Source organism: Arthrobacter sp. CAN_A214, assembly GCF_015751955.1.
GTDB lineage: Bacteria > Actinomycetota > Actinomycetes > Actinomycetales > Micrococcaceae > Arthrobacter_D.
Window position 1 is genome coordinate 1 of the sequence record NZ_JADOUU010000019.1, and the last position, 48,042, is coordinate 48,042.

Annotated in this window: 48 protein-coding genes and 3 pseudogenes; 15 read left to right on the top strand and 36 right to left on the bottom strand. The window is 65.3% G+C overall.

From position 1 onward, the window contains the following. Both IWX65_RS13665 and IWX65_RS13670 read left to right on the top strand, forming a co-directional pair. Positions 1–393, top strand: a 393-nt coding sequence (locus tag IWX65_RS13665; RefSeq protein ID WP_196883649.1) for a fatty acid desaturase family protein, incomplete at its 5' end; no start/stop codon positions are given. Positions 394–452: 59 nt separating this feature from the next. Continuing rightward, complete coding sequence (locus tag IWX65_RS13670; protein WP_196883650.1) at positions 453–683, top strand: zinc-ribbon domain-containing protein; 231 nt, start codon at positions 453–455, stop codon at positions 681–683. A gap of 39 nt (positions 684–722) precedes the next feature. On the opposite strand, the gene IWX65_RS13675 is transcribed toward IWX65_RS13670, so the two are convergent. After that, positions 723–1,568, bottom strand: coding sequence for an HpcH/HpaI aldolase/citrate lyase family protein (locus IWX65_RS13675; RefSeq protein WP_196883651.1), 846 nt, complete (start codon positions 1,566–1,568; stop codon positions 723–725). 113 nt (positions 1,569–1,681) lie between these two features. Here IWX65_RS13675 and IWX65_RS13680 point away from each other — a divergent pair, with 113 nt between their 5' ends. Beyond that, a complete protein-coding gene (locus IWX65_RS13680) occupies positions 1,682–2,386 on the top strand; it encodes an MgtC/SapB family protein (RefSeq protein WP_334683860.1) in 705 nt (234 codons plus the stop codon). Positions 2,387–2,407: 21 nt separating this feature from the next. Here IWX65_RS13680 and IWX65_RS13685 read toward each other — a convergent pair whose 3' ends face one another. Continuing rightward, a complete protein-coding gene (locus tag IWX65_RS13685; protein WP_196883656.1) occupies positions 2,408–2,671 on the bottom strand; it encodes a hypothetical protein in 264 nt (87 codons plus the stop codon). 127 nt (positions 2,672–2,798) lie between these two features. On the opposite strand from IWX65_RS13685, the gene IWX65_RS13690 reads away from it, so the two are divergent. Beyond that, positions 2,799–3,206 (top strand): helix-turn-helix domain-containing protein, encoded by a 408-nt coding sequence (locus IWX65_RS13690; protein ID WP_196883658.1) that lies wholly within the window; start codon positions 2,799–2,801, stop codon positions 3,204–3,206. Here IWX65_RS13690 and IWX65_RS13695 read toward each other — a convergent pair. Then, positions 3,169–4,383, bottom strand: a complete 1,215-nt coding sequence (locus IWX65_RS13695; protein WP_196883659.1) for a PucR family transcriptional regulator — start codon at positions 4,381–4,383, stop codon at positions 3,169–3,171. The two genes, IWX65_RS13690 and IWX65_RS13695, sit on opposite strands and share 38 nt — an antisense overlap. A 238-nt stretch (positions 4,384–4,621) precedes the next feature. Here IWX65_RS13695 and ald point away from each other — a divergent pair, with 238 nt between their 5' ends. Beyond that, positions 4,622–5,734: an alanine dehydrogenase gene (gene ald, locus IWX65_RS13700; protein WP_196883660.1), complete on the top strand. Its 1,113-nt coding sequence runs from the start codon at positions 4,622–4,624 to the stop codon at positions 5,732–5,734. On the opposite strand, the gene IWX65_RS13705 is transcribed toward ald, so the two are convergent. After that, a complete protein-coding gene (locus IWX65_RS13705; protein ID WP_196883661.1) occupies positions 5,723–6,349 on the bottom strand; it encodes a TetR/AcrR family transcriptional regulator in 627 nt (208 codons plus the stop codon). The two genes, ald and IWX65_RS13705, sit on opposite strands and share 12 nt — an antisense overlap. A 98-nt stretch (positions 6,350–6,447) precedes the next feature. Between IWX65_RS13705 and IWX65_RS13710 the strand changes: the two genes are divergently transcribed. Continuing rightward, positions 6,448–7,017, top strand: a complete 570-nt coding sequence (locus IWX65_RS13710; protein ID WP_196883662.1) for an NAD(P)H-dependent oxidoreductase — start codon at positions 6,448–6,450, stop codon at positions 7,015–7,017. A 25-nt stretch (positions 7,018–7,042) separates the two neighbouring features. Here the strand turns inward: IWX65_RS13710 and IWX65_RS13715 are convergent, their stop codons facing one another. From IWX65_RS13715 to IWX65_RS13725, 3 genes are all read right to left on the bottom strand, one after another. Beyond that, complete coding sequence (locus tag IWX65_RS13715) at positions 7,043–7,213, bottom strand: hypothetical protein (RefSeq protein WP_196883663.1); 171 nt, start codon at positions 7,211–7,213, stop codon at positions 7,043–7,045. A 39-nt stretch (positions 7,214–7,252) separates the two neighbouring features. After that, entirely contained in the window at positions 7,253–8,221 is a 969-nt protein-coding gene (locus IWX65_RS13720) for a lantibiotic dehydratase C-terminal domain-containing protein (RefSeq protein ID WP_196883664.1), read from the bottom strand. A gap of 87 nt (positions 8,222–8,308) precedes the next feature. Further along, positions 8,309–8,449 carry a hypothetical protein gene (locus tag IWX65_RS13725; protein ID WP_196820476.1) on the bottom strand — a complete coding sequence of 47 codons (141 nt, stop codon included), beginning with the start codon at positions 8,447–8,449 and terminating at the stop codon, positions 8,309–8,311. A gap of 352 nt (positions 8,450–8,801) precedes the next feature. Between IWX65_RS13725 and IWX65_RS13730 the strand changes: the two genes are divergently transcribed. Then, complete coding sequence (locus IWX65_RS13730) at positions 8,802–9,758, top strand: helix-turn-helix transcriptional regulator (protein ID WP_334683861.1); 957 nt, start codon at positions 8,802–8,804, stop codon at positions 9,756–9,758. Positions 9,759–9,830: 72 nt separating this feature from the next. Next, complete coding sequence (locus IWX65_RS13735) at positions 9,831–11,123, top strand: aminotransferase-like domain-containing protein (RefSeq protein ID WP_334683862.1); 1,293 nt, start codon at positions 9,831–9,833, stop codon at positions 11,121–11,123. Between the two features lie 57 nt (positions 11,124–11,180). Here IWX65_RS13735 and IWX65_RS13740 read toward each other — a convergent pair whose 3' ends face one another. The 4 genes from IWX65_RS13740 to IWX65_RS13755 form a co-directional block, all read right to left on the bottom strand. Further along, positions 11,181–12,611 carry a dihydrolipoamide acetyltransferase family protein gene (locus tag IWX65_RS13740; RefSeq protein WP_196883669.1) on the bottom strand — a complete coding sequence of 477 codons (1,431 nt, stop codon included), beginning with the start codon at positions 12,609–12,611 and terminating at the stop codon, positions 11,181–11,183. A gap of 8 nt (positions 12,612–12,619) precedes the next feature. Next, complete coding sequence (locus IWX65_RS13745; RefSeq protein ID WP_196883670.1) at positions 12,620–13,594, bottom strand: alpha-ketoacid dehydrogenase subunit beta; 975 nt, start codon at positions 13,592–13,594, stop codon at positions 12,620–12,622. After that, positions 13,594–14,775: a pyruvate dehydrogenase (acetyl-transferring) E1 component subunit alpha gene (gene pdhA / locus IWX65_RS13750; protein ID WP_196883672.1), complete on the bottom strand. Its 1,182-nt coding sequence runs from the start codon at positions 14,773–14,775 to the stop codon at positions 13,594–13,596. Before pdhA ends, IWX65_RS13745 begins: the two co-directional genes overlap by 1 nt. Positions 14,776–14,916: 141 nt before the next feature. Next, a complete protein-coding gene (locus IWX65_RS13755; protein WP_196883674.1) occupies positions 14,917–16,056 on the bottom strand; it encodes a histidinol-phosphate transaminase in 1,140 nt (379 codons plus the stop codon). A gap of 52 nt (positions 16,057–16,108) precedes the next feature. On the opposite strand from IWX65_RS13755, the gene IWX65_RS13760 reads away from it, so the two are divergent. Then, complete coding sequence (locus IWX65_RS13760) at positions 16,109–16,549, top strand: phage holin family protein (RefSeq protein ID WP_196883676.1); 441 nt, start codon at positions 16,109–16,111, stop codon at positions 16,547–16,549. On the opposite strand, the gene IWX65_RS13765 is transcribed toward IWX65_RS13760, so the two are convergent. Together IWX65_RS13765 and IWX65_RS13770 are read right to left on the bottom strand one after the other, a co-directional pair. Then, positions 16,546–17,850 carry a hypothetical protein gene (locus IWX65_RS13765; protein ID WP_196883678.1) on the bottom strand — a complete coding sequence of 435 codons (1,305 nt, stop codon included), beginning with the start codon at positions 17,848–17,850 and terminating at the stop codon, positions 16,546–16,548. The genes IWX65_RS13760 and IWX65_RS13765 overlap by 4 nt on opposite strands. Next, on the bottom strand, positions 17,847–18,167 hold the full coding sequence (locus IWX65_RS13770; RefSeq protein ID WP_196883680.1) for a hypothetical protein: 321 nt from the start codon (positions 18,165–18,167) through the stop codon (positions 17,847–17,849). The genes IWX65_RS13765 and IWX65_RS13770 overlap by 4 nt, the downstream gene beginning before the upstream one ends. A 134-nt stretch (positions 18,168–18,301) precedes the next feature. On the opposite strand from IWX65_RS13770, the gene purB reads away from it, so the two are divergent. Further along, complete coding sequence (gene purB, locus IWX65_RS13775) at positions 18,302–19,732, top strand: adenylosuccinate lyase (RefSeq protein WP_196883681.1); 1,431 nt, start codon at positions 18,302–18,304, stop codon at positions 19,730–19,732. Positions 19,733–19,756: 24 nt separating this feature from the next. On the opposite strand, the gene IWX65_RS13780 is transcribed toward purB, so the two are convergent. The 4 genes from IWX65_RS13780 to IWX65_RS13795 all read right to left on the bottom strand — a co-directional run bounded on the left by IWX65_RS13780 (position 19,757) and on the right by IWX65_RS13795 (position 22,595). Beyond that, complete coding sequence (locus IWX65_RS13780; protein ID WP_196883682.1) at positions 19,757–20,278, bottom strand: 2'-5' RNA ligase family protein; 522 nt, start codon at positions 20,276–20,278, stop codon at positions 19,757–19,759. Positions 20,279–20,298: 20 nt separating this feature from the next. Then, a complete protein-coding gene (locus tag IWX65_RS13785) occupies positions 20,299–21,216 on the bottom strand; it encodes an FHA domain-containing protein (RefSeq protein ID WP_196883683.1) in 918 nt (305 codons plus the stop codon). Positions 21,217–21,229: 13 nt separating this feature from the next. Further along, positions 21,230–21,487, bottom strand: coding sequence for a hypothetical protein (locus IWX65_RS13790; protein ID WP_196883684.1), 258 nt, complete (start codon positions 21,485–21,487; stop codon positions 21,230–21,232). Positions 21,488–21,611: 124 nt separating this feature from the next. Then, complete coding sequence (locus IWX65_RS13795; protein ID WP_196883685.1) at positions 21,612–22,595, bottom strand: aldo/keto reductase; 984 nt, start codon at positions 22,593–22,595, stop codon at positions 21,612–21,614. Between the two features lie 173 nt (positions 22,596–22,768). On the opposite strand from IWX65_RS13795, the gene IWX65_RS13800 reads away from it, so the two are divergent. Next, the gene (locus IWX65_RS13800) at positions 22,769–24,268 is read left to right on the top strand and encodes an FAD-dependent oxidoreductase (protein WP_196883686.1); all 1,500 of its coding nucleotides are present in this window, start codon (positions 22,769–22,771) and stop codon (positions 24,266–24,268) included. Positions 24,269–24,344: 76 nt separating this feature from the next. On the opposite strand, the gene IWX65_RS13805 is transcribed toward IWX65_RS13800, so the two are convergent. From IWX65_RS13805 to IWX65_RS13840, 8 genes and pseudogenes are all read right to left on the bottom strand, one after another. After that, entirely contained in the window at positions 24,345–25,178 is an 834-nt protein-coding gene (locus tag IWX65_RS13805; protein WP_334683863.1) for an NAD(P)-dependent oxidoreductase, read from the bottom strand. Between the two features lie 20 nt (positions 25,179–25,198). Further along, positions 25,199–25,549 carry a hypothetical protein gene (locus tag IWX65_RS13810; protein WP_196883689.1) on the bottom strand — a complete coding sequence of 117 codons (351 nt, stop codon included), beginning with the start codon at positions 25,547–25,549 and terminating at the stop codon, positions 25,199–25,201. A 42-nt stretch (positions 25,550–25,591) separates the two neighbouring features. Further along, on the bottom strand, positions 25,592–27,049 hold the full coding sequence (locus tag IWX65_RS13815) for an Nramp family divalent metal transporter (RefSeq protein ID WP_196883691.1): 1,458 nt from the start codon (positions 27,047–27,049) through the stop codon (positions 25,592–25,594). A gap of 32 nt (positions 27,050–27,081) precedes the next feature. After that, positions 27,082–27,537 carry an RpiB/LacA/LacB family sugar-phosphate isomerase gene (locus IWX65_RS13820; RefSeq protein ID WP_196883693.1) on the bottom strand — a complete coding sequence of 152 codons (456 nt, stop codon included), beginning with the start codon at positions 27,535–27,537 and terminating at the stop codon, positions 27,082–27,084. 11 nt (positions 27,538–27,548) lie between these two features. After that, on the bottom strand, positions 27,549–29,486 hold the full coding sequence (locus IWX65_RS13825; RefSeq protein WP_196883695.1) for a PfkB family carbohydrate kinase: 1,938 nt from the start codon (positions 29,484–29,486) through the stop codon (positions 27,549–27,551). Positions 29,487–29,812: 326 nt separating this feature from the next. Then, positions 29,813–30,229 (bottom strand): annotated as a pseudogene (locus IWX65_RS13830) (class I SAM-dependent methyltransferase); the annotation flags it as partial. A 205-nt stretch (positions 30,230–30,434) separates the two neighbouring features. Then, positions 30,435–30,869, bottom strand: coding sequence for a large conductance mechanosensitive channel protein MscL (gene mscL / locus IWX65_RS13835; RefSeq protein ID WP_196883697.1), 435 nt, complete (start codon positions 30,867–30,869; stop codon positions 30,435–30,437). Beyond that, complete coding sequence (locus tag IWX65_RS13840; RefSeq protein ID WP_196883699.1) at positions 30,862–31,428, bottom strand: TetR family transcriptional regulator; 567 nt, start codon at positions 31,426–31,428, stop codon at positions 30,862–30,864. Before IWX65_RS13840 ends, mscL begins: the two co-directional genes overlap by 8 nt. A 61-nt stretch (positions 31,429–31,489) precedes the next feature. On the opposite strand from IWX65_RS13840, the gene IWX65_RS13845 reads away from it, so the two are divergent. Then, positions 31,490–33,058, top strand: a complete 1,569-nt coding sequence (locus tag IWX65_RS13845) for an MFS transporter (RefSeq protein WP_196883701.1) — start codon at positions 31,490–31,492, stop codon at positions 33,056–33,058. A 27-nt stretch (positions 33,059–33,085) separates the two neighbouring features. Here the strand turns inward: IWX65_RS13845 and IWX65_RS13850 are convergent, their stop codons facing one another. The 9 genes and pseudogenes from IWX65_RS13850 to IWX65_RS13890 all read right to left on the bottom strand — a co-directional run bounded on the left by IWX65_RS13850 (position 33,086) and on the right by IWX65_RS13890 (position 41,497). Next, positions 33,086–33,268 carry a hypothetical protein gene (locus tag IWX65_RS13850; protein ID WP_196883703.1) on the bottom strand — a complete coding sequence of 61 codons (183 nt, stop codon included), beginning with the start codon at positions 33,266–33,268 and terminating at the stop codon, positions 33,086–33,088. A 142-nt stretch (positions 33,269–33,410) separates the two neighbouring features. Further along, the gene (locus IWX65_RS13855) at positions 33,411–33,632 is read right to left on the bottom strand and encodes a hypothetical protein (protein WP_196883726.1); all 222 of its coding nucleotides are present in this window, start codon (positions 33,630–33,632) and stop codon (positions 33,411–33,413) included. 15 nt (positions 33,633–33,647) lie between these two features. Continuing rightward, a complete protein-coding gene (locus IWX65_RS13860; protein ID WP_196883705.1) occupies positions 33,648–35,114 on the bottom strand; it encodes an L-fucose/L-arabinose isomerase family protein in 1,467 nt (488 codons plus the stop codon). A gap of 69 nt (positions 35,115–35,183) precedes the next feature. Beyond that, positions 35,184–36,248 (bottom strand): rhamnose ABC transporter substrate-binding protein, encoded by a 1,065-nt coding sequence (gene rhaS, locus IWX65_RS13865; RefSeq protein ID WP_196883707.1) that lies wholly within the window; start codon positions 36,246–36,248, stop codon positions 35,184–35,186. A gap of 61 nt (positions 36,249–36,309) precedes the next feature. After that, a complete protein-coding gene (locus tag IWX65_RS13870; protein WP_196883709.1) occupies positions 36,310–37,368 on the bottom strand; it encodes an ABC transporter permease in 1,059 nt (352 codons plus the stop codon). After that, the gene (locus IWX65_RS13875) at positions 37,361–38,413 is read right to left on the bottom strand and encodes an ABC transporter permease (RefSeq protein ID WP_196883711.1); all 1,053 of its coding nucleotides are present in this window, start codon (positions 38,411–38,413) and stop codon (positions 37,361–37,363) included. The genes IWX65_RS13870 and IWX65_RS13875 overlap by 8 nt, the downstream gene beginning before the upstream one ends. Further along, positions 38,410–39,891 (bottom strand): annotated as a pseudogene (locus IWX65_RS13880) (sugar ABC transporter ATP-binding protein). The gene IWX65_RS13875 and the pseudogene IWX65_RS13880 overlap by 4 nt, the downstream one beginning before the upstream one ends. 247 nt (positions 39,892–40,138) lie before the next feature. Further along, positions 40,139–40,468 carry an L-rhamnose mutarotase gene (locus IWX65_RS13885; protein ID WP_196883712.1) on the bottom strand — a complete coding sequence of 110 codons (330 nt, stop codon included), beginning with the start codon at positions 40,466–40,468 and terminating at the stop codon, positions 40,139–40,141. Next, positions 40,469–41,497: a LacI family DNA-binding transcriptional regulator gene (locus IWX65_RS13890; RefSeq protein ID WP_196883714.1), complete on the bottom strand. Its 1,029-nt coding sequence runs from the start codon at positions 41,495–41,497 to the stop codon at positions 40,469–40,471. Positions 41,498–41,700: 203 nt separating this feature from the next. Here IWX65_RS13890 and rhaI point away from each other — a divergent pair, with 203 nt between their 5' ends. Genes rhaI through IWX65_RS13905 form a run of 3 tightly spaced genes read left to right on the top strand, consistent with a single transcriptional unit; the run spans position 41,701 to position 46,474 of the window. Continuing rightward, positions 41,701–42,867 carry an L-rhamnose isomerase gene (gene rhaI / locus IWX65_RS13895; protein ID WP_196883716.1) on the top strand — a complete coding sequence of 389 codons (1,167 nt, stop codon included), beginning with the start codon at positions 41,701–41,703 and terminating at the stop codon, positions 42,865–42,867. Then, positions 42,864–44,936: a bifunctional aldolase/short-chain dehydrogenase gene (locus IWX65_RS13900; protein ID WP_196883724.1), complete on the top strand. Its 2,073-nt coding sequence runs from the start codon at positions 42,864–42,866 to the stop codon at positions 44,934–44,936. The genes rhaI and IWX65_RS13900 overlap by 4 nt, the downstream gene beginning before the upstream one ends. After that, entirely contained in the window at positions 44,933–46,474 is a 1,542-nt protein-coding gene (locus IWX65_RS13905) for a rhamnulokinase (protein WP_196883718.1), read from the top strand. Before IWX65_RS13900 ends, IWX65_RS13905 begins: the two co-directional genes overlap by 4 nt. 59 nt (positions 46,475–46,533) lie before the next feature. On the opposite strand, the gene IWX65_RS13910 is transcribed toward IWX65_RS13905, so the two are convergent. Together IWX65_RS13910 and IWX65_RS17850 are read right to left on the bottom strand one after the other, a co-directional pair. Beyond that, the gene (locus IWX65_RS13910; protein ID WP_196883720.1) at positions 46,534–47,847 is read right to left on the bottom strand and encodes an ABC transporter substrate-binding protein; all 1,314 of its coding nucleotides are present in this window, start codon (positions 47,845–47,847) and stop codon (positions 46,534–46,536) included. Positions 47,848–47,958: 111 nt separating this feature from the next. Then, positions 47,959–48,042: pseudogene (locus tag IWX65_RS17850) on the bottom strand (carbohydrate ABC transporter permease); the annotation flags it as partial.

Here is a 48,042-nt window from a genome sequence, read left to right on the forward strand (position 1 = left end):
GGAGTCCAGCTCGCCGTCTTCGGAATCTACATGGGAGCCTCCTTCGCCCCCAACCACAAAGGCATGCCCCTGATCCCCAAGGACAGCACCCTGGACTTCTTCCAGAAACAGGTCCTCACCTCACGCAACATCCGCGGCGGACCCTTCGTGAACAACGCCCTCGGCGGCCTGAACTTCCAGATCGAACACCACCTCTTCCCCGACATGCCCCGCCCACACCTGCCCCGGGCAGCAGTCATCGTACGAGAACACTGCCAACGACTCAAAGTCCCCTACACCGAAGTCGGCATCGCCGCATCCTACGGCGCAGTCGTGAAATACCTCAACCAGGTAGGACTCTCAGCCCGCGACCCCTTCGACTGCCCCCTCATCAACAAATACCGACGACCATAGACTGTTCAGTACTGCCCGTGCTGCTCGCTCCCCCTTCCGCAACCACCAAGGAGTTCCAGATGTTCTTCCTCTTCGGCCTCACATCCCGCGAGCGCATGCTTTTTGCGCGCAACGCCACCTGCCACTTCTGTGGGCAGTATGTTCCGCAGCGGGTTCTTCAGCGGCGGACGAAGCTCACCGTATTCTTCATTCCGCTCGTGACCCTGAACCGCAAGCGGCTGATGGTGTGCAGTAACTGCGGAGGGACGTCGAAAATCAGCGCCGGCCAGCAGAGAGCCATGGCCGGCTGAGCTACCCGAGCGGGGCCTGAACGCCCGAGCCCTCCGGTGTCAGGCGTTCCACAGCCCGTACGAATCGGCAAGCGAGGAGATTTTCTGGGCGCGGGCAAGGCGCGGCAGGTAGGAGCCGTCGCCCACAACCGCCCCTGCTGCATGGGCGCTCAGGAGTTCGAGTGCCCACTGGATTTCGGAATCGCTGGGCGAAAGCCCTTTGTTGATGGTGTCAGCGGCGTCGGGCAGCAGGCAGAGCTTCCCCGTCATTCCCATGGACGCAGTGACCTTGCAGGCCTCGAAAAGCTTCTCCCCGAGCGCCCCCACAGTGGGTCCGTCGATCGGACCGGGCAGTTGACCCACCCGCGAAGCAACCACCAGTTTTGAGCGGGCATAGGCGAGCGCCATCGGATCGTCGGAGGCGCCCGTGTCCCGGCGGAAATCGCCGACGCCGAAGGCGAGGCGGAAGGTGCCCGGTGCGCTGGCTATCGCCGTCGCATTCTCTATGCCAAGGGCCGATTCGACCAGGGCGAGCACCGGGGTGCCGGCCTGGAGCCGCATCGCGGTATGCGTGACCTGCTCGGGCTTCTCGGTCATGGCGAGCATGACCCCCCTCAGGCCCGGCGCCTTCGACAGGGCAGCGAGGTCGTCAGCCCAGAAGTCGGTCTCGATGCCATTGACCCGCACCCACGCCGTCATCCCCGTGGACAGCGCTTCGACCACGCGCTCCCGTGCCGCGACCTTGCCATCGACGGGCACTGCATCCTCCATGTCGAAGATCACGGAGTCCGCCTCCGAGGTGAGCGCGGGAACGAAATTCTCCTCGGATGCCGCTGAGGCGAGGAGCCAGGAGCGGGAGAGCTTGGCGGGGAGCGCCGCAGCGCGGCTGTTTCTAAGGGAGGCCATAGGAAAACAGTACTGACGCGGAGCAGGCATTATCCACCGCGCCACGAGCGGGCTGGTAAACACTACGACCAAAACGGCACCGGCGCGGCGCATCGGCAACATAAGGTTTGAGCGTGGACTTCCTGTCAGACACCTTCCTCACCGAACTCGTCCTCGCCTCCGCAGCATTCCTGTTGTCGTCACTCATCGGGCTGGAGCGGCAGATCCGGCAGAAGAGCGCCGGATTGCGAACCCATGCGCTGGTGGGAACAGGGTCGGCTGTCTTTACGCTCGTATCGGCATACGGCTTCGCAACGGTCACGGGACCCGACACCCCTCTTGACCCGTCCCGGATAGCGGCCCAGATCGTCTCGGGAGTCGGTTTCCTGGGAGCGGGAGTGATCTTCATGAACCGGGACGTGGTGCGTGGCCTCACCACGGCCGCCACCATCTGGATGTCCGCAGCGGTGGGCATGGCGTGTGGAGCGGGAATGGTTCCCCTTGCTGTCACGGCAACCGTGCTGCATTTCGTCGCAGTCGGCCTGCTTGCACCCCTGGCCAGACTCCTGCCGCTGGCGGACCGCAAGCGGACCGTCGAAATCCACTACCTCGACGGCCGAGGCGTGCTGCGGGAGGCGCTGGCCGCAGCAACCGAAATGGGCTTCGACGCCTCCATCCTTTCCACACGCAAAGTGCCCGACGGACCTGCGCCGCAGGTCCTCGTCCGCATGAAGTTCCACGGCAAGGTACCACTGCGGGACCTGCTGGCTCAGCTCAGCGAGGTGCCGGGCGTCCTCGGTGTAGCCACCACCGACGACACCCAGGACGGCGGTGACTGACCCTCGCCGGCGTGGATGTTGTCAGGTGTACCAGAACCAGCGCGGCGGGCTCCACGTATCGGGCACCGAATGGGCGCTGAACGACCCGCAGGCCGAGCAGGAGTAGGCTGCACTGCCGAGGATGCGGGAGCCGTGGCCGCCGTCCACCCGCGCCGGGAGGTATTCTTCGAAAATGAGGTAATCCGCGGAGTCGCATGACTGGCACCAGGGCACTTCGCCCTTGACGTTCAGGGGTACGGTCCCCCGCATGCGATGCACCGCTCGATTATGGTTGATCGTTGTCATATTCCCACCATCTCGACCGTGGCACCGACGCTGGTGCCAGGAGGTAAGGGTACTGATGACTTAAGCCTAGCCCTGCCGCGACCTGTTGCAAAGAGCAACTGTGTCGGTGCACTGGCACAATTGCTGCATGCCTATCAGGACGCCGCACATCACCCCCGCGCTTCCGCCGCGGGAATCCGACGCACTTCGCCGCGCACTGGCCGGCAGTGCCGACGTCACGGTGTTTGTCGACGGCACTGCCTACCGCTTGCCCGCGGCGGCCCGCAACGCCGTCGTCGACCTGCTCGAACGGCTCGGCGACGCCGACACGGTCCAGTGCACCTCGGTGGCAGAGCTGCTCACGACATCCCAGGCGTCCGAGCTCGCGGGTATCTCCCCCACTTACCTGCGCAACCTCACCGATGCGGGGACGATTCCTACGGAGTACCGCGGCTCGCACCGGCGGATACGGCGGAGCGACGTCGAGCAGTGGCTGCAATCGCAGGCGCGAAACGGCGTCAGAGGCGGGGACGCGAATCCCAGCGTCTCGCCTTGAGCGCCAGATGCAGCTCCAGTCGGACCGCGCCGTTCAGGGGATCGGCGCCGATGATCCTCCGGATGCGCGTCAGCCGGTTATAGATGCTGCTCCGGTGGAGGTGCAGCTGTGCCGCCACGTCCTGGACAGCTCCATTCTTGTCATAGAGCAACTCCAGGACCGGCAACAGTTCTCCCACCCGGTCCTGTTCCTCGAGCTCGGTGAAGTAGACGCTCTGCGCGTCGGACAGCTGCCATCCCATGGCGCTGAGAAATTGATAGGCCCCGATCGTCCGGTACTCGGCAACCACTCCGAGCTGCCCGTCGACCGCGGAGGCCTGAGCCGCGGAACACGCCTCCGCGTAACCCGCCTGCAGGTTTCGCAGGTCGGAGAACGGCTCGCTCACGCCCATAGCCAGCGGCCCCACCGGACGTCCGGCCCGTTTCGCCAGCTCCACACCATAATTTTCAAGAACCGCGTGATGCGCTGCATGCCCTACGCCAGGGGTGAGCAGAAGGACGGCGTGGGAAGCCGAGCCCGCGCTGAACAGAATCGGACGCACCCCGACGGTTGCGTGGAGCGCCACCGTCCGGTGCATCGTGGCGGCGGCGAGCGGATCCGAGCCTGGATCGGGGCGGGTACCGGCTTCGACGACGACGGCGAGCTGCCACGGACCTCCGGCAGCCACCTCGCGCCAGCCCCGCAGCTCATCCACCGCTGAGGAAATACCGTTGCATGCAGCAAGGAACTGGGCCTCATGCCGGTTGCGATGCTCCGACTCGCCGGTGTTGCCCTCGAGAAGGAGCCCGGCGAGGTGATCGATATCGGCGCGTACGCGTGGCAGGAGAGAGAAGATGGCAGAGGCGGGATCGTCGTCGGAATCCTGCTGCACCCAGAGATAGCCCACGCGGAAGCCCTTGACCAGGAGCGGAACACAGATGCGCCCCAGCATCCCGAGATCCGGATTCGCCGGGACCACCACCGGCTTGACCGCAACGGCAATTCCGTGGCGGAACTGCCACTCGCTGACATCCGCCGGCACCTTCTTGCTCAGCAGGAAGTTGACCCTTACCCGGTCAGCCGAGACCTGGTCGCTGCTGTAGGCAAGCAGCACTCCGTCCAGGTCCTCGAGGGAAAGCCCGCGCTCGAGCGTGCCCGCGATGCGTTCGACGGCGTCTTCAATTGCTGGTCCCTGCACTGGATCAGCCTACGGGCTCGAAGTTGCCTCAGACGACACTTGCCGCCCCGAGACTCGACACCTGTCGATTGCGCCGCCGTGGATCCTCTGCTAGTGGTCCGCGTCACTTCCATACTGGCGGCTCGGGGAGCCGGACGGACCGGTCCGGCCCGAATTCCTGGCTGCGGACGAGTTCATACTGGAAGTGGCTTCACCCGGCCTGCCCGTTTCCGCCCGTAACCGCATACTGGAGAATCCCATGATCGTCGGCGTCCCTAAAGAAGTGAAGAACAACGAGTTCCGCGTAGCCATCACCGCATCAGGTGTCCACGAGTTCCGATCACACGGGCACGCCGTCCTGGTGGAGCGCGACGCGGGTCTCGGCTCCAATATCTCGGATGCTGAATACCTGTCCGCGGGAGCCGAGATCGTGGAATCAGCGGACGAGCTGTGGCAGCGGGCCGACATGGTGCTGAAGGTCAAGGAACCGGTGGAACAGGAATACCACCGTTTCCGGCCGGGCCTCATTCTCTTCACGTACCTTCATCTTGCAGCCGAGCCGGAACTCACGCGTGCGCTGCTCGATTCGGGCGTGACGGCAATCGCGTACGAGACAGTGCAGGACGGCCGCTCCCTACCGCTGCTCGCCCCCATGTCCGAGGTGGCGGGACGGCTCGCGGTGCAGGTCGGCGCCCAGGTGATGACCGCTCCTGCTGGTGGGCCCGGGCTGCTCCTCGGCGGGGTTCCCGGCGTGCGGCCGGCGAAGATCGTCGTGCTGGGCGCGGGGGTCGCCGGGACGAATGCCACCGCCATGGCGGTGGGAGCGGGCGCCGACGTATCGATCCTGGACATCAACATCGCCCGGCTACGTGAGATCGACGCGTTCTACGCGGGCCGGGTCCGGACCATCGCCTCGAACAGCCTGGAAATCGAGAAGGCGGTACTCGAGGCTGACCTGGTGATCGGATCGGTCCTGATTCCCGGCGCGAAGGCACCGAAACTCGTGACCAATGACCTCGTCGCGCGAATGAAACACGGGAGTGTCCTCGTGGACATCGCCGTGGACCAGGGAGGCTGCTTCGAGGACTCCCGTGTCACGACCCATGCAGATCCCACCTTCAAGGTCCACAACTCATTGTTCTACTGCGTAGGGAACATGCCTGGAGCCGTCCCCAATACGTCCACGTACGCGTTGACCAATGTCACGCTCCGCTACGCGGTCGCGCTTGCCGATCAGGGAGTGCGTGGTGCCTTCGAGTCCGACCCCGCCCTCAGCCGCGGGCTGAACACCGCGGGTGGAAGAGTAGCCCACCACTCCGTCTCAAGCGCTCACGATCTCGAGTTGTCGGAGGACTGGCGCTCACTGGTCTAGCAGCTGCCTGCCCTGTCCGCCTGTCATCCCATCGACAAGCAAGTTCCAGGCCTCGATGATCCTGGAGCGTGCCATCCCCCGGTCCTCGGAAAGGTGAAGCAGCAGGCCTGCATCGAGGAACGCGGCGAGCTGATAGGCGGCGAGCTCAGGATCGCCCTGCACACCCGTTTCCCGCAGCAGCACGATCAGGTGGAGCCGAACAAGCCGCTGAGTGGGGTGGGCGTGGTCCTGGCCTCCCGGTGAACCCGCAGCACGCACCACGCGGCCGTCGACATCCAGTCGATTGATGCTTGCCGCCCCGAAGGCCCGAAGACGCTGTCTTGCCGGCGCTCCGGGACCAAGGGGAGGAGGACCGGACATGAAGGCCTCCTGGAAGTCCCGTCCGGTTCGGTCGGCAAGGGCCTGCATCAGGCCTGCCCGGCTGCCGAAACGGCGGAAGACGGTGCCTTTGCCCACTCCGGCCTGGTGGGCGACGTCGTCCATGGTGAGGTTTTCCACGCCCCTGCAAGCCACGATGCTGGCTGCGGCGTCGAGCAGGAGCTTACGGTTCCGCGCGGCGTCCCGTCGCTCGCCGTCGTTCCTGCCCAGCGGCAACGGTCGGCTCCTTTGCTCCATGCCGAACATCCTAGTGCGGAATAAAGCGGACTACGGTCCGCTTATGAGAGTGTGCCCATTACCAGCCGATGGGTCCTCGAACTATCCGGGAGATTTTCATGTCGAACACCACCATCCTCACCCTCGTTGGCAGCCTTCGGGAAGGGTCCATCAACCGCCAGCTCGCAGAAGTGGCAGTGCTCAATGCGCCGGAGGACGTGGACGTCGTGACGTTCGACAGCCTCGCCGATGTTCCCTTCTACAACGAAGACATCGACAACGATGAGCACCGGCCGGCTGCGGCGGCCGCGCTGCGCGAGGTGGCAGGCCAGGCGGACGCGTTCCTGCTCGTCTCACCCGAGTACAACGGCACGATGCCTGCGGTCCTGAAGAACGCCATCGACTGGCTTTCCCGGCCCTACGGTGCCGGCGCGGTCTCCGCCAAGCCGGCCGCCGTCATCGGGTCCGCCTTCGGCCAGTACGGCGGCGTATGGGCCCATGACGACGCACGGCGTTCACTTACCGTCGCCGGCGCTGCGGTGCTTGATGATACGAAGCTTTCGATCGGCAGCTCGATCACACGGTTCGCGGAGGTCCACCCCAAGGACGACGCCGAGGTGGCGGGCATGGTGACCGGCGTGCTCTCGGCACTCGCTGGTGCTACTGCAGTTGCTGCTCCTGCAGCCTAGGGGCAATTGGCCAATGACGCTGGGCTCAGCGCCATTGGCTCCCCGCCCAGGCGGCATCCCGAAGATAGCTGCGCGCCGTGCCGGTATCCCAGAATTCATCCCGCAGGCCGGGAGGAGCCCCATCCTGCACTTCCTCGAACACGTCAGCTGAGCAATCAAGGGCTGCGGATAGACCGCTGTCGGATGGTGTGTTCACGATGCTCCTGCTTTGATCGGCCGGACGAGGAGCACGGACCTACACGCCACTGCGGGCTCCTGCTTTGGCGGGTTCCTGCTGCCAGGTCCTTGCAAAAAGACCCAGGGCCGCTTCCTCACGAGGTATGAAACCCAGGCGATTGATCGTCATATGGGCGTGATGCACGGTGAGATGCTGTGCGCTTCTGCCCACGTGGACCTTGTTCGCCCGGTACAGGTAGCTATCGAGTGCGCGGAACCACCGGCGTCGCCAGTTCCGGACTTCCGACTCGGCCGCCGTCGCAGCCATTCTTGCGTGGAAGCCGGTGGTTTTCGCCGCCACCTGCAGAGTCATCGCTTCGCCCACGGCGGCGGCGCGCGGGCCCACCTCGGCAGTACAGGTACGAAGGTGGGCATCCCAGTAGAGGTCCCAGGTGAGCCTGCGGCGATCGGGCCGGCTGGCTGAATGTGGACCGCGCATCATGCTGTGCGCCGAGTCGAAGAGGATCAGCGCGCCGAGTGCTGAGCGGCTCTGCATTTTGGGAAAACGCTGGCCGGCCCACAGTGAAAGCTCGGAGCTCAGCTCGAACACTTCCTCAGCGAGGTCAAGGCCCTCGACACCGCCGTACTTGACGAGGTTGGCTTCGGAGTGCGCGTCGGGGTGACCGAGCCTCGGGAGGAATCCATCGCGCACCGAACCTGAATAGTGCTGCTGTACCAGGAGTTGCGGGAAGACCATGGTGGTCCGTTCCTGCAGTGAACGCTGCAGGGTCTTGAGGCGCTCAAGAACCCGTGGGTGGGCCTCGATGTGCAGGTGCACCTGAGCGGTACGCCCGGTGCCCGGATCTTCTGTCCGCGTGAAGTACCAGCGTTTCGCTCCAAGAGCACGGGCCTGCGCCACCAGAGGGGTAACCAGCGCTCCAACGATGCCGTCCGCTACATCGAAGCCACCCGGGAGAAGCGTGAGGTGCCACCATTGAGTGCCTGCAACGGTTCGTGAGGCGGTTCGAACCGCTGTCAGCTGACTCATGGCCCTCTTCTTCAGGGTTAGTGGTTACCCCGCTGGGGCGGGATTGGGGGGAAGAACCATCGGCTTTCCAGCCGGGAGCTCTTCGTTCTACTTGGGCCAGTCCCAGCTGCTCGCCGAAACCGATCCGGAATACCGCTCCGAGCCGTCGGCAAGGAGGGCAGGGGCCCCGGAACCTACCGTGCCAACCAGAATGAGGAGTCCGGCTGCTGCACCGATAAGCTTGTTCATGACGTGTCCTTTCGCGGTCCGGTGTCCCAAGGATGTCCGTAGCCGGGGAGCGGTGTCCAGCCGGAGAGGCGCCATGTTCAGGACATGGCCTGAACCGGACGCCGACTGAAAGCGGCAACGGAAGAGAATCAGGGCGAACGTGCCGAAAGCCGCGGCTTCCCGGGGGCTGACCCCTGTGCGTGGGTTGACGATTGCCATTGCCTCATTTATGTCATTAACTGGACATGTCATGTTTTTCAGCCGGAAACCGGAATCAACCCCAGCTACCCTGCACCGGTACGGCCAGTTCCCGCGGACCGAAGCACGGTCGTCAGCGGCTTGACGGCAACAGGAGAACCCCCGGATGGACGCCATGTCTTTGGAGCTCTACCGCTATGCTGTCGGCAACCCCGGCTGGAGCCGGGTGACGGCGTCGGAAGCCCTCGGGCTGACCATGCGCGACGTCGAACGTGCACTTCAGGAACTGACGGACCGGAAGCTTGTGAGCACCCAGGCTTCCGGAGGTGAGGCTTTCGTGGCAGTCTCCCCCGACGTCGCACTCGCCGATCTGGTGGACGCGGACGAGCGCGCGGTACAGAACCTGAAAACGCGGATCAGCGCCCAGCGGCGCGAACTGTCGAGCCTTGTGCCGACCTTCCTCGAGGCCCGCAAGCATCTGGTATCGAGCACCTCGGTCGAGGTCCTCGAGGATCCGCACCTCATTCACCGTGTCCTGATCGATTATGGGCGGGATGTCGCCGACAAGGTATACATCGCCCAGCCCGGCCAGGGGTCGACCGCTGACGTGCACGAGGAAAGTGTGCGCAAGGACCTCGACCTTCTTGAGCGGGGCGTCCGGCGCAGGACGCTCTACGATGTCAGCACACGGGACCACGTTCCCACCCGGAAAGCCGTTGCCGCGATCCAGCAGGGTGGAGGGGAATTCGGCGCCCTGCCCTTCATTCCCCTGCGCATCCTGATCTTCGACGAAAAACTCGCACTGGTAGGCCGGCAGTCGACGCGTGAGGACAAGGCGGCGCTCGTCATCCGTGACCATAGCCTCATCAACATCTTTACCCAGCTCTTCGAGGTCGCCTGGGAGCTGAGCGAGCCTTTCCTCAGCCCGACGACGAACCGCTCCCCGCTCAGCAGCATGCAGCACAGCATCCTGCAGGGGCTCGCTTCGGGATTGTCCGATGAATCCATCGCACGCCGGCTCGATATCAGCGTGCGTACCTGCCGCCGCCACATAGCCTGGATGCTTGAAACCCTCTCTGCTGAAAGTCGCTTCCAGGCGGGAATCAAGGCACGCGATGCAGGCTGGGTATAGGCCGGCATGGTCTTTTGGCTAGCTTTCAGCAACAACTGTTGCCTATCAGTCAACCTCCGCTAGACTCGGCGTGTGACTTTCGACAACATAACCGAGGACCTCTTGCCCGCCGAGACCGAAGCCGCCCTTGAGCGGGCGCTCGACTACGGAGCCCGCCATGACGCGCTCTTCTCGAAGCGCGCCGCGAACATCAAGCAGTCGGCCGTTCGGGATGTTTTCGATATCTCCATCCGGCCCGGCCTGGTGTCCCTTGCGGGCGGCAGCCCCTACCTCAAGTCGCTTCCGATGGAGGATCTCGGCCGTACCGCGCAGAGAATCATCGCCGAGCACGGTCTGGAAGCCCTCCAGTACGGCGGCGGCCAGGGCATGCACGAACTGCGCAGCCTCATCTGCGACGTGATGGCGGCCGAAGGCATTCTCGGGGCGGATCCGGCGGACATCGTGGTCACCACCGGCTCCCAGTCGGCGCAGGACGTGGCAGCGAAAGTCTTCTGCAATCCGGGTGATGTCATCCTGTGTGAGGATCCCACCTATGTGGGTGCGCTGAACACCTTCGAGGCCTACGAGGTGGAGGTCGTCACCATCCCGATGGACTCCGAGGGCCTCATGCCGGATGAGCTCGAGCGCACCATCCTCGCCCTCAAGGAGCAGGGCCGGTCGGTCAAGCTGCTCTACACGATTCCCAGTTTCAACAACCCGAGCGGCATCACGCTTGCCGCTGACCGCCGCCAGCGCGTCGTCGACCTGTGCCGGGAGCACAACATCCTCGTGCTCGAGGATAATCCGTACGGCATGCTCCGGTTCGACGGCCAGCCCCTCGCCCCGATGAGGGCGGACAACCCCGACGACGTCATCTACCTCGGATCGTTCTCGAAGATCTTCGCGCCCGGTGTTCGGCTGGGATGGGCGCTGGTTCCACGGCACCTGTACCGGCGTTTCTACCTGGCGTGCGAAGCAGTGGTGCTGTGCCCCTCGCCCCTGACCCAGATGCTCGTGACGGCATACTTGCGGGACTACGACTGGCTGGGCCATCTCGAAAATATGCGCAGCCTTTACCAGGAACGCTGCGTTGCGATGCTCGGTGCACTCGCCGAGCAGCTGCCCGACAATGTGCACTGGACAACCCCCGACGGCGGGTTCTTCGTCTGGGTGACGTTGCCCGAAGGCATCGACACCTATCCCCTGCTCTACCAGGCGATCGACGCCGGCGTGGTCTTCATCCCCGGGGCCGCTTTCAGTCCCTCCGATGAACCCTCCAACAAGCTGCGGCTCGCCTTCAGCGCTGTGTCGCCGGAAGACATCGTCAAGGGCGTGACGCGCCTCGCTCCGATCCTGCGCCAGGCAATCGCCGACGTCGAAGTTTGAGCGGCGCCCAGGACGCACTCCTCAGTCGGGCTGCTTCACTCAGCCGGTTCGCTTCCCCTAGTCGAGGAGCAGGGCCGGTTCCTCGAGGATGGACGCGACGTCGGCCATGAAGCGGGCGCTGAGGTCCCCGTCCACCACACGATGATCGAATGAGCCGCCGAGGGTGGTGATCCAGCGTGGGATCACCTCGCCGTCGAGCACCCAGGGTTTCTGCTTGATGGTGCCGAACGCCACGATTGCCACCTCGCCCGGATTGATGATCGGCGTCCCGGTATCGATGCCGAGGGCACCGATGTTGGTTATGGTCAGGGTTCCGCCCTGCATCTGTGCGGGCTGGGTGCGGCCGGCGCGGGCCGTTGTCGCGAGTTCATTCAGCGCCAGGGCGAGTTCCTTGAGCGAGAGGTCCTGGGCATCCTTGATGTTGGGCACCATGAGTCCACGCGGGGTGGCGGCGGCGATGCCCAGGTTCAGGAAGTGTTTTACGAGGATCTCGTCGTCGGTCCACGTGGCATTGACCGACGGGTTCCGGGCCGCAGCCCAGATGACCGCCTTCGCCAGGATGAGGAGCGGGGACACCTTGATCCCCTCGAAATCACGCGATACCTTGAGCCGCTTCACGAACTCCATGGTCCTCGATGCGTCGACATCAACGAAGATGCTGACGTGCGGAGCGGAAAAGGCGCTGTGGACCATGGCCTTCGCGGTGGCCTTCCGGACGCCCTTGACCGGCACGCGTTCAATCCTGTCCGCGCCGAACTTCTTCCTGCCGTCCCAGAAGGTGTCGGCGCCGTCCTGCTCGGCGTCGCGCTGGGACTGGTAACTCATGAGGTCCTGCTTCGTGACCTCGCCCGACATGCCGGTCGCCGGAACATCCGCGAGGTTGATGCCGAGGTCGCGGGCAGCCTTGCGGACCGGGGGCTTGGCCAGCGCCCGGTTGACGAGCTGGTGGGTGGGGTCGGGTCGCGGAACGGCTGGCGGTTCCTGGGGTGAGGCGGGTGGAGCCACGGGTTTGCGCGGGCGGCGCCGTGCGGCGTCGGCCTTCGGTCCGGCGCCCACCAGCGGCCCGGGAACGGCTTGTTCCGAGCCGGTAGGGCCATCCCCACGGCCGGCGCTCCCACCGGTCGCCGACGGCGGCGTGGAGAACTCACCCGGCATCTCCGGCGCGGGTATCAACGTTCCAGCCTCCGAGTCCGGCCCTGAACCCCGCTCCGGCTCCGGCTCCGGCTCCGGCTCCGGCTTTTCGTCCGAGGTGTTCCCCACCGCGAAGATCGGCGTGCCGACCTCGACCGTTTCACCCTCGTCGACCAGCAATGCCGACACCACCCCCGCGAACGGCGATGGCAGTTCGACGAGGGATTTCGCCGTCTCGATCTCGACGATGATGTCGTTCACCGCGACGGTGTCGCCCGGCTGCACCTTCCACTGCACGATCTCGGCCTCCGTGAGGCCTTCTCCGACGTCGGGTAGGCGAAAGGTGTGGGGTGTCATCGGATTCCTTAGTAGGCGAAGGACCGGTCGAGGGCCTCGAGGATGCGGTCGATGTCCGGGAGATACTGGTCCTCCACTTTTGCAATCGGGTAGGGCATGTGGAACCCGCCGACCCGGATCACCGGCGCTTCAAGCGACAGGAATGCGCGTTCGGAGATCCGTGCCGCGATCTCCCCGCCGATTCCGGCGAAGGTCGGTGCTTCATGCGCGATCACCAGGCGTCCCGTACGCTCGACCGACTCCGTCACCGTGTCGAAATCGATCGGCGAGATCGAACGCAGGTCGATGACCTCGACGCTGCGGCCGTCCTGCTCGGCAACCTTCGCCGCCGCAAGCGCCACCGGAACCAGGGGCCCGTAGGCGACGATCGTTGCGTCGCTACCGTGCGTCAGGAGGTGCGCGGTGAACGGGTCACCCGACGGCGCCGTCATATCGACTTCACCCTTCAGCCAGTACCGCCGTTTCGGTTCGAAGACGATCACCGGGTCGGCGCAGTCGATTGCCTGCTGGATCATCCAGTAAGCGTCCTGCGGGTTGGACGGCGTGATGATCCTCAGGCCCGCGGTGTGGGCGAACAGGGCCTCCGGTGATTCCGAATGATGCTCGACGCTTCCGATTCCCCCACCGTAGGGGATGCGGATGACCACCGGCGCGCTGAGCATGCCGTCACTGCGGGTGTGAAGCTTCGCCAGCTGCGTGGTGATCTGGTTGAAGCCGGGAAACACGAAGCCGTCGAACTGGATCTCGCACACCGGCCGGTACCCACGAAGCGCCATTCCGATCGCCGTGCCGATGATGCCCGACTCCGCGAGCGGCGAATCGACCACGCGGCTCTCGCCGAACTCGCGCTTCAGCCCGTCGGTGACGCGGTAGACGCCGCCGAGTTCCCCGATGTCCTCACCGATGAGCAGGGTTTTGGGATTGCCGGCCAGGGCTGCCCTCAGCCCCTCATTGATGGCCTTCGCTATGGTCAGAACGGCCATTACCTGGTCTCCCCGTCCACGGCGAAACCGGCCTCGTAGTCGCGCCAGACCTGCAGTTCCTCCTGCACCAGCGGATGAGGCTCGGCGTACACGGTATTGAACCGCTCCTCCATGCCCGGTGCCTCCATGGCCTGCACGTCCCGGCGTAGCTCGACGGCCATGGACTTCGACTCGGTGATCAATTGCTCGAAGAATGCGTCGTCGGCCTTGCCGCTGCTGCGCAGGTGCTTCTCGAGGCGGGCCAGGGGATCCTTCGGATGCCAGTCGGCGTCGTCGCCCGCCAGGCGGTACTTCGTCGGGTCATCGGCCGTGGTGTGGGCACTCATGCGGTAGGTGAAGGCTTCGATCAGGACGGGTCCCTGGCCCGACCGCGCATGCTCCAGCGCCCACTGCGTCACGGCTTCCACCGCGACGACGTCGTTGCCGTCGACCCGGACTCCAGGGAAGCCGTAGCCCTCGGCCCTCCTGGCAAGGGGCACTCGGGTCTGCACCGTGGAGGGCACCGAGATGGCCCACTGGTTGTTCTGGCAGAAGAACACGACGGGCGCGTTGAAGGACGCCGCGAAAACCATTGCCTCGTGGATGTCCCCCTCCGAGCTGGCGCCGTCACCGAAATAGGCCACCGACACCGCCGGGGGCAGAGCAGGATCGGCCAGCTGGTCCCGCTGGATGCCCATGGCATATCCGACGGCGTGAAGCGCCTGCGCCGCGAGGACGAGCGTGTACAGATGGAAGTTCCGCTCCCTGGGGTCCCACCCTCCGTTGGTGACACCGCGGAAGAGACGAAGGACGTCCGAGAGCGCGACGCCGCGGGTCAGCGCCACTCCATGCTCCCGGTAGGTGGGGAAGGCGTAGTCCTGGGGCTTGAGCGCCCGCCCTGAGCCGATCTGGGCTGCTTCCTGGCCGGTGAGTGGCACCCACAGGGCAAGCTCGCCCTGCCGCTGGAGGGCTGTCGCTTCCTGGTCGAACCGTCGAATCAGGTACATATCCCGGTACAGGGCCTTCAGCTGGTCGGCGCCGGATGCTACCGGAAAGCCGCGGTAATCGGCGTCGTAGGCGAGCATGCCCTCGGCATCGAGGAACTGCACCATGTCGGGTTCAGGTGCGGTAGCAGGCCCGTGCAGTGCACGCACCATCTCTTCCGACTCGAACTCGGCTGCAGGCAGGCGGCTGCCGCTCATGGCACTCCTTCCAGGACTTCATCTAAAGTGATTATGCAGCCGGTGGAATACTTCTCCCGGGTCATGCACCGGAACACATATCTTCGCAGGCCTACAGCTTCAGCCTAGCCAGTGGCGGGAAAGAGACCTATTTAAGACGTGTCAGCAGAGCCCCGGAGAATGCGGGTATCCTCCGCACAATTCCAGGAACCGGGTGTTGGCCTCGGGTTCCCCGATGCTCACCCGGATGCCTTCCGTGCCGAAAGCGCGCACCGACAATCCCTGTTGACCGGCCCGTTCCGCGAAGTCCTGGGAAAGGTCCTTCAGTGCCAGCCACACAAAGTTCCCCTCAGCCTCCGGGACCTGCCACCCCAGTGCACGCAAGCCTTCGACCACGCGGGTTCGCTCATCGACGATGCCCTGCACCCGTTCAGCCACTTCGTCGTAGTGCCGGAGGGACGCGACTGCCGCATGTTCGCCGACCTGTGACACGGCGAACGGAACCGCACTGACGCGGAGGGAATCGGTGAGCAACGGCTGTGCCACCGAATAGCCCACTCGGAGGCCGGCCAATCCGTGGGCCTTCGAAAAGGTGCGCAGCACAATGACGTTCTCGTGTTCCCGGTACATCTCGATGCCGTCCACGGCGTCGGAACGCCGCACGAACTCCTGGTACGCCTCATCGATGACCACCACGACGGAGGAGGGGACTGCTTCCAGGAACCCCTCCACCTCGTTGCGCGACAGCCCCGGACCCGTCGGGTTGTTCGGCGTACACAGCAGGATCACCCTGGTGCGCTCGGTCACGGCGGCGGCCATCGCCTCGAGGTCGTGGGTTCCATCCGGCCGGACCGGAACCTGGATGCCGGTTGCACCGGCCAGCCCCACACAGATGGGATACGCCTCGAAGGAACGCCAGGCGTAAATCACCTCGTCCGGGGCTTCGAAGTCGTTCTGGCCGGCGAACGCAGCAAGGATCTGGTTCAGCGCACCCAGACTGCCTGCCCCGGTGACTATGTCTGCGGCAGGGACACCGAGGAAGCCGGAAAGCTCCGCCCGCAGCAGAGTGGTCATCGGATCCGGATAACGGTTCACCGCGGTCTGGGCCCGGATCGCCTCGAGCACGGAGGGAAGGGGCGGCAGCGCATTCTCATTGGATGACAGCTTGAAGCTCTGCATGCCCTCGACAACCACGGGGGGCTTGCCGGCCGCGTAACGTGGCAGTTTCCCTAGGGCCCTGCGGGGTTGGATACCGGGGGCCGCCGTTCCGGCGAATCCGGCGGAATTCTCGATTGACGTCATGAACCCAGCCTAATGCCGGGGTGCTTCCAGCCTGGCGTGACAGCATGGTCCCATGGTGAAGTGGATCCTGCGCATCGTGTCCAACGCGGTGGCCCTGTGGGCCGCCGTGTCCCTCCTTCCCGGCATGGAAGTCCTTCCCGAGCCCTCCGTGGGGCGGGTTGTCGCCGAGGTTGCAGGCAGCGCCGTTGAACCCGCCGCTGCGGGCGCCATCAGCGTGGTCCTTGCCTTCGGTTTCGTGGGCCTGCTCTTCAGCCTGGTCAATGCATTGGTCAGGCCGATCGTGAAACTCCTGTCCCTGCCGCTCACGATCCTCACCCTCGGGCTTTTCACGATCGTCATCAATGCGGGGATGCTGCTGCTGACGTCCTGGTTCACCTCGTTCACTCCAGTTCGGCTGTCCGTTGATTCGTTCTTCTGGACTGCGATTCTCGGTTCGTTGATCATCAGCGTGGTGTCCCTGGCCCTCTCCGCTGGAACGCGGTCGGGAGACTAACCCGCCCGACGCCGGCCCCTCCGCTTATCCTGCTGCGCCCGGGACGCCTGGCCGGTGGGAATTTCCGGGACCCGCATCGCGGTGTACATGGAGCTCGAAGCCATCCCTGAGACGCCGGCTGCGGCAAGCAATGAGGTCGCGGGAACGAGGGAGGGCAGCGCGCTTGCGTCCACGAGCCGCGCTCCCTCGGCGTAGTTGGCGAGCTTGTGCGCCGGTCCGAGGCCCTTGCCTTCCACCATGCCGTCGGGCCCCTCGGCCAGCACGGGCACGGGGTTGTCGAGGCTCACCGTCACCCGGTGCAGCTCGTCAGGATTGGGCGCGGCGTCGACGCGCGGCACGGCGTCGTCGGCATGTTCAAGATGCAGGTACTCGGTCTCCGCGGAGCGCTCCCAACCCGTTGGTGAACCGACGGTGACAACGAGTTCGACGTCGTACCTCGCCGCCAACCCGGAATCCGCCGCCAGGTTCATCGCATGGAGCCCACCCTGGCTATAGCCCGTGATCATCAGCCGATCGCCGGGCTGCGCACCCGATTCCTGCAGGGCGCGGGCAACGGCGGGCACCACATGGGAGCTGTCCTGCACCACGGCCTCGGCGTTTCCGGCCGTGTCGAATGGGTTGCCCGCGTCCGGTGCCGTGCCCTGGGTTCCCGGCAGGACCACCAGATACACCGGGCCGTTGAGTCCCGCTGTCCGGAGTACCTCGAACGTTCCGGGCCCGCGTTCCTCCACCGCCTTGATCCTGCCGACGAGGGATTCCACGGTCCCCGGAAACGGCACCGGCATGCCTGCCACCTGCAGGGGCGTGATCCGCACCGGACCTGGGGTCAGGACTCCCGAAGCGATGGCGCCTGCTGCCACCACCCGCGCTGCCTCCTCAGTACGCTCTGCCGTCCTGGCGATGACGCTCCGCGTCACGGAGTCAGCCGCAAGGTAGGCCAGGCGGCTGGCAGTGATGCGGCGGGCCGTGTCCGAGAGGTCGTCTTCATTCACCAGCAGGGCACGCGCGGCTTCCCGGACAGCACTGCAGGCAATCCTTCGGGATTCGATCAGTTCTGCGCCCGCTCCACCCTGCCGGGTCAGGGCACCGGGGATGTCCTGACCCAAGTCCAGTTCCACATAGACCAGGGCTGCTGCCACCTGGCGTGATTCCTCGGCGAGACTCTCGAGCCGGGCCGATGCCTGCTCAAGCTCCTCCCACTGGAAGCTGATTCCTCCCACTCCGCCGCGTGCTGCGAGGTACGGCTCGATGGCGGAGCCTGGCCGCAACGGAAAGTCGTGTTCATCACCCCGGAGACTCACTGTCCCATCCCGGCTCCCACGGCTTCGGCTTCCACCCGGCGCAGTGCGTCAGCATGTGCTTCGGCGAGCCGCGCAGCCGTGGACAGGAGAGTGACGGTTACGGTGACGTCCGCTGTGCGGTCCTCGAGGTAAGCGACGAACCGGCGGCCAGCGGGAGACTCCCAGCTCAGCCTGCAGACGGAAAGTGCCTGTTGCCGGATCTCCTCGAGCTGCGCCGCCTGCTCACGCAGCCTGCTTCCGGCGGCAGAGGCGGCAGAACTCGCTGCCGCCCACGGCCCAGAGGCGTCGCCGTCGTAGATTCCCAACGTCATAGCCACACCACCCCTCCTCTGTCGGATGCCGGAATTCGTGGACAGCCGGGGCTTCACGCTACTCGGAGGGAAGCGGGACATCGGGAGGGGACCGGGCTATGTGGACAGCGGCGCGCAGGGCGGCATGAAAGAATTGGCGCATGGCTGATTCCGTACTCCCCCGGGTAGAACTCGCGTCCACGTTCCAGGGGGAAGCACCCTCGCTCTCGCTGGGGCCTCTTGACGGCCGGTACCGGGAGGCCGTGGCGCCCCTCGTCGACTACCTTTCCGAGGCTGCCCTGAACCGGGACCGGGTCCATGTGGAGGTTGAATGGCTGATCCACCTCACGCGCCATGCCGTCCTCCCGGGAGCGGGACCACTCGAGCCGTCGCAGGAGGATTTCCTGCGGGACATCGTGCTCTCCTTCGACACGGCGTCCGTCACCGAACTCGCCGAGATAGAGAAGGTGACAGTGCACGACGTCAAGGCCGTTGAATACTTCATCGGTCGACGGCTCTCCGGCATCGGGATCGAGCACCTCAAGCCCCTCGTGCACTTCGGCTGCACCTCGGAGGACATCAATAACCTCTCCTATGCCCTTGGCGTCAAGGGAGCGGTGGAACGCATTTGGCTGCCCGCGGCGAAGGACCTCGTGGAGCGCATCGGAGAACTTGCGCGGAGTTCGAGCGCCACGGCGATGCTTTCAAGGACGCACGGCCAGCCCGCAACCCCCACGACGCTCGGTAAGGAGATGGCAGTGGTTGCGCACCGCTTGTCCCGCCAGCTGAAGCGGATCGAGCGGACGGACTACCTGGGCAAGATCAATGGAGCCACCGGAACCTACGCCGCACACTATGCCTCGGTACCTGCGGCGGACTGGCAACAGGTTGCACGTTCCTTCGTCGAAGGGCTGGGGCTCACCTGGAACCCGCTCACCACGCAGATCGAATCCCACGACTGGCAGGCGGAGCTGTACGCGGATCTGGCGCGGTTCAACCGAATCCTCCACAACTTCTGCACCGATGTGTGGAGCTACATCTCCATCGGATACTTCGCCCAGGTTCCCGTAGCCGGGGCCACGGGATCCTCCACCATGCCGCACAAGGTGAACCCCATCCGGTTCGAGAACGCCGAGGCGAACCTCGAGATGTCGTCGTCACTGCTGGATGTGTTGGGTTCGACCCTCGTCACCTCACGGTGGCAGCGGGACCTGACGGACTCGTCGAGCCAGCGCAACATCGGCGTGGCATTCGGTCACTCCCTGCTCGCGATTTCCAACGTGGTGAAGGGTCTGGGACGCCTCGATGTTGCCCCGGACGCACTCGCTGCCGATCTCGACGCGAACTGGGAGGTGCTGGGCGAGGCCGTCCAGATGGTCATGCGTGCCGAAGCCATCGCCGGCGTTCCGGGTTTGGCTGATCCGTACGAGCGGCTCAAGGAGCTCACCCGGGGACAGCGCGTCGACGCAGCCCGCATGCGTGACTTCGTCAGCGGGCTGGGCCTCAGCAGGGCTGCCGAGCAGCGCCTCCTGGACCTGACGCCGTCGAGCTACACCGGCATCGCCGAGCAGCTCGTGGATCACCTGGGCTAGGTTCCGGCGACAGCCCGGCGCTCGTCACGGCGCCAGGGGCACGACCACCTTCCCTACGCTGTCCCAGCGGCGCGCGGCCACAGCGTTCAGGGGAGGAAGCTCCCGGCGGGCGACGACGGCGGCGGCCTGGCCCAGTTGTTCGGCGCTCAAACCCCTCGCGAGGGTGATGTGGGGCGTCCATCGCCCCGGGGCGGTGTTGGGTGCGGGGCGGTCGACAGCGGCAAGGACTGACCAGACCCGCTGGTGAAGCCGGATCATTTCCGGGGAGGGCACCACTTGCCGTGCGAGGACATACCTGTGTTTCGTCGGAAAGACGAGCAGCCCGGCAGTGGCCAGCGCATACGGCAAATCGCCCAGGACAGCGGCAAGGCCGGCGTCGTACCCGGCGTCTATCCTCGCCGCTGCCATCAGGGTGAGGTGGGGGCTGTTGCTCGAGGAGGCGTGCCGGGACTGGTTGGGAAGATCCAGATCCTCGAGCGCCCGCCAGTCCTCGAGCACAGCCTCGTGAGCTGCAGGATCGAGCAGCAACTCAATGCTGTCAGTCACGTTCGGCAGGTTTCCTCGTGTCAGCGGGGCGGACGCCGGAAGTCACCGATGCCCGCGGAACCGTCCTGCTCGGTGACCCCGGTGCGTGGATTCCGCTGTGGACGCTGGTAGGCGAGCTCCCCGCCGCTCCTGCCGCCGAACGGCCTGCCGTGATCTGCGTACTCTTCACGGAAGAAGGCGAGGCACCAGGGGCCGAGTTGCACCCTTGCTCCGGTTCGGAGGATGGAGTTGCCGGTCGCGTTCACGCTTCCGCTGACAGGGCCGTGGGGGACGAGCACGTACTCGTCGTCGTCGGTATGGACTACCTCCGCGTGGAGATCCTGCAGCCCTTGCAGCCGGAGCGAGCTCGTCGCCGCGCTACCGATGGTGGCGCGGTCCTCCGGCAACTCGAATTCCCGCGGTATCTGGCCCTCCCACGTCTCTGAATCCTTGACGAAGATCAACCGCGGCCGGCCGCTTCCCCGCGCATAGTGGGTGGTGGTGATGGTGCGTCGGATCCGGCGGTTGATCGTGGGCACCAGGGGAAACGGCGTCGACGGCGGCAGTCCCACCTTCGTGTCGCCCTTGTCCAGCGCGCGGCGGCCGAGGTGGAGCAAAGGTGCAAGCGTCGACGGCGATCCGAGCCGGATGTGCGGCGAGCGGGTCAGAAGACGCTGTGCCAGAGGGCTCTTCACGGCGCCCACACTCACCAGGTGCCCCCGTGGTCCCGAAACGGAGACCGCGAGCCCCTGACCCGCCAGTGCTTTCGCCAGGGCACGGACGGTCGCCAGGCCCGGGAGGCTGCTGCCGCTGAACGCACCCGGGTTATCGACGAAGATGTCGACCGTTGTTCCGGCTGCCGTGACGGTCCCGTTCAGCTGCTCCGCTGCGTCGTCGCCCTCGGGAGGTTCGACCAGTGTGAACGCGAGGTCGATCTCGAGATGGAGGGAAGATTCCATGTCGATTCCGATGTCAGCTGCGGAAGGTGTCGGAACCGCGGGCGTCGTCATCGCTCGTGGTGATGCGCAACGTCCCGTTGAACTTCCAGGTGGCCCGCGGGGCGTCCGGGCCGATGTCGCGCGGCACCTCGACCGTCATGTCCACGAAGTTGTAGTTGATGGCGGCACCCTTACCCGTCAGGTAGGTCCACATCTCCTCGGCGAGATCCGCCCAATCCCGAATGGTGTGGTCCCGGCCCGGGGCACCAGTGCTGGAGGTGTTCTCAGTCATGTTGATTCCTTCATCGGATGATCGAACGATGACAGACGTCCTCTAACGCCGCCTGACGTGGGTAGGCCCAACGATAGCGGAGGGTACGGGCAAAAAACACCCCGGTTCCGTGTACCCGCTCCGCCTACCACTTCGAGTGGACGGCACCCCGGAAGTGGCGGTCGTAGATGCCCACGACGGCCGGATGCAGCTCTGCGCCGAGCTCGAGGGAATTCGCGGCTGCCGCGTTCGCTCGGGCCTGTTCAGTGTTGCGGGCGCCGGGGATGACGGTGCTGACGCCGTCCTGGGCCGCGATCCAGGCCAGGGCCGCCTGGGCGGTGGTCACGCCGTCGGGCACGAGGCCGGAAAACTCCTGCGCCGCGGCCAGACCGGTTTCGAAATCGACGCCGGCGAAGGTCTCCCCGACGTCGAAGGCCGCGCCGTCGCGGTTGAAGTTCCGGTGATCATTGTCGGCGAAGACGGTGTCCTTCGTGTATTTGCCGGAGAGGAGCCCGGACGCGAGCGGCACGCGGGCGATGATACCGACGTCGGCCGCCTTCGCCGCGGGCAGGACCTCGTCGAGCGGCTTGAGGCGGAACGCATTGAGGATGATCTGGACGCTGGCCGTGTTGCCACGCGCGATCGCCGTGAGGGCTTCGTCGGTCCGCTCGACACTCACGCCGTAGTTCTTCAGAACGCCCTCGCTGACCAGCGTATCGAGCGCGTCATACACCTCGTCGGCGCTGTAGACGGCGGTGGGCGGGCAGTGCAGCTGGACGAGGTCGAGCGTGTCGACGCCGAGGTTGGTACGGGAGCGGTCGGCCCACTGCCGGAAGTTGGACAGGCTGTAGTTCTCCGGCACCTGGTTTACGCGCCGACCCATTTTCGTGGCCACCATAATGCCGTGCCCGGGATTGGCCTTGAGGAAAGACCCGATAGTCGCCTCGCTGCGGCCGTCGCCGTAGACGTCGGCCGTGTCGAAGAACGTGACGCCGGCGTCGGCGGCGGCCTCCAGGACCGCGAGCGCGTCCTTCTCCTCCACCTCTCCCCAGTCGGCGCCGAGTTGCCAGGTACCGAGTCCGATGACCGAAACGGGTCGCCCGGTCTTGCCCAAGTGTCGTTGTTCCATCCTCCGACTATAGGCGGGCGCCCCGCCCCCCGCTGATTAAGCACTTATGGCGGCTTTCCCGCGCGAATAGCCGCCATAAGTGCTTAATCAGCGGGAGGGGGTGCGACTTCCGGCGCCGCTTGACTGCAGGCATGCTCAGTGGTGGGCTAGGTCACCTACGGAAGGGAACCCGCGTGAAGTCGCTGTGGCTCGACACTGCTCCGGAAATACCTGCCGATCCGTTCCTCCCGAACGCCTCCTATGATTCCGTGGTGGTGGGCGCAGGGCTGACCGGCCTCACCACCGCCCTCCTGCTCGCACGCGCCGGGCATAAGGTCGCGGTCCTCGAGGCACGCACGGCGGGCGCGGTCACCACGGGTAACACCACCGCGAAGCTCTCCCTCCTGCAGGGGACGAGCATCTCGAAAATCATCCAGCACCACGACGCCGACCTCGCGCGCGCCTACGTCACGGCCAACCTGGAGGGCCAGGCCTGGCTGACCCGGTTCTGCGATGACAACGATGTGGGCTACGACCGCCGTGACGCCGTCAATTATGCGACCACGGACAGCGGCGCGAAGAAGCTCGATTCGGAGCACGAGGCCTGTTTGGAGGCGGGCCTCGATACTGAGCTGGGCAGGGCCGCTTCCCTGCCTTTTCCGGTCCGGCGGACGCTCCGCCTCAGGAATCAGGCCCAGTTCCACCCCCTGGAGGTCCTCGCGGCGCTGGCTTCGGAGTACCGCCGCCACGGCGGCAAGCTGATCGAGGGCGTCCGGGTGACAGGGGTGGCCAGGACGACCGCTGATGGCGTCGAGCTGAAAACCGGCGCAGGGCCGGTGAAGGCCCGCAACGTGATCCTTGCCAGCGGCTTCCCGATGCTGGACCGTGGAGGCTACTTCGCCGTCCTGAAACCCCTGCGGTCCTACTGCATCGCGCTTACGGTTTCGGACGACATTCCTTCGGACATGTACCTCTCCGTCGATGCGCCTGACCGCTCCCTCCGCACCGCACTGGTCGACGGGAAGAAGTACCTGATCGTCGGCGGCAACGGCCACCCGGTGGGTCACCGGTCGAAGACGCAGGCGCTCGTCGATGACCTCACACGCTGGGCGCAGGAGCACTTCCCGACTGCACGGCCGGCTTACGCGTGGTCGGCCCAGGACTACCGGCCCGCCGCGGCCGTTCCCTATGTCGGCAAGGTCCCGGCGAGCGGCGGGTCCATCTACGCCGCCACGGGGTACAACAAATGGGGCATGACGAACGCGGTTGCGGCGTCACTCGCCCTGTCCAGCGAAATCCTCGGCGGCAACATGCCGTGGGCCGACACGCTCTACAAGACGAGGGTGAGTCCGGCGGACGTGCTGGCCACCGCGTCGACCGGCGTGGAGGTGGGCTTGGAGGCACTCACCGGCTGGCTCGGGGGTCTGGCGAAAACCTCCTCCAGCGCTCCGCCCGAGGGCGAGGGGATCGTGGTGCGCGAGGGTGGCCGGCCGGTGGCCGTGTGCACGGTCGGCGGCGTGGAGCACCGGATGTCGGCGGTCTGCCCGCATTTAAGGGGAATCGTGAACTGGAACGACGCCGAGCGCTCCTGGGACTGCCCGCTCCACGGGTCCCGCTTCACCGCGGACGGCAAGGTGCTCGAGGGGCCGTCGACGTCGGATCTCACTCCCGCGGCCGGTTCGGGGAAGGCCTGAGCCGCTGCCCTTTCCCCGGAACCACTTCCTCGGTTCGAGAAGGTTTCCGATCGGGTAGCACTGGAAGAATCCGGCACTACCGACCTTCGGTTCCATGCCGGTCGATCGCCCTGCCGATCAGGGATTCGACAGTCCTGGTGACAGGAATGTCCAGATCCATGCTGCGGCAGACATTCAGGGAGATCTTCAGGTCCTTGTTCCATGGTCGGTTTTCAGGCGGCACGCCTGCCTGGTCGTACTCCCCACTGAGTGAATCGAAGAAACCCCAGTTGCGCACCACCCAACTATCGGCGAGTCCCCGCTGGAATACGTCGAGTGTTCTCTGGTTTTCGACTCCCAGCGCCGAGGTGAGGGACAGTGCTTCGAGGAGGGCTGCCTGGGCGGCGAAAGTGAACATCTGATTGGCTATCTTCACAGCCTGGCCCGCCCCGACCGGGCCCAGGCGATCGGCGGGTCCTCCGAATGCGTTGAACACCTGGATTGCCTGACCGGGAATCGCGCCATCACAACCGACCATGATGGCCAATCTCCCCGCCTCCGCGGCATCCGCTCCTCCACTGACGGGTGCGTCGACGAAGGTGAGTCCGTGTTCGCTGCATCTGTGCGCCAGATCCTGTGCCGCGGCGGGACCGATGGTGCTGTGGAGTAGGACGAGGCCACGTCGGCCGGCTAACCCACGAACTACTCCGTCGGCACCGAAGAGGACCTCTTCGGTCTGGTGGGCATCGCTCACCACGACACATAGGAGATCCACCTCTGCGGCCAGGTCTGCCACGGAGGCCGCAGCCCGGACGCCGTAACTGCCGAGTGCAGCTACGGCGTCCGGGGCGACGTCGTATCCGGAAACATCGTGTCCCGTGGAGATGAGCCTGCGCGCCATGCCGGCTCCAAGGTTCCCCAGTCCGACCATTCCCACGTGCAGTTGCATGGTCAGGCGGCCACCCGGTACCTGCGGAGCTGAAGTGCGGAGTACGTGGTCAACCCCGACATCACCAGTGCGAGCGGCGGGAACCAGAACAGTGACGCCACGCTCAATGCAAGCCCGGCACCGGTGATGATCCGCCAGTTGCGCCGAGTCGCGGATTCCGCAACGGCAAGAGCTCCCCCCTGCCGTTGCGGACTACCCTGATTGCTGCGGGAATTGGCGCCTCGGTAGGAGAACGCCAGGTTCGCCAGCGCCAGGGCCGCGAAAACCGCGGCCCAGAGGTACTCACCATCCGTGAATCTCCAGAGGGAGATGAGTGCGAAGCAGGCCGCGGCGATGGCACTACCCGGCGACATGGGTACGCCCTTCGATTCGGTCCCATCGGTTGTCCATAGTGCTCACGAGAAAATCAGCTCCCAGGTCGAGACGATTCCCAGAACGGTCAGGAGCACCCCGGAGCAAATGACCCACCACTGCCCCGGGGTCGAGAGTCTCAACTGCTTGGGAAGGACTTTGTGCTCCGTCCAGACTAGTGCGAGGCAGAAGATTCCTGAGGTGAGCAGGCCGCCTAGGATGGACGCCGGCGTCACGATGATGACCAGTTGTCCCACTGTCCAGACGAGGACAAGGCTGGCGACCAGGATGTAGGCGTACATCCATGGTCGGACGATACGCTGTCCACCGCGCCGGATCTTCGCGGAGAGTGGGGCAAGGGTCTCGAATGCGGTATAGGAGTAGAGCTCCCAGAAGGCATAGAGCGATCCGAAGAAGGCGAAGAACACCGCAACGTAGTAGAGGTATTCAAATGTAGGGTGTACAGCCGTGAGGAACTGTGCCTGATAGGTCAGCGTGTCATTGCCGCTTGGAACGAGTTGCTCGACGAACAACAACGAGGCGCCGTTGAGCATGAACATGATGGCGAAGATCGCTATCGCCGCGAATGACAGGAGCGTATCCCCCAAGGGTGCCCTGCTCCATGCTTTTGCTCGTTCGACCTGCTCGGTGTCCGTGGCGAGGGGGAGCATTTCGCCACGGCGTAAGCCCGTCAGGCGGTCGGACAAGGCTGCCTGGTCCGGGTGACCGAGCATGCCCCACTTCTTTTCGCGCATCATGCCGGCATAGCCGATGTAGTCATAGGTTCCGCCTCCGACGGCACCCAGGTAGGTAGCGACCTCGAGGAAGACTGACCGTTCTGCGATGTCGGGGTAGGCATCCACCACCCAGCCGCCGTATTCAGGCACGCTCGGAATCACCCCGCCGAGCGCGGCAATCCAATCGGGCTGGAGCACGAAGACACTCACACCGATCGCTATCAGCATGAAACCCACGATCATGGTCTGGGCTTTCTCGAGTTTGCTGTACCCGCCGAGCCAGGACAGTATCCCGGAGATGACGATCAGCGCCGTCGCCCACCAGGCACCCGCCCCGAAGGTCAGATCGGCCATGAGATCTCCAAGACCGATCGCGAGCCCGCCGACCCACGAGGGGATTGCCGCGATGGAGACGACTCCCATGAGCAGGGTGAACCATCCCCGGGGTCCCCGGAAGAGTGTGGTCCAGCGGGACATCGGGTGTTCACCGGTGACGACGACGTAGCGGTTCATCGAATAGGCCAGGGCCGCCTTCGCGACCGCCGACACGATAAAAGCCCAGATCAGGGCGTAGGCGAACAGGGCGCCGCCCCGCGAAGCGAAGACCATTTCGCCGCTGCCGATGTTGGCTGAAGCCACGATCGCACCGGGTCCGAGTACTGACAGTGCTGCGGTGAGGGTGAGCCGCTTTCGTAACTGCGCCGGGGGGTCGGGGTAGGTCAGCAGATTGCTGCTGACAACTTCCGGTTGGGTGGGATGGGACATGTCACTCCTTTGTGATCAGTGGTGCGGCTTGGTCAGTCCGAGTGGAACTTCTGTTCGAGCTGGTGGATCTTGTCGACGCGACGCCGGCAGTCGGCATCCGTGCTGAACTCCGCCGCCAGGTATTCCTCGATCACCTGTTCCGCGATGACCGGGCCGATGAGCCAGGCACCCATGCAGAGGATGTTGACGTCGTCGTGTTCGACGCCCTGTCGTGCGGAATAGGTCTCATGGGCTGTCATCGCACGGATTCCCGGAACCTTGTTGGCTGCGATGCTCGCACCCACACCGGTGCCGCAGACGAGCACTCCGCGATCGGCGTCGCCGCTGAGAACCAGGTTCGCCACATTCTGTGAGATGTCGGGAAAATCCACCGGAGTGGTGTCGGGTGCTCCGACGTCGGTCACGTCATGACCGAGGCGTTCGAGCGTCTTCCTGACGTGATCCTTCAGCGGGAAACCCGCATGGTCATTTCCGAGTGCAATACGCATATTGTGTCGTCCTATCCGTTGTGAAATGACTGGGTATCCACCCGCCGGCGGGTGGGAATTCCATCCCGCGCGCCCCTGCGCGTGACGGCAAGAGCACCTCCGGTGACGGCGAGCCGCACTGCGCTTCGGAGGTCGGCTCCTTCATGCAGGGCCGCCACGAGGTACCCGGTGAAGGTGTCCCCCGCACCGGTGGTATCCACGGGCGTCACCACGGGGGCCGGGATGCTCTCGGCTTTTCCTCCAGCAGAGAAAGCCGCACCGTCGGCTCCGAGGGTGACGACCACTGCGATGTTCCGCTGCAGCGCAATCGCCTCGGCCGTAGCAACGGGGTCACCGGCCTCGAGCACGCCTTGGTAGCGGCCGACGGCGAGGCATTCGTCCTCGTTGACGACGAGGACGTCGATGAATTCGAGTAATCCCTCGAGCGGACGGGCAGGTGCGGCGTTGAGGATTACGCGTGCACCTCGCTTACGGGCTTTTCGTGCCGCGCCGAGAACCGTCGGCAGGGGGATCTCAAGCTGGAGCAGCAGCGTATCCTCCGCGGTGAGGGCCGCGACAGCTTCCTCGACCAGCTCATCATCGAGGTCGTAGTTCGCCCCGGGGATGACTGTGATGACGTTTTCGCCGTCGTCGCTCACCGTGATGATCGCCCGCCCGGTCTGGGCGTTCGGGCTTCTGTGGATGCCGGTGCAGCTGACTCCCTCAGCGAGAAGTACGTCGATCAGGTGGGTGCCGTCGGTGTCCACGCCTACGGCACCGATCATCCGGGTGGGTACCCCCGCACGGGCGAGCGCGACGGCTTGATTGGCGCCCTTGCCCCCGGGATGGGACGAGCTGCGCCGGGCGAGGACCGTTTCTCCGGGCCTGGGCAGCTGCTCCACCTCCGCGACCTCATCGATGTTGATGCTCCCGAGCACCGTGACGTGCGCGCCGCGGACCTCATCGGGCACCGCGGCCCTGCGGAGACGCGCAGTGCTTCCGCGAGCGATCAGCTCGACGTCGAGTTCCTCCCGCGAGCCGGCGAGGTTGTCCGGGTCTGCTTCGATCAGGAGCTCGGCCGCACGTTGCCCGAGGGCATGGATTTGCTGGTGAACGGTGGTGAGGCCGGGCCGCACGTACTGGGCCAGATGAATGTCGTCGAAACCTACAACACTGACATCTCCCGGTACGGTCAGGCCTGCGGCATCGAGGGCCTGCATCGCTCCGATGGCCATCAGGTCATTCGCTGCGAAAACGGCGGTGAACGGCATGCGACGCGCGAGCAATGACGTCATTGCTCGCCGCCCCCCTGCTTCGGTGAAGTCGACGTTGACGATAAGGCGTTCGTCCACCGTCAGTCCCGCATCCTCGATAGCCTCGAGAAAGCCGAGCGCGCGTTGGGCTGCGACATCGATGTCCAGCGGCCCTCCGATGAAGGCGATCCTTTCGTGCCCCAGGGCGATGAGGTGCTCCGTCGCGAGCCGCCCGCCGAGTTTCTGGTTGCTGCCGATGATCGCTGCCCCGGGCACGTCATTGAGGCGGTCGATCACCACGATCTTCAATCCCGAAAGCTGCCCGATGAGTTGTTCATCCAGGAGATGACCGCCGACGATACCGATCCCGTCGACATTGCGCCGTGACATCTGACCGATGAGAAGGGAAGTGGCTTGCTTGTCATCGTTCGTCTGGCCCAGGAGCAGCACGTGGTTGTTCCTGTCCGCGACGGACTGGGCGCCCTTGATGAGTTCCGGGAAGAAGGGATTGGTGATGTCCGGAACCAGCAGGGCAATGGTCGATGACGGCCCTCCACGCAATTGACGTGCAAGCTCATTCGGCTCATAGCCAAGCTCGGCCGCAACCTGCTGCGTGCGCAACCGGGTGCTTTCACTCACCCGACCTTGCCCGGACAATGCCCGCGAGGCGGTCGTCACCGATACCCCGGCGGCCCTGGCCACTTCTTTGATCGTCACCGTGACTCCATCGTCTTCGTTGTGTTGTTCCGTACAGAACCTACTGTTGCGCAATCGATAGCGCAAGATCTCGCTAAGGGTCGAAATGAAAATTTTCGGATATGCAGCGACGCGCCGCGCAATCGTTAGCGCACTCCTCGTGCTCCCTCGAGGACCGGAACTCCCGGGGCAGCGGCATGGAATCCCGCCTTCCCGGGCAAGAGCTGAGGAGAACATGGCTCCCGCCGACAAGGGAATGGCTTGCCGCCGAGCCCTTTCGGTCCTCCGGCGGACGCCCGGACGCCCGGCGTAGTGACTATGGTGCCGTTCAATTCGGCCGGATAGGTCCCGGGCGGAGCGGCCTGCACCGCTTCATCCCAGTGGTCATCGAGGTTCCGCACCCAGGCACGCAGGGTCAGCGCGCAGTGCAGGCGCAGCGCTTCGACGTCGAGCACCTCCAGCCCGGCGGTTTCGAGCGCTCCCACCATCTCCGACAGACTCAGCATCTCCCCGTCCGGAAAGACGTAGCGGGGAATGAAGGAATCGGGATCCGGGGGCGTTCGTCCGGCGTTCCAGGAGGTGGCGTGGTTGAGCAGTCGGCCGCCGGGTCGCAGCAGGTTTCTCAGCCGGATGGCATAGCGGCCGAACTCCGCGCTGCCCACATGCTTCGACATGCCGATGGAACTGACGGCATCGAACGGGCCGTCCTCCACGTCGCGGTAGTCCTGGACCCGAATCTCCACCCGGTCGATGAGCCCTGCCTCAAGGTGACTACCAGCTCCGGCGCCCCGGCCGGGCCGGGCCGGCAACCGAGCCATCCCAGGCTCGCACCCGGAGCGGGAGCTCATCAGTACCCAGCACCACGGTCAAGACCCCCGCAATGCGCGGTGCCGCGCCCCTGATCCTGATCGTGATCCTGGTCATGCCTACTGTTTACCCCCGTTGCTGCACCCAGTAAACGGTCCCTGCCTAGAGATGGCCGCGCGTGCCGCCGTCGTCCTGCCGCGCCAGCTGCTGCAGGAGGTCCCGCATCTCGGTCAGAAGCGCGGTGTCAACGGGCACAGGGGCGTCCTCGGGGTCGTCGGTGGCGAGTCGCGCCTTGGCATGGGCGCTGGCTCGGTTCATCGGGAGCACGAAGACGAAGTACACCACGGCGGCGGTGATCAGGAAGGTCACTGCGGCGGTGATGACAGCACCGACGTCGACGAAGGTGGCCGGATTGCCGGCCCAGATGCGGAATCCGAGGCCTCCGGCATCCACCCCGCCCGCTGCGGCGATGAGCGGTTGGATGATGTTCTGGGTGAACGCGCCGACGAGGGCGGTGAATGCGGCCCCGATGACGACGGCGATCGACAGTTCGATCACGTTTCCACGCAGGATGAAGTTCTTGAAACCCTTAAGCACGAAATCCTCCTTCGGCTGGTGAGCCGTAACTGGCAACGATGAGGTCCACCACCGAGAGGAGCTCTGCCAGGTCGGTGGCGGAGTGGCGCGGTGATCCGTCGCCCGAGAAAAAGGCGGCGTCGTAGTAGATGCCGTCGCCCAGGAGCTTGACGGCCTGCGCGGCGGTGCGGTTTCCAAGGCCCTTCTCGAGCGCATCGAGCCAGAGATCCTGGATTCGCGCCAGGCTCGCCCGTGCCGTGGGGTGGCCCTGCTGCGCCAAACGCGCCATTGACACCAACGCCCGGTCCAGCGGACTGTCCTCGTAGACGGAGGTCCGCACGTAATAGCGGCCCGGGCCCTCGGGGTCCTCGACCATGCGCGACCGGTCGGATTCGGCAAGACCGAGAAGCCTTGCGGCAAGCGCATCCACCAGCGCTTCCTTGGACGGGAAGTGATAGAGCAGCCCACCCTTGGAGACCTCGGCTGCTGCAGCCACAGCTTCCACGGTGGCGGCCCGCTCGCCGTCCCGGATCAGGGTGTCCTCGAAGCTGTCAAGGATGCGCTCTCGGGAACTGGCCATTCCTCCATGGTAATGGTCACTCAAGTTGTACTGTACCGGCTGGACGGTATAGCTTGGATGGATGACATTCTCCCAGCACACCTTCGCGCCGTCCGGAGTTGAGACGGCCAGCCCCGACACTCCCCACCGCGCCGGCGTGCGGGAATGGATAGCGCTCGCCGTCCTGATGCTGCCCGTCCTGTTGGTCGCAGTCGACAACACCGTGCTCAGCTTCGCACTGCCGGCCATCTCGCGGGATCTTGCACCCAGTGGGACGGCTCTGCTATGGATCATCGACAGCTACCCCCTCGTACTCGCGGGACTCCTCGTGGCGATGGGCAGTTTCGGGGACCGCTTCGGGCGGCGGCGGCTGCTCATGATCGGCGCCGGCGGTTTTGCACTCTTCTCCGTCGCTGCGGCCTTCGCTCCGACAGCCGGTTTCCTGGTGGCCGCCCGCGTGGGGCTCGGCGTTTTCGGCGCGATGCTCATGCCCTCGACGCTGTCGTTGATCCGGAACATCTTTCTTGACCGGGATCAGCGCCGGCTCGCCATCGCTGTGTGGGCTGCAGGATTCTCCGCGGGTGCGGCGCTTGGCCCCCTGCTGGGAGGTGCACTGCTCGAGCACTTCTGGTGGGGTTCGGTGTTCCTTCTCGCCGTGCCGGTTCTTGTCCTGATGCTTGGCTTGACCCCCGCCTTCGTGCCGGAATCCCGCGACCCTCGACCGGGTCGGGTGGACTACCTGAGCATTGCCCTGTCCATCATCACCATGCTCCCCGTGGTGTTCGCGATCAAGAACCTCGCGAAGGGCGGGCCCGGACTGGTGACCGTCACCGCCGTCGTGCTGGGCCTTGCCGCCGGTAGCGGCTTCGTGGTGCGCCAGCTCCGGCGTTCCTCCCCGATGCTCGATGTGCGGCTCTTCACTGTGCGCGCCTTCACCGGAGCCGTGCTCGTGAACCTGCTGGCCATTTTCTCCCTCGTGGGATTCCTCTTTTTCGTCTCGCAGCACCTTCAGCTGGTGCTCGGTCTCAGCCCCCTCGACGCCGGGATGGTCCTGCTGCCGGGGCTCGTCCTGACGATCGTCGCGGGATTGGGGGTGGTTCCCGTGGTCAAGCGCGTTCCAGCCCATGTAGTGGTCCCGGTGGCACTGCTCTTTTCGGCGGCTGCCTACAGCTTCCTCACCCTGCAGGGCCTGATGGCCGGGCAGGGAGGCTCTGCCCTCCAGTTGATGGCCGCCTTCGTACTGCTCGGCATCGGCGTCGGCGCGTCGGAGACCGTCTCGAACGACCTGATCCTCTCGAGCGTGCCCGCCACCAAGGCCGGCGCCGCCTCGGCCGTATCCGAAACCGCCTACGAAGTGGGTTCGGTGTTCGGAACGGCGATCCTCGGCAGCATCCTGCTCTCCTCCTATCAGGGCAACCTGTCGCTCCCGGAGGCCCTCACCCGGGAGCAGGCAGCGGCGGCCACCGAAACGCTCGGTGGGGCGGTGGCGACGGCGGCGGATCTGCCGGCAGCAAGTGCTTCGGCCCTGCTGGACTCAGCGTTTCACGCCTTCGACAGCGGGGTGACCCTGACCTCCGGTATCGCTGCGCTGCTCATGATCGCTGCGGCGGTACTCGCCGCGTGGAGCTTGCGGCCGACGACGCGGGTCTAGGCCGGGCGAAGCCGCACCCCGGCAGCCTCAGCTGTTTTCGGGCTTGACCAGGCTGTCCTCGTCCTCTTCGAGCGCCGGAGCGTCCCTGATCTCCTCAAGCGGATCCTCTTCCGCTCCGAAGCTTTTTCGGGAAGGCTTCTCGTCCTGGGACACTGGGGCCGCCTGGTGTGGAGTGGCGTCCTGCGGATTTGTTGCGGATTCGTTCGGCATGATGCCCTACCTCGGATGAATTCATGGAGCCGTGAAACTCCGTCGACCTACCTACTCTATGGCCCACCCGCTACCGGACGACGGGTCGGCCGGAGAATGGATTCAGAGAATTTCGGTGGACGAAACAGGCCTTGTCGCGCTACTACCCGCCGAGGATCGGCCGCAATGCACCCACGAGCTGGTTGATCCCCAGCACGATGAACAGCAGCGCGATGATTGCCAGGCCCACGACGGGGACGAACATGATGCCGACCAGCGCAGCCGTGATCTTCTCGAAGGTGGCATATCGCCGTGGTTCCGTAGACGAATCCTCGTTGATACAGCTCGGCCCCGGCATCATCAAGGCGTCGCGGGCCTTGGGCATCCTCTCATGAAGGCTCTAGAGGGCAACGTGCCGGTGTTCGATGCCGAGCAGGCTCGCGGCCGCTTGAACATCCGCCGCCCGGTGTCCCACGCACAATGCCCAGTGGTGACCGATGCCCGTCTGGGACCATTCGTCCACCCACCGACCCGGATCAGCCCCGAAGTCCACCCGCGACGTCGTATTCCCGATGGCCAGCAGCGGACCGGGCACCACCTCGCCCTCCGAGGTGACGAACACGTAGCTGCCGTCGGGATCCTGCCCCAGCCCGAAGGTGGTGACGGGCCCATGCCGGACGTCGAACTCCACGGAGACTCCCCAGCCGCGCTTGCCGTGATACACGCCAAGCCCGCGCAGCAGTGGATTTCCTGCGCTGACCGCCAGATGCGCCGGCCCGTCGTGGCCCATCTCCACCACGTTGTCGGTGAAGTTCAGTGCCTGGATCTCGGTGAAGGAACCACCGGCCCCCATCGCCTGGGCAGCAAGCATGGCTATGGAGGTGCGCAGCTCGTACTCCCCCGCCATCGGGATGCCACGGGCCGTCAGGATCGAAGCACCGAGGATCATGCCGGCGCCCAGGCGTTCATGCTGTTCCCCCGCCAGGCCGCGGTGGTAATAGGCCAGCGAGTCCAGGCCGAATTCCTCCACAAGCCGGTCAAGGCCCACGGACACCCTGGCGCCCCATGCAAAATCCCCGTCATCGACGGACGCGTCCACGGTGAACAGTTCCCGTGCGAGCTCAACCCGTTCAAGGACCTGCGCTTCGGAAACGCTGTTGACCATTTCGCGGAGGTCGTCGAATTCGAGGATCTCGACATGCGAACCGAAGGTGGTCGATACCGTCGTGAGGTCGGTGGAGACGTCCAGCATTCCGGGATAGAGGTGCCCCATCAGGCCGTGCCGCGCGAACCGCAACCGTCCGCGAACACTCGCGGCGTGGACCCACCGGTCGATGCGCTGCCAGGCCGATTCCTGCTTCAGGTACCCGGAGACGGAACGGAAGGGGATACCTGCGCGCCGGAAGACATTGGCCATCTCCGGCACAGGGCACTGACCGCAGTACGCGAGCCACTTCCCGGTGTCGAAGCCTGCATGGTCCATGGCTTCGGTGGGTTGCAGATCGATCACCAGCACGGGGGTCTGCGCTCGCTGGGCGATCGGCAGGACCATGGACGATGTCAGGTAGGTGGCCAGAAATATCACGATCAGGTCGCAGTCAGCCACCCTCAGTTCCTCGGCGGCGCGGGCCGCCTCCTGCGGATCCGAGACGAAGCCGACGTCGATCACCTCGGCCTCGAGGGCTGTGAACCGCCCGGTCACGTAGCGGCTGGATTCCTGCAGTTGCGGCAAAAGATCGGGGAACTGCGGCCAGTAGGCGCCGAGCCCCCCGGACACCAGTCCGATGCGGGTGGCACGACGCTTGTGTGGTACCAGGCGGTGGACCGCGGACGGGTTTTCCGGAGGGGCAGGGGGGTTGGCGACCATTTCATTGTTCCTTACGGCAGGAGGAGGGTACGGGGAACCCGGAGGGACTCCCCGTACCCGGCTCGTTCCCTAGAAGTCGTACTCGTCGATGTTGTCGGCGTTGAAGATGGTGGGTGGTCCGACGATGACGAGGCCCCCCTCTTCCACGGTGCGTTCTCCCATTTCGCCCGCTTCGAAGGTATCTCCTACTTCTCCGGTGATATCGCCGTCGGCCAGGGCCTTGCCTGCGAAAGCCGCGACGTAGCCGAGCTGGGCAGGATCCCACAGGGCGAACTCGGACACCGTTTCGTCCTCGACGAACGGACGCATCTCGTTGGGCAGGCCAAGACCCGTGAGTGCGACCTCGCCCTTGTACTCGGAGGTCGAGAGGTACCGGGCGGTGGCCGCGATGCCCACCGTGGTGGGAGAGATGATGCCCTTCAGGTCCGGGTAGGCCTGAAGGAGTCCCTGCGCTTCCTGGAACGACTTGGTGTCGTCGTCGTCGCCGTACACCTTGGCCACCAGGTTGATGTCCGCGTAGTCCGGGTTGGATGCCAGCTCCTCCTCCATGAACTTGATCCACTCGTTCTGGTTGGTGGCGTTGGCCGTGGCGGAGAGGATGGCGATATCCCCCGCGCCGCCGATCTGCTCCGAGATCAGTTCAAGCTGGATCAGGCCCACGTCCTTGGCGTTGACCTGGCTGACGAACAGGTCGCGGAAGTCCGGGTTGGTGTCGGAGTCGAATGCCACGATCTTCGCACCGGCATCCCGCGCTTCCTGCAGGGCGGGCCCGACGGCGTCGGGATCGTTGGCGGCGATCACGATCACGTTGGTGCCGGCCTGGGTTTCGGCGTTGATGAAGGAGACCTGGCTGGAGGCGCTGGCGTCCAGCGGACCCACGACTTCCGAAGCAGAGAATCCTGCCTCCGAGGCCCCGGTTTCACCGCCGCCGAGGACGACGTCGGTGTAGGGATTGTTCAACTGCTTGGGGATGAAGGTGATGGTCTGCTCTCCTTCGGCACCGCTGCCACCTTCGGCACCTGCTTCGGACCCACCTCCTCCACCGCAGCCGCCGAGGAACAGCGCGGTACTCGCGGTGAATGCGACAATGGCCGCGCCGCGGCCCCGTCGGGACTTGTTTCGGGTAAACAACATTGTTCTTCCTCTCATTGAGCGCCGGGGAACCAGGCGCCGGTTTCTACCCCGAGGGGACGGCTCAGGGACGTAGTTGCTGCCGCACCCGTCGGTCATGACGGTGCTTTCTCAGTGCGGCGCCGATGCTGGGAGTGACCACGGAAAGGATCAGCAGGGACCCGGTCACGATGATCAGGACCACCTCGGAGACCCGGTCGAGGCGCAGGGCATAGGTAATGGTGCCGATGAGCAGCACCCCGGCAATCACGCCCGGGATGGAGCCCTTGCCGCCGAAGATCGAGACGCCGCCGAGCAGTACCGCGGCGATCACCGCGAGTTCGATTCCACTGGCGTTGTCACTGCGGGCGCTCGAGTAACGGAGGGTCCAGTAGATTCCTGCCATGGCCGACACGATGCCGGTGCCGAGGTACAGCCAGAACTTGGAGCGTGCCACGTTGATCCCCACGAAGCTTGCCGCTTCCTTGCTGTAGCCGAGGGCGAAGAGTCCGCGGCCGAACGGGGTGAGGTGGAGCAGCACGCCGAAGAAGACGATGACGAGCAGGACGCCGATCATCACCGTGGGAATGCCGGTCCCGCCCAGTTTGGAGGTGAAGAAAGCAGTCAGTGCCGGTGGGAAGTTCGCGACGGCGTTGTCGCCGATCACCACGAGGGCGAGCCCGCGGAAGAGGGCGAGCGTGCCGATGGTCACGGCGAGCGACGGCAGGCCCAGGTAGGCGATGAGCAGGCCGTTGAATGCTCCGGCCGCCAGTCCCACCACCAGGCAGAGCACCAGCGCCAGCCAGATGTCCACTCCCGCAGCCCACAGCACACCCAGCACGGCGCTGCTGAGCCCTGCGATGCTGGCAACGGAGAGGTCGATCTCGCCGGAGATGATGACCAGGGTCATCGGCATGGCGATGACCAGGATGGGAATGACGTCGAGGAGGAGGAAGCCCACTGTGACCGGCGAGGCGAATCGCGGGAGGGCGACGCAGGCGAAGAGCACCACCACGAGCAGCGTGTAGATCATCACGGCATCGCGGCCCAGCAGCAGGCGGGGGGCACCGCTGCGGCCCTTGATCTCGGAGGTGAGGACGGCGGCGGTGCCGGCGTCGGGCACCTCGGTGAGTGTTTTAGACATTGCGTGCCTCGCTGATCCGTAGCTTCCTGGCGGTGCGTAGCCCTGCCAGCCGGTCGATGATGATGGCGGCGAGGATCAGGACGCCCACGATCGCCTGTTGCCAGAACTTGTCCACGCGGAGGGCCGCCAGGGCACTGGTGATGGTGGTGAGCAGCAGTGCACCGAGGGCGGCTCCCACCACGGTGCCGCTGCCGCCGAAGATGGCGATGCCACCCACGACGGCGGCGGCCACCACGTCCAGTTCCAGTCCGGTTCCGGTGGTGGCGCCTACCGAGTTGAACCGGCTCGCGTAGAGCACACCGGCCAATCCGGCGAGGATGCCGTTGGCGATGAAGGCAAGGAGGACGCGTCGGGTCACGGGAATGCCGAACAGCTTGGCGGCCTCGGGGTCGGATCCGATCGCATAGAGATCGCGTCCTGGCCGGGTACCCGCCATGAAGACCGCGACGGCGACGACCACCAGGACGGCGATCAGGGTGATGAGGGGGAACCCCAGGACCGTGTCCACGGACAGCGCGCCGAATTCCTGGGGCCGGTCGCCAGCGAAGTACTGGGTGCCGCCCGCCCATGCGTTGTTGATGCCGCGGAAGATGTAGAGGGTGCCGAGGGTGATGACCAGCGCTGGCACCTTGGCCACGGTGACCAGGATGCCGTTCACCGCCCCGAGCACCCCACCGAGGAGCATGCCCAGCAGGAAGACTCCGACAACGGGGAAGTCCGGCATGGCGAAGAAGATGGACCCGGTGGAGAACGCGACGAGCCCCAGCGCCGACCCCACGGAGAGATCGACGTTGCGGGTGATGATCACCAGCGACTGGCCCACCGCAAGGAGCATGAGGATGGTGGCGTTGAGCAGGAGGTCCTTCACACCCTGCTCGCTGAGGAAGAGGGGGTTAACTCCCCAGGTGAAGAGCACGAGCCCCACCAGGGCGATGAGAACGGGCAGTTCGCGCAGGCGGAGAACGGACAGGATCGCGCTCCTGCCTCCGCGCCGGGGCTCGGGGATCCTGCCGGTGGTTGACGGGGGATTCAGGTCGGTGCTCATTTGGCGGTCTCCGGTGTGGCGGTCGCGGCGTGCATGACCGATTCAGGGGTGGCTGACGCCCGGTCCAGTTCGGCGGTGATCCGCCCTTCATGCATCACCAGGACGCGGTCGGCCATTCCGAGGACTTCGGGGAGTTCCGAGGAGATCATGAGGATCGCTATCCCACGGCCCGCGAGTTCGGACACCAGCCGGTGGACTTCGCTCTTGGTGCCGACGTCGATCCCGCGGGTGGGTTCATCGATGATGAGGAGTTTCGGCTCGGTGGCCAGCCATCTGGCGAGCACCACCTTCTGCTGGTTGCCGCCGGAGAGCGTGGACACTGCATGCTCCGGGGACCCCGCCTTGACCTGGAGGCGCTGCGTCCACACGGCGGCGGCTTCGCGCTCGGCCCTGCGGCTGATGAACCCGCCTTTGGCGAGGGTGTTGCGAAGGGTCAGGACTGCATTGCGTTCCACGGACAGGTCCATGACCAGCCCCTGGTTCCGTCGGTCCTCGGGGACGAAACCGATGCCGGCGTCGATCGCCGCGCGCGGGTCCCGCGGTTTCAATCGACGCCCGCCCAGAGTGACCGAACCGGCGTCCTACCCGTCGATGCCAAAGACGGCGCGCGCCACTTCGGTGCGTCCGGCGCCCACCAGGCCCGCCAGCGCCACGATTTCTCCCGCCCGGACCTCGAAGCTGATGTCGGAAAAGACGCCGGCCCGCGAAAGATTCTCCACGGAGAGGACGGTTCCGCCGATTTCGGCGTCCTCCTTGGGGTAGAGGGCGGCGATATCGCGTCCCACCATCTCGCGGACCACGGCTTCCACCGTGACGTCCGCGGGCCGGTGGGTGCTGATGTATTTGCCGTCCCGCATGACGGTGATGCGGTCGCACAGTCCGAAGACCTCGTCGAAACGGTGGGAGATGAAGAGGATGCCGCTACCGGCGTCCCGCAGTTTGCGGGCGACGGCGAAAAGGCGGTCCACCTCCACGCCGCTCAGCGCCGCGGTGGGTTCGTCCATGACCAGGACCCTGGCGTCGAGGGAGATGGCCTTGGCGATCTCGATGATCTGCTGATCGGCGATGGACAACCCCGCGGCGGGCCGGTCCGGGTCGATGGGGACGCCCAGTTCCGAGAAGAGCGCCGCAGCTGCCCGCCGCATCGCGCCTTTGCTGATCAGACCGAGGGCACCTTTGGGCTGGCGCCCGATGAAAATGTTCTCGGCGACGGTGAGGTCGGGAAAGAGCGTTGGTTCCTGATAGATGACGGAGATACCGGCAGCCTTGCTGTCACCGACGTTCCGGAAGGACACTTCCTCCCCGGAAACGGTGAACCGGCCCGCGTCAGGTGAGTGGACGCCGGCGAGGATCTTCACGAGGGTCGACTTCCCGGCGCCGTTCTCGCCCACCAGCCCGTGGATTTCGCCGGGGAGGATCTCTATCGTTCCGTCCGCGAGTGCGACCACCGGCCCGAAGGTCTTTGCCGCTCCGATCAGGGAAAGCGCCGGCGATGACGGTTCCGCTGGGGCATGAGTTCCGGCGGCACGATCTGCGGAGTCCCGGTTTTGCGACACTGCAAGCTCCTTCGACAAATGAATCGTTTCATATGAACGTTTCAACCTCGATCGTAGGCGTGAGATGGATCACGGTCAACCACTGTTCCCAATTCGTGATGACCCGCAGAATCAGCCGACTCCCGCCTGTCCGTCCGACAGGTCCAGCCACACGAAGCCGAGCGGAACCTCAGTCGAGCTGGTCCTCCAGATGGAACACTTCCTGCAGTCGGAGAAATCCTTCATCCGGTCGGCCCTCCAGCTCGACGAAGAACTCCGCCATCTCGGCCTGCCAGCGAAAGTTGACGCCGGTGGCGGACATGGCTTCCTGCGCCGCGGCGAAGTCCTCGGACTCCACGTAGCCGATCAGCAGCCCGTCCGGCCTGAGGAACAGGGAGTAGTTATTCCACCCAGTGGCCTTCAGCGCCCGCGCCATGTCCGGCCAGATGGCAGCATGGCGTTCTTTGTACTCCGCGATCCTGTCCTGCCGGACCTGCAGCTGAAAACACGCGCGTTCCATCTAGGCTCCGTTCCTTACTGTTGCAGTACTTTCCCGCTCGACCAGTTCGGGCTGGAATACCACCCGCCGGCTCTCGCCGTCTCCGCCGTCGATCTCTCCCACCAGCACGTCCACGGCGGTTCTGGCCATGAGCTCAGTGGGCTTGCGGATAGTGGTCAGCGGCACCACTGCGGACTGGGCAAAATCAATATCGTCATATCCGATCAGGGCCAACTCATCCGGGATGTGGAGTCCGCGCACCATCAGGACGGCCTGCATCACCCCGATGGCCAGGAGATCGTTCGCGCAGAACACCCCGTCCGGACGCCGGTCCTCGGCCCGTGCCGCCACCGTCTCTCCCGCAGACCTGCCGGCGAGCACCGTCATCGCGCTCGCCTCGATCACCTCGAGTTCGGCGCCGGCATGCTCGGCCACCGCCTTCAATGCCCCCTCAAGCCGATCAGCCACCTGCTGGATCTCGGTCGAAGCCCCGATGAAGGCGATGCGGCGTCGCCCGGAGTCGAGCAGGTGCTTCACGGCGATGTAGCCTCCAGCGACGTCATCCACGGACACCGAACTGATCTTCCGCCCGGGGTCCACACGGTCCACCAGCACCACCGATACGCCATGGTTCCGCAGCGTCTCCATGCGGTCACTGATGTCCCCTACGGGCGAGATCAGCATGCCCTTGACCCGCTGCTCCTCGAAGACGTCGATGTAGCGGGCCTCCCGCGCGCGGTCGGAGCCGCTGTCACCCAGCACCACGGTGCTGCCGATCTCGGCGGCAGCCTCTTCGGCGGCCCGCGCAAGTGAGGAGAAAAAGGGGTTGCTGACATCCAGCACGATCAACCCGATCGTGCGGCTCAGGCCCGCCCGCAACTGCCGGGCGGCGTCGTTGCGCACGAATCCCAGCTCGGAGATCGCGTTCAGCACGCGCTCGCGGGTGCGGTCGGCAACCCTGTTCGGATTGTTCAGGACATTCGACACCGTGCCCACGGCCACCTGGGCCAGATCGGCCACGTCCTTGATGCTTACTGCTCGAGTACCCACTGGCTCCTCCGATCCCTATCCCGGACCGCGATGTGCGGGAATTCCTTGACACTACCGTCATTTCGAGGATAGCTTTGAAACGTAATTATGAAACGATTCAACCGCCGACGACGTCGCGTGGATCGACAACCCGTCACCCCGGCCGCTTCTCGCGGCCACCCGACAGATTCCGGCACTGGCGGCAACAGGATGTGGAGAAGTACATGAGTGTTCTTGACGGCATAGCGCCTACCCTTGCACAGTTGGGAATTGAGGTGCCCTCCTGGGCATACGGCAATTCCGGAACCCGCTTCAAGGTATTCGCCACTCCAGGGACCCCGCGCACGGTGCAGGAGAAGATTGCCGATGCGGCGAAGGTGAACGAACTGACCGGGCTTGCTCCCGCCGTCGCCCTTCACATCCCCTGGGACAAGGTGGACGACTTCGGTGCACTGGGCCGCTACGCGGAGAACAAGGGCATTCGGCTCGGGACCGTGAACAGCAACACCTTCCAGGACGAGGACTACAAGTTCGGCAGCCTGACCCATAGTGACGCCAGCGTGCGCAACAAGGCCATCGACCACATGTACGAGTGCATCGAGGTTCTGAACGTCACCGGCTCACGCGACCTGAAGATCTGGCTCGCTGACGGCACCAACTACCCGGGCCAGGGCGACATGCGTTCGCGTCAGGACTGGCTGCAGGAATCGCTGCGGAAGGTCTACGACCGCCTCGGGGAGGACCAGCGGATGGTCCTCGAGTACAAGTTCTTCGAGCCTGCGTTCTATCACACCGACGTTCCCGACTGGGGCACCTCCTACGCCCACTGCCTGCAGCTCGGGGAGAAGGCACTGGTCTGCCTGGACACCGGTCACCACGCTCCGGGTACCAATATCGAGTTCATCGTGGCGCAGCTGATCCGGCTGGGCAAGCTCGGCTCCTTCGATTTCAACTCCCGGTTCTACGCCGACGATGACCTGATCGTGGGTGCGGCGGATCCGTTCCAGCTGTTCCGCATTCTGTTCGAGGTAGTGCGCGGCGGTGCCCTGGATCCGACCAGCAACGTGGCCCTCATGCTTGACCAGTGCCACAATCTCGAGGAGAAGATCCCCGGGCAGATCCGGTCCGTACTCAACGTCCAGGAAATGACGGCGCGGGCGCTCCTGGTCGACCGGGAGGCGCTGAAAACGGCTCAGGAATCAGGCGATGTCCTGGGCGCCAACGAAGTCTTCATGGACGCTTTCTACACCGACGTCCGGACGCCGCTGGCCCAGTGGCGTGAATCCAGGGGCCTGCCCGCCGACCCGATGGCTGCGTACCGGGCCAGCGGGTACCAGGAACAGATCAACAGCGAACGACTTGGCGGCCAGCAGGCCGGATGGGGAGCATGAAAGTGACGACGACGACGAATTCCGTGACCTCCGTGCCGAACAGCACCGTCAGCGAGCTCATCGAGCGCTCGAACCGGTTGGGTGCGGACAAGCGCAACACCAACTACGCCGGTGGCAACACCTCGGCCAAGGGTACGGGCATCGACCCGGCAACCGGTGAGGACGTCGAGTTGCTGTGGGTCAAGGGATCCGGCGGGGATCTTGGCACCCTGAAGGAATCCGGGCTCGCTGTGCTGCGTCTGGACCGCATGCGCGCCCTGCGCCGGATCTACCCCGGGGTGGAGCGTGAGGATGAAATGGTGGCGGCTTTCGACTACACGCTGCACGGCAAGGGCGGCGCAGCGCCGTCGATCGATACCGCGATGCACGGCCTGGTCGACGCCGCGCACGTGGACCACCTGCACCCCGATTCCGGCATCGCCCTGGCGACGGCGTCCGACGGCGAATCGCTGACCCGGGAGATCTTCGGCACGAAGGTCCTCTGGGTGCCCTGGCGCCGACCGGGGTTCCAGCTCGGCCTCGACATCGCCGCCATCCGGGACGCCAATCCCGAGGCCATCGGTACGATCCTCGGCGGCCACGGCATCACCGCCTGGGGGGAGACCTCGGAGGAAGCCGAAGCGAACTCGCTGGAGATCATCGAAACCGCAGAGCGTTACATTGCCGAGCACGGCAGGCCCGAGCCCTTCGGTCCGGCCCTCGAGGGCTACGGCCCGCTCCCCGCTGCCGAACGTCGGGCGAAGGCGGCAGCACTCGCCCCCACCATTCGCGGCCTGGCGTCCACGGACAAGGCGCAGGTAGGGCACTTCACCGACGATCCGCGCGTCCTGGATTTCCTCGCCTCGGCCGAGCACCCGCGCCTCGGAGCCCTCGGAACGAGCTGCCCGGACCATTTTCTGCGCACCAAGGTCAAGCCGCTCATCCTCGACCTTCCCGCCGGCGCGGATGTGGAGAGCAGCCTCCTGCGGCTGCGCGAGCTTCACACCGAATACCGGGCGGACTACGTGGCGTACTACGACCGCCACGCGACGCCCGAGTCCCCCGCCATGCGCGGCGCCGACCCTGCGATCGTGCTGGTTCCCGGCGTCGGCATGTTCTCCTACGGCACCAACAAACAGACTGCACGCGTTGCCGGCGAGTTCTACCTCAACGCCATCAATGTAATGCGTGGAGCCGAAGCCATCTCGACCTACTCCCCCATCGAGGAGAGCGAGAAGTTCCGCATCGAATACTGGGCACTCGAGGAGGCCAAGCTCGCCCGCATGCCCGAACCAAAATCCCACGCGGGCCGGATCGCCCTGGTGACCGGGGCGGCGTCGGGCATCGGCAAGGCCATCGCCACCCGCCTGGTGGCCGAGGGTGCCTGCGTGGTCATCGCGGACCTGAATATCGACAGCGCGACCACCGTCGCAGCCGATCTCGGTGGATCCGACGTCGCGATCGGCATCCAGGCCGACGTCACGGATCCGGCTCAGGTGCAGGACGCCGTGAATGCCGCGGTGCTGGCTTTCGGTGGACTGGATCTGGTGGTCAACAACGCGGGCCTGTCCATCTCCAAGCCACTGCTCGAGACCACGGAGAAAGACTGGGACCTCCAGCACAACGTGATGGCCAAGGGATCCTTCCTCATGTCCCAGGCCGGAGCGAAGGTCCTCATCGAGCAGGACATGGGCGGGGACATCATCTACATCTCCTCCAAGAACTCCGTGTTCGCAGGACCCAACAACATCGCCTACTCCGCCACGAAGGCGGACCAGGCCCACCAGGTGCGCCTGCTGGCCGCTGAACTGGGTGAATACGGCGTGCGGGTCAACGGCATCAACCCCGATGGCGTGGTCCGCGGGTCCGGCATCTTCGCCGGCGGCTGGGGTGCCAAACGCGCAGCCGTCTACGGAGTGGACGAAGACAAGCTGGGCGAGTACTACGCCCAGCGAACCCTGCTCAAGCGCGAGGTGCTTCCCGAGAACGTGGCCAACGCCGTCGCCGTCCTGACCTCCGACGAACTCTCGCACACCACCGGCCTCCACGTTCCCGTCGACGCCGGCGTCGCCGCAGCATTCCTCCGATGAAAGCGGATCGGCCGGAAGTGTTCGTGGCGGTCGATATCGGCGCGTCCTCCGGCCGGGTCATCCTCGGGCGGTTCACCAGTGGTGGGCCGCACCTTGAAATCATTCACCGGTTCGCGAACGGGCCGATGGAGGTGGATGGCAGCCTGCGTTGGGATATCCATAAGCTGTATGGGCAGGTTCTGCACGGCCTGACGCTGGCCGCCGGCTCCGCCAGCTCTGCGGGTGAAAGGATCGTCAGCATCGGCGTCGACACCTGGGCGGTGGACTACGGACTGATCGACGACGACGGCGGCGCCCTCGCCGCCCTGCCCTACAGCTATCGGGACGGGCGGGGTGGCAGGACCGTCGACACCGTCCACGGTCGAATCCCTTTCAACCGCCTGTATGGGACGACGGGGCTGCAGTTCCTGCCGTTCAACACGGTCTACCAGTTGGCCTCGGAATCTTCGCTCGAAGGGCTGCAGGCTTTGTTGATCCCGGACCTCCTGGGTTTCTGGCTGACGGGACAGCGGCGCAGTGAGGCCACCAATGCCTCCACCACAGGCCTGCTCGACGCCACATCCGGCAATTGGGCCGGCGGCATCTTCGACGCGGTCGGCATTCCGAGCGGCATCTTCCCTCCGCTCATCCAGCCCGGGCAGACGATTGGGATTCTACTTCCGGAGATTGCCGACCGCACCGGACTCCCGGAGGACACCGCCGTCATTGCAGTGGGTTCACATGACACGGCAAGCGCCGTCGTCGCGGTTCCTTCGGAAACCGCCGCGTTTGCGTACGTGTCGTCCGGCACCTGGTCCCTCGTCGGCGTCGAACTCCCGCACCCCGTACTGAGTGTGGAGAGCCGCTCCGCGAATTTCACCAACGAGCGCGGCGTCGACGGTACCATCCGGTACCTGCGGAACGTCGGCGGGCTGTGGCTGCTGCAGGAATGTCTGCGAACCTGGGCCGACCAGGGAGTAACAACAGATTTTGACGACCTTCTGGAGGCGGCGGCGCAGCTACCGCCCGGAGGGCCCCTGATCGACGTCGACTCGCCGTCATTCATCCCACCCGGTGGCATGCCGGAGCGAATTCGGGACGCTGTGGCCCAGGGTGCACAGCCGGACGGTTCGCCGGGCTCACCTACCCCAGGTGCTGGTTCCGACGGCGCCGCCCTGTCGGAACCGGCGGGCGTCGTGCGCTGCATCCTCGACAGCCTTGCCGTCGCCTATGCGCGCACCGTGCGCGAGGCGATCCGCCTGGCCGGGCATCATGTGGACGTGGTACATATCGTGGGCGGGGGCTCACAGAACCGGCTGTTATGCCAGCTGACCGCCGATGCCACGCAACTACCCGTCATTGCCGGGCCCGTTGAGGCCACTGCCCTGGGCAATGTGATGGTGCAGGCGCGGGCTGCCGGGGCCATTGCTCGGGATGCGTCACTGGCAACGATTCGCGCCGAGGTGCGGAAGACCGCACGAATGGTGACCTACTCACCCGGTGCGGCACCGGAACCTGCTGGTACCACCCGGGACTGTTCGACCAGCATCGTCGCATGACGGCAGGGGCCCCGGCCGCCGTGGTGGCGACCGAATCCCCTGCTGTCGGGTGGACTGGATCAGCCCGCCTGGATCATGCCTCCGATTTCGCTGGTCATCTGGTCCGCGGCCTGCTGGGGAGTCAGAGTGTCGAAAAGCACTTCCGAGACGTAGCGCTGCACCACGTCCTGCACGCCACCTGTTCCTACCGGCGAGGGTTTCGGTGCATCCTTCATATCGGGCTCGATCTCGTCGAGGAAGTCGACGACAGTCTGGTCGGATTCGTTCAGCTCGGGCTTGATGGCCTCTGCCATGTCCGGGTTGACGGGAACGCCGCGGTCCACGAGCATCTTCTTCGCTGCTTCCTCGTTGTTGGCGAGGTAGTTGACGAGGTCGGCGGCGGCTTCCTGGTCATCCGACTGGCTGGAGATGGACCAGTACATCGAGGCCTTGTAGTACATGCCGTTGTCGGCGGCCTCCCCGTTGACCGATGGGGCGCGCAGCATGCTGACCTTGCTGCCCGACGCGGTTTGCAGCGCTGCGAGCTGGTTGGACCAGTACCAGCCGAATCCGGCCCGGTTGGTGGGGAATGTCCCTGCCTCAAAAGTGCCCGACGCGTCTTCGGTGTATTCAGCGGCGGTGGCTCCGCCGGCTTCGTCCCGAACGGTGACCAGGTGCTCGAACCATGACACGAGGTTTTCGGTGCTGTAGCCGACGGTGCCTTCTTCCTCGTTGTAGAGGGACTCGCCGTGCTGGCGGAGCCAGACACGCAGGTCCACGTCCTGGGCGCCGTACTCGGTGCCGGTGACGCCGTCGAGCTTTTCGCTCACCTCCTTGGAGATCCGGTAGTAGTCGTCCCAGGTCCACGTGGTGTCGTCGGGGATGGGGATACCGGCCTTCGCGAAGAGGTCCTCGTTGACCATGACCACGTAGGCGTTCTGTCCGGTGCTCAGGCCGTAGAGGCCGTCTTCGTACTCCCCGAGGGCGAGCGAGGGTTCGTCGAACTTGGACAGGTCCAGGTTGGGAAGGTCGCTGAGGTCCGCCAGGGCTCCGCGGCCTGCGTATTCCTGCAGGTACTTCTCGTCCATGGTGATGACATCAGGGGCATCGCCGCCGGCCGTGGTCGTGGCGAGCTTGTCCCAGTAACCGCTGAAGTCGCCGTATTCACCCTCGATGGTGACGTCGGGATTCTCCGTCTTGTACGAATCGATGATCGCCTGGTTGGCCTGGTGCCGGGGGTCCGATCCCCACCAGGACCAGCGGATATTGCCATCTCCTCCACCGCCTGCAGATTCACCGGAGGCGCCGGAGCCGCAGGCGCCCAGTGTCAGGCCGAGTGCCACGGCCATGGACGCCGCGGTCAGGGTGCGGGTGGTGCGTGAAGTATTCCTCATTGAATTTTCCTTCGATTGATGGTGCTGGGCAGGGGGTACTATCCGGCGCATGCCGCGGCCGCTGGCGCTTTCCCTGATTACTGCGGGTATGGAACTGGGGCCGGTGGTGGTTTATTTGCCGCCGGTGGTGGCGATGCCTTTGACGAGGTATTTCTGGCCGAAGAGGAAGACCAGGAAGACCGGGAGGAGGGACAC

What these genes read in the sequence shown, in the direction of transcription:
- IWX65_RS13710 (WP_196883662.1), top strand. Translation starts at nt 6,448, where the DNA reads ATGTCGAACACCACCATCCTCACCCTCGTTGGCAGCCTTCGGGAAGGG.
- IWX65_RS13685 (WP_196883656.1), bottom strand. Translation starts at nt 2,671, where the DNA reads ATGACAACGATCAACCATAATCGAGCGGTGCATCGCATGCGGGGGACC.
- ald (WP_196883660.1), top strand. Translation starts at nt 4,622, where the DNA reads ATGATCGTCGGCGTCCCTAAAGAAGTGAAGAACAACGAGTTCCGCGTA.
- IWX65_RS13725 (WP_196820476.1), bottom strand. Translation starts at nt 8,449, where the DNA reads ATGAACAAGCTTATCGGTGCAGCAGCCGGACTCCTCATTCTGGTTGGC.
- IWX65_RS13860 (WP_196883705.1), bottom strand. Translation starts at nt 35,114, where the DNA reads ATGGTCGCCAACCCCCCTGCCCCTCCGGAAAACCCGTCCGCGGTCCAC.
- IWX65_RS13795 (WP_196883685.1), bottom strand. Translation starts at nt 22,595, where the DNA reads ATGGAACAACGACACTTGGGCAAGACCGGGCGACCCGTTTCGGTCATC.
- pdhA (WP_196883672.1), bottom strand. Translation starts at nt 14,775, where the DNA reads ATGAGCGGCAGCCGCCTGCCTGCAGCCGAGTTCGAGTCGGAAGAGATG.
- rhaI (WP_196883716.1), top strand. Translation starts at nt 41,701, where the DNA reads ATGAGTGTTCTTGACGGCATAGCGCCTACCCTTGCACAGTTGGGAATT.
- IWX65_RS13730 (WP_334683861.1), top strand. Translation starts at nt 8,802, where the DNA reads ATGTCTTTGGAGCTCTACCGCTATGCTGTCGGCAACCCCGGCTGGAGC.
- IWX65_RS13760 (WP_196883676.1), top strand. Translation starts at nt 16,109, where the DNA reads ATGGTGAAGTGGATCCTGCGCATCGTGTCCAACGCGGTGGCCCTGTGG.
- IWX65_RS13745 (WP_196883670.1), bottom strand. Translation starts at nt 13,594, where the DNA reads ATGGCCGTTCTGACCATAGCGAAGGCCATCAATGAGGGGCTGAGGGCA.
- IWX65_RS13705 (WP_196883661.1), bottom strand. Translation starts at nt 6,349, where the DNA reads ATGGAGCAAAGGAGCCGACCGTTGCCGCTGGGCAGGAACGACGGCGAG.
- IWX65_RS13690 (WP_196883658.1), top strand. Translation starts at nt 2,799, where the DNA reads ATGCCTATCAGGACGCCGCACATCACCCCCGCGCTTCCGCCGCGGGAA.
- IWX65_RS13675 (WP_196883651.1), bottom strand. Translation starts at nt 1,568, where the DNA reads ATGGCCTCCCTTAGAAACAGCCGCGCTGCGGCGCTCCCCGCCAAGCTC.
- IWX65_RS13805 (WP_334683863.1), bottom strand. Translation starts at nt 25,178, where the DNA reads ATGGTCGGACTGGGGAACCTTGGAGCCGGCATGGCGCGCAGGCTCATC.
- IWX65_RS13885 (WP_196883712.1), bottom strand. Translation starts at nt 40,468, where the DNA reads ATGGAACGCGCGTGTTTTCAGCTGCAGGTCCGGCAGGACAGGATCGCG.
- IWX65_RS13905 (WP_196883718.1), top strand. Translation starts at nt 44,933, where the DNA reads ATGAAAGCGGATCGGCCGGAAGTGTTCGTGGCGGTCGATATCGGCGCG.
- IWX65_RS13790 (WP_196883684.1), bottom strand. Translation starts at nt 21,487, where the DNA reads ATGACTGAGAACACCTCCAGCACTGGTGCCCCGGGCCGGGACCACACC.
- IWX65_RS13875 (WP_196883711.1), bottom strand. Translation starts at nt 38,413, where the DNA reads ATGAGCACCGACCTGAATCCCCCGTCAACCACCGGCAGGATCCCCGAG.
- IWX65_RS13820 (WP_196883693.1), bottom strand. Translation starts at nt 27,537, where the DNA reads ATGCGTATTGCACTCGGAAATGACCATGCGGGTTTCCCGCTGAAGGAT.
- IWX65_RS13900 (WP_196883724.1), top strand. Translation starts at nt 42,864, where the DNA reads ATGAAAGTGACGACGACGACGAATTCCGTGACCTCCGTGCCGAACAGC.
- IWX65_RS13670 (WP_196883650.1), top strand. Translation starts at nt 453, where the DNA reads ATGTTCTTCCTCTTCGGCCTCACATCCCGCGAGCGCATGCTTTTTGCG.
- IWX65_RS13810 (WP_196883689.1), bottom strand. Translation starts at nt 25,549, where the DNA reads ATGTCGCCGGGTAGTGCCATCGCCGCGGCCTGCTTCGCACTCATCTCC.
- IWX65_RS13815 (WP_196883691.1), bottom strand. Translation starts at nt 27,049, where the DNA reads ATGTCCCATCCCACCCAACCGGAAGTTGTCAGCAGCAATCTGCTGACC.
- IWX65_RS13840 (WP_196883699.1), bottom strand. Translation starts at nt 31,428, where the DNA reads ATGGCCAGTTCCCGAGAGCGCATCCTTGACAGCTTCGAGGACACCCTG.
- purB (WP_196883681.1), top strand. Translation starts at nt 18,302, where the DNA reads ATGGCTGATTCCGTACTCCCCCGGGTAGAACTCGCGTCCACGTTCCAG.
- IWX65_RS13845 (WP_196883701.1), top strand. Translation starts at nt 31,490, where the DNA reads ATGACATTCTCCCAGCACACCTTCGCGCCGTCCGGAGTTGAGACGGCC.
- IWX65_RS13720 (WP_196883664.1), bottom strand. Translation starts at nt 8,221, where the DNA reads ATGAGTCAGCTGACAGCGGTTCGAACCGCCTCACGAACCGTTGCAGGC.
- IWX65_RS13755 (WP_196883674.1), bottom strand. Translation starts at nt 16,056, where the DNA reads ATGACGTCAATCGAGAATTCCGCCGGATTCGCCGGAACGGCGGCCCCC.
- IWX65_RS13870 (WP_196883709.1), bottom strand. Translation starts at nt 37,368, where the DNA reads ATGTCTAAAACACTCACCGAGGTGCCCGACGCCGGCACCGCCGCCGTC.
- IWX65_RS13855 (WP_196883726.1), bottom strand. Translation starts at nt 33,632, where the DNA reads ATGCCCAAGGCCCGCGACGCCTTGATGATGCCGGGGCCGAGCTGTATC.
- IWX65_RS13740 (WP_196883669.1), bottom strand. Translation starts at nt 12,611, where the DNA reads ATGACACCCCACACCTTTCGCCTACCCGACGTCGGAGAAGGCCTCACG.
- IWX65_RS13910 (WP_196883720.1), bottom strand. Translation starts at nt 47,847, where the DNA reads ATGAGGAATACTTCACGCACCACCCGCACCCTGACCGCGGCGTCCATG.
- IWX65_RS13785 (WP_196883683.1), bottom strand. Translation starts at nt 21,216, where the DNA reads ATGGAATCTTCCCTCCATCTCGAGATCGACCTCGCGTTCACACTGGTC.
- IWX65_RS13850 (WP_196883703.1), bottom strand. Translation starts at nt 33,268, where the DNA reads ATGCCGAACGAATCCGCAACAAATCCGCAGGACGCCACTCCACACCAG.
- rhaS (WP_196883707.1), bottom strand. Translation starts at nt 36,248, where the DNA reads ATGTTGTTTACCCGAAACAAGTCCCGACGGGGCCGCGGCGCGGCCATT.